Annotated in this window: 40 protein-coding genes, 2 other RNA genes and 1 riboswitch (1 of these 43 only partly in view); of the genes, 11 read left to right on the top strand and 31 right to left on the bottom strand. The window is 30.6% G+C overall.

The window, feature by feature from the left end:
• From F3K33_RS09680 to F3K33_RS09665, 4 genes are all read right to left on the bottom strand, one after another.
• Positions 1-550, bottom strand: partial view of a PrsW family glutamic-type intramembrane protease gene (locus tag F3K33_RS09680; RefSeq protein ID WP_039772904.1) — the 5' end (the start) only. 554 nt of this gene lie to the left of the window's left edge; the window shows 550 of its 1104 coding nt (coding positions 1-550); it begins with the start codon at positions 548-550; its stop codon lies beyond the left edge, outside the window.
• A 221-nt stretch (positions 551-771) separates the two neighbouring features.
• Positions 772-2337 carry a hypothetical protein gene (locus F3K33_RS09675; RefSeq protein ID WP_039772905.1) on the bottom strand — a complete coding sequence of 522 codons (1566 nt, stop codon included), beginning with the start codon at positions 2335-2337 and terminating at the stop codon, positions 772-774.
• Between the two features lie 45 nt (positions 2338-2382).
• Entirely contained in the window at positions 2383-3030 is a 648-nt protein-coding gene (locus tag F3K33_RS09670; protein ID WP_023975849.1) for a Fe-only nitrogenase accessory AnfO family protein, read from the bottom strand.
• Between the two features lie 490 nt (positions 3031-3520).
• Positions 3521-4084 (bottom strand): GNAT family N-acetyltransferase, encoded by a 564-nt coding sequence (locus F3K33_RS09665; RefSeq protein WP_023975848.1) that lies wholly within the window; start codon positions 4082-4084, stop codon positions 3521-3523.
• A 153-nt stretch (positions 4085-4237) separates the two neighbouring features.
• Between F3K33_RS09665 and F3K33_RS09660 the strand changes: the two genes are divergently transcribed.
• Complete coding sequence (locus F3K33_RS09660; RefSeq protein ID WP_039772907.1) at positions 4238-5062, top strand: MBL fold metallo-hydrolase; 825 nt, start codon at positions 4238-4240, stop codon at positions 5060-5062.
• A 156-nt stretch (positions 5063-5218) separates the two neighbouring features.
• Here the strand turns inward: F3K33_RS09660 and F3K33_RS09655 are convergent, their stop codons facing one another.
• Entirely contained in the window at positions 5219-6175 is a 957-nt protein-coding gene (locus tag F3K33_RS09655; RefSeq protein ID WP_039772909.1) for an NAD(P)-dependent oxidoreductase, read from the bottom strand.
• 286 nt (positions 6176-6461) lie between these two features.
• On the opposite strand from F3K33_RS09655, the gene F3K33_RS09650 reads away from it, so the two are divergent.
• Positions 6462-6896 (top strand): CBS domain-containing protein, encoded by a 435-nt coding sequence (locus tag F3K33_RS09650; protein ID WP_012058176.1) that lies wholly within the window; start codon positions 6462-6464, stop codon positions 6894-6896.
• 109 nt (positions 6897-7005) lie between these two features.
• On the opposite strand, the gene F3K33_RS09645 is transcribed toward F3K33_RS09650, so the two are convergent.
• From F3K33_RS09645 to F3K33_RS09575, 15 genes are all read right to left on the bottom strand, one after another.
• Complete coding sequence (locus tag F3K33_RS09645) at positions 7006-8226, bottom strand: Zn-dependent hydrolase (RefSeq protein WP_039772911.1); 1221 nt, start codon at positions 8224-8226, stop codon at positions 7006-7008.
• A 32-nt stretch (positions 8227-8258) separates the two neighbouring features.
• Positions 8259-9758 (bottom strand): NAD-dependent dihydropyrimidine dehydrogenase subunit PreA, encoded by a 1500-nt coding sequence (gene preA / locus F3K33_RS09640; protein ID WP_039772914.1) that lies wholly within the window; start codon positions 9756-9758, stop codon positions 8259-8261.
• Positions 9759-9901: 143 nt separating this feature from the next.
• Positions 9902-11269 (bottom strand): dihydropyrimidinase, encoded by a 1368-nt coding sequence (gene hydA / locus F3K33_RS09635; RefSeq protein WP_039772916.1) that lies wholly within the window; start codon positions 11267-11269, stop codon positions 9902-9904.
• 240 nt (positions 11270-11509) lie between these two features.
• The gene (locus F3K33_RS09630; protein ID WP_012058172.1) at positions 11510-12571 is read right to left on the bottom strand and encodes an ABC transporter substrate-binding protein; all 1062 of its coding nucleotides are present in this window, start codon (positions 12569-12571) and stop codon (positions 11510-11512) included.
• 155 nt (positions 12572-12726) lie between these two features.
• Positions 12727-13494 (bottom strand): ABC transporter permease, encoded by a 768-nt coding sequence (locus F3K33_RS09625; protein ID WP_039772918.1) that lies wholly within the window; start codon positions 13492-13494, stop codon positions 12727-12729.
• A 12-nt stretch (positions 13495-13506) separates the two neighbouring features.
• The gene (locus F3K33_RS09620; RefSeq protein ID WP_012058170.1) at positions 13507-14283 is read right to left on the bottom strand and encodes an ABC transporter permease; all 777 of its coding nucleotides are present in this window, start codon (positions 14281-14283) and stop codon (positions 13507-13509) included.
• A gap of 2 nt (positions 14284-14285) precedes the next feature.
• Entirely contained in the window at positions 14286-15119 is an 834-nt protein-coding gene (locus tag F3K33_RS09615) for an ABC transporter ATP-binding protein (RefSeq protein ID WP_023975841.1), read from the bottom strand.
• Positions 15120-15191: 72 nt separating this feature from the next.
• The gene (locus tag F3K33_RS09610) at positions 15192-16343 is read right to left on the bottom strand and encodes an iron-containing alcohol dehydrogenase (RefSeq protein WP_039772920.1); all 1152 of its coding nucleotides are present in this window, start codon (positions 16341-16343) and stop codon (positions 15192-15194) included.
• Between the two features lie 13 nt (positions 16344-16356).
• Positions 16357-17682, bottom strand: a complete 1326-nt coding sequence (locus tag F3K33_RS09605) for an aminotransferase class III-fold pyridoxal phosphate-dependent enzyme (RefSeq protein WP_039772922.1) — start codon at positions 17680-17682, stop codon at positions 16357-16359.
• 225 nt (positions 17683-17907) lie between these two features.
• Positions 17908-19062: a PucR family transcriptional regulator gene (locus tag F3K33_RS09600; protein WP_039772924.1), complete on the bottom strand. Its 1155-nt coding sequence runs from the start codon at positions 19060-19062 to the stop codon at positions 17908-17910.
• A 276-nt stretch (positions 19063-19338) separates the two neighbouring features.
• Positions 19339-19698 carry a hypothetical protein gene (locus tag F3K33_RS09595; protein ID WP_039770417.1) on the bottom strand — a complete coding sequence of 120 codons (360 nt, stop codon included), beginning with the start codon at positions 19696-19698 and terminating at the stop codon, positions 19339-19341.
• Between the two features lie 277 nt (positions 19699-19975).
• On the bottom strand, positions 19976-21253 hold the full coding sequence (locus tag F3K33_RS09590) for an FAD-dependent oxidoreductase (protein WP_039770414.1): 1278 nt from the start codon (positions 21251-21253) through the stop codon (positions 19976-19978).
• A 200-nt stretch (positions 21254-21453) separates the two neighbouring features.
• Entirely contained in the window at positions 21454-22632 is a 1179-nt protein-coding gene (locus tag F3K33_RS09585) for an iron-containing alcohol dehydrogenase (RefSeq protein ID WP_039770412.1), read from the bottom strand.
• Between the two features lie 206 nt (positions 22633-22838).
• Positions 22839-23297: a hypothetical protein gene (locus F3K33_RS09580; RefSeq protein ID WP_039770410.1), complete on the bottom strand. Its 459-nt coding sequence runs from the start codon at positions 23295-23297 to the stop codon at positions 22839-22841.
• 167 nt (positions 23298-23464) lie between these two features.
• Positions 23465-23833, bottom strand: a complete 369-nt coding sequence (locus tag F3K33_RS09575) for a hypothetical protein (protein ID WP_039770408.1) — start codon at positions 23831-23833, stop codon at positions 23465-23467.
• 423 nt (positions 23834-24256) lie between these two features.
• On the opposite strand from F3K33_RS09575, the gene pknB reads away from it, so the two are divergent.
• Complete coding sequence (pknB, locus tag F3K33_RS09570; RefSeq protein ID WP_039770406.1) at positions 24257-25726, top strand: Stk1 family PASTA domain-containing Ser/Thr kinase; 1470 nt, start codon at positions 24257-24259, stop codon at positions 25724-25726.
• A gap of 34 nt (positions 25727-25760) precedes the next feature.
• Here the strand turns inward: pknB and F3K33_RS09565 are convergent, their stop codons facing one another.
• Together F3K33_RS09565 and F3K33_RS09560 are read right to left on the bottom strand one after the other, a co-directional pair.
• Positions 25761-26867 carry a DUF3810 domain-containing protein gene (locus F3K33_RS09565; RefSeq protein WP_031276074.1) on the bottom strand — a complete coding sequence of 369 codons (1107 nt, stop codon included), beginning with the start codon at positions 26865-26867 and terminating at the stop codon, positions 25761-25763.
• A 273-nt stretch (positions 26868-27140) separates the two neighbouring features.
• Positions 27141-29135: an oxidoreductase gene (locus F3K33_RS09560; RefSeq protein ID WP_023975830.1), complete on the bottom strand. Its 1995-nt coding sequence runs from the start codon at positions 29133-29135 to the stop codon at positions 27141-27143.
• Positions 29136-29344: 209 nt separating this feature from the next.
• Here F3K33_RS09560 and F3K33_RS09555 point away from each other — a divergent pair, with 209 nt between their 5' ends.
• Together F3K33_RS09555 and F3K33_RS09550 are read left to right on the top strand one after the other, a co-directional pair.
• Positions 29345-29890: a PadR family transcriptional regulator gene (locus tag F3K33_RS09555; protein ID WP_023975829.1), complete on the top strand. Its 546-nt coding sequence runs from the start codon at positions 29345-29347 to the stop codon at positions 29888-29890.
• Positions 29891-30383: 493 nt separating this feature from the next.
• Entirely contained in the window at positions 30384-30902 is a 519-nt protein-coding gene (locus tag F3K33_RS09550; protein ID WP_023975828.1) for a hypothetical protein, read from the top strand.
• Between the two features lie 52 nt (positions 30903-30954).
• Here the strand turns inward: F3K33_RS09550 and aspD are convergent, their stop codons facing one another.
• A complete protein-coding gene (aspD, locus tag F3K33_RS09545) occupies positions 30955-32589 on the bottom strand; it encodes an aspartate 4-decarboxylase (protein WP_023975827.1) in 1635 nt (544 codons plus the stop codon).
• A gap of 230 nt (positions 32590-32819) precedes the next feature.
• On the opposite strand from aspD, the gene ffs reads away from it, so the two are divergent.
• Positions 32820-33086, top strand: an RNA gene (gene ffs, locus F3K33_RS09540) — signal recognition particle sRNA large type.
• A 275-nt stretch (positions 33087-33361) separates the two neighbouring features.
• On the opposite strand, the gene F3K33_RS09535 is transcribed toward ffs, so the two are convergent.
• The gene (locus F3K33_RS09535; RefSeq protein WP_012058154.1) at positions 33362-34567 is read right to left on the bottom strand and encodes an MFS transporter; all 1206 of its coding nucleotides are present in this window, start codon (positions 34565-34567) and stop codon (positions 33362-33364) included.
• 333 nt (positions 34568-34900) lie between these two features.
• On the opposite strand from F3K33_RS09535, the gene F3K33_RS09530 reads away from it, so the two are divergent.
• Both F3K33_RS09530 and aguB read left to right on the top strand, forming a co-directional pair.
• Entirely contained in the window at positions 34901-35944 is a 1044-nt protein-coding gene (locus F3K33_RS09530) for an agmatine deiminase family protein (protein ID WP_039770404.1), read from the top strand.
• 22 nt (positions 35945-35966) lie between these two features.
• Positions 35967-36845 carry an N-carbamoylputrescine amidase gene (gene aguB, locus F3K33_RS09525; RefSeq protein ID WP_023975825.1) on the top strand — a complete coding sequence of 293 codons (879 nt, stop codon included), beginning with the start codon at positions 35967-35969 and terminating at the stop codon, positions 36843-36845.
• Between the two features lie 437 nt (positions 36846-37282).
• Here the strand turns inward: aguB and F3K33_RS09520 are convergent, their stop codons facing one another.
• From F3K33_RS09520 to murQ, 4 genes are all read right to left on the bottom strand, one after another.
• Positions 37283-38128 (bottom strand): MurR/RpiR family transcriptional regulator, encoded by an 846-nt coding sequence (locus F3K33_RS09520; protein ID WP_017209592.1) that lies wholly within the window; start codon positions 38126-38128, stop codon positions 37283-37285.
• 38 nt (positions 38129-38166) lie between these two features.
• On the bottom strand, positions 38167-39240 hold the full coding sequence (locus F3K33_RS09515; protein WP_039770402.1) for a DUF871 domain-containing protein: 1074 nt from the start codon (positions 39238-39240) through the stop codon (positions 38167-38169).
• Between the two features lie 142 nt (positions 39241-39382).
• Positions 39383-40744, bottom strand: coding sequence for a PTS transporter subunit EIIC (locus F3K33_RS09510; protein ID WP_039770401.1), 1362 nt, complete (start codon positions 40742-40744; stop codon positions 39383-39385).
• A 14-nt stretch (positions 40745-40758) separates the two neighbouring features.
• On the bottom strand, positions 40759-41679 hold the full coding sequence (gene murQ / locus F3K33_RS09505) for an N-acetylmuramic acid 6-phosphate etherase (protein WP_207715156.1): 921 nt from the start codon (positions 41677-41679) through the stop codon (positions 40759-40761).
• A gap of 374 nt (positions 41680-42053) precedes the next feature.
• On the opposite strand from murQ, the gene ssrS reads away from it, so the two are divergent.
• A non-coding RNA gene (gene ssrS, locus F3K33_RS09500) (6S RNA) lies at positions 42054-42246 on the top strand.
• A 104-nt stretch (positions 42247-42350) separates the two neighbouring features.
• On the opposite strand, the gene F3K33_RS09495 is transcribed toward ssrS, so the two are convergent.
• Both F3K33_RS09495 and F3K33_RS09490 read right to left on the bottom strand, forming a co-directional pair.
• Positions 42351-43043, bottom strand: a complete 693-nt coding sequence (locus tag F3K33_RS09495; protein ID WP_023975821.1) for an SIMPL domain-containing protein — start codon at positions 43041-43043, stop codon at positions 42351-42353.
• A gap of 164 nt (positions 43044-43207) precedes the next feature.
• Positions 43208-43672 (bottom strand): hypothetical protein, encoded by a 465-nt coding sequence (locus F3K33_RS09490; RefSeq protein WP_023975820.1) that lies wholly within the window; start codon positions 43670-43672, stop codon positions 43208-43210.
• 377 nt (positions 43673-44049) lie between these two features.
• On the opposite strand from F3K33_RS09490, the gene bioB reads away from it, so the two are divergent.
• Positions 44050-45012, top strand: coding sequence for a biotin synthase BioB (gene bioB, locus F3K33_RS09485; RefSeq protein ID WP_023975819.1), 963 nt, complete (start codon positions 44050-44052; stop codon positions 45010-45012).
• Positions 45013-45047: 35 nt separating this feature from the next.
• Positions 45048-45593 carry a biotin transporter BioY gene (locus F3K33_RS09480; protein ID WP_023975818.1) on the top strand — a complete coding sequence of 182 codons (546 nt, stop codon included), beginning with the start codon at positions 45048-45050 and terminating at the stop codon, positions 45591-45593.
• Between the two features lie 477 nt (positions 45594-46070).
• Here the strand turns inward: F3K33_RS09480 and F3K33_RS09475 are convergent, their stop codons facing one another.
• Positions 46071-46274: a hypothetical protein gene (locus F3K33_RS09475; protein ID WP_012058142.1), complete on the bottom strand. Its 204-nt coding sequence runs from the start codon at positions 46272-46274 to the stop codon at positions 46071-46073.
• A 117-nt stretch (positions 46275-46391) separates the two neighbouring features.
• Positions 46392-46475, bottom strand: a riboswitch (cyclic di-GMP riboswitch).
• Positions 46476-46986: the final 511 nt, after the last annotated feature.

The following is a 46986-nucleotide window of genomic DNA, read 5'->3' as shown; positions in this document are numbered from 1 at the left end:
ACAAAGAAAAAACACCTCCAAAAAAGAATATTTTTACTACATCAAATATATTAATATTTCTTGGAGCATTTACCTCCCAAAAGAAAATAAGTAATGAAAACGGAATTATCAAAGCACCTATAAATATAATTCCTGGATAAGCTAATATATTCTCGAAAATTTTTAACAGCGCTACTAATCCAGCAAAAGTTATTGCAAATAGAAAAAAAACTCTTGAAAACAGCCAAGGCTTAGGCCATTTTGAACATATCTCGCCTTCCTTAGGAGATGTTTTTGCTGTTCCACAAATAAATGTATTTTCTCTCTCTTCTGGTGTGTGCTTTTTAAATACATTAACAACTAGATCTCTTAATCTTAATTCTACTTTCCCGCTTCCTCCCGCTATTTTGTTTAACTCGCTCAAAAAACTATCATTTCCATTATTAGTTTCTTCTTTAGCTCTTATATAATTTTCATCACTATCAAGATTTAGTCCGCATGAACTACAAGACTTTGAATTATTAGCAGTTTTTTTCTTGCAATTTGGACATTCCTTAGTGTTTTTTTCCATACATCTATCCTCCTTCAATCTGGTTCTAATTATTTTTCCCAATATTTTTTTTGTAATTCAAATTTTCTGATTACATACCCAACCTATCCCCTAATAAGTATAAAAATAATTTCTACATCCTTTAACACTTGCTAAATATCATAAATTAATTAATTCATTTTTTTATGAATTAATTTATAACTCACCCATAAATTCTTTGTTACATAAAAATTTAATTATTTCTAGTATATATACTCTTCATTATTTCCTTCGCATGTAATTATTTTTTCGATAATTTCTCCCTCTACAAGATCTATATTCGTCTTTCCTATATATCCAAATTTACATTTATTAAGCTTAATAAAATCCATAGCTCTATGAAACGTCGAATGATTCATATATTGGGTATAAAAAAATATGTAATCAGCTGTATTTAAAATTCTTATATCAAAGTTTTCGTTGAAACCATTTAACATTCTTATTTCTGGATATTTTATTCTAAATCGCCTTCTCCATTCCTTATCTCCGCCAATTATAATAATTTTTTTGATGATAGTATATTTCTCTAATCTTTTGTTAGAATCCGAAATTCTGTGATTAGTATCAGAATTAAACTCATATTCTTTTAAATATTCTAAATCCAATTTTAAAATCTTTTCTTCATTTAATTTGTTCTCAAGAATTCTAATTTGATCTTCCTTCTTCTTTATTTCTAATTTATATATGCTATCTAGCTTGCTTAATTCAGACTTCAATCTCTTTTCATACATTAACTTTTCCTTGTTAAAATAATCAAGTTTATTTTTTAAGCTAATGTTTTCTTTTTTAACTTCAATCATCTGCTCCTCTAATATGCTTAATTTATAGCTACTTGACTCCTCCATATTATTAAAATATAAGTTTCTTGCCTTCTTATACTCATTAATAAGTGATTGCATAAATATTCCACTAATAATAGAAAATAAAATTATGTCTGAGTCTTCATTTTTTACTATCCTCACATAAGGCAGTATAATTTTCTCAATACAAATAAATTGCGAGTCTTCAAACATACTCTCTATATTAATCCCATTCATTATAAACAAATCTTCTAAAATTTCGCCTAACTTTCTAACATCTTCATTATTATTTCTCAAGATATCTTTAAAATTATATATCTTCCCAAACTTTCGCTTTATTAGCAACCTAACTTCTTTTATTCTATTCTTATAATTATCAAACTCCATATCAATATTTTGATTTATAAAATTTTTAGATTCAAACTCCTCAATATCGTTTAGAATAGAAATTACGAACCCTTGATCTACTATTTCTGGTGAAATATAAATAGCAAAATATAGATATACTGCCGCATCAAATTTTGCTTCTATATTTCTAGTTATTAAATCCATTTTCATGTACCTATTTTTCAATGTTTTCTTATCATGCTTCTTTACAGCATTATATATAATTGGATAATACTTTCTAAGAACTTTAATAATTTTGCTTCTTAGCATACTATCCGTTTCCCCTTCTATAAGTACCCCAACAATCCTACGTGAATATATTTCTTGTTCAATATTTGCTTGCTTTATAGTAGTATAATTTATACAAGTGTCATTTATAGCCGCATTATAATATTTCAGTCTATCCTCATAATATATTTTATCAATATCTTTTTTCATTTCTTTGCTTCTCGTTAGACTTATACTTATATTAGCAAATATATAATTTCTTATAATGTTACTATCAATATTTAAATGTTCAGCAATAATTTTTGAAAAAGAACTTACATTTATCTTTCTATTATTACGCACTTCAATATCCACTATTTTTTCCTCCTTGCATTTAATACTGAATCTAGAATCTAAATCCTAATACCCATCATAATTATTTATTACAACAATATAATCACTTTCTCCAATCTTTGAAAACTGAAATTTAAGATTCAATTTTGTTAAATCTTCCTCTAACCAATTTGGAATATGACTGCAGGCTATTATTAGCTCATTAAAAATTTTTCTATTTAGAAATGGCTTCAAAGCTTGCTTAGACGTAATACCTATATTATCCTTCTGCAAATTCTTAAGATTTAATATATAACGCCCACATCCCCCATTACCTAATGAGATAATAAATTGCCCATCATTACTTATATCTGAATGATTTATAAATTTACTTACTTTCTCTTCCTCTTTTTCTTGTTCTAATATATAATCCAAAAAACATATTGGATTTCCATCCATATTCCACAAACTCAATCCCATTTTATCCAATGTAGTATGAACTAAATCTGAAAAATTCTTAGCAACAAAAACTTTGCATTTTCCTAGCTCTTGCACAATATTTAAAACTTCTAAGTAACTTTCTTTACTATCCTTTGTATAACAGAATTCAAATACTAATTCTTTAACCACTCTCCATTCATTTCTCTGCTTTGTAAAAACCTTAATAAATTTGGTTTTCTCATATTCAGTAACCTCTCCAAAATCATTTACACAAACTGCAATTTCATTAACCATAAATACCTCCATGTTTATACTTAATTTCTGTAAATTCTTTTGTAATAAATTTTATTTTAATTACAAAAGCATTTAATCTTTTTAATTAACAGAAAGAACAAAATCGCAGGCGACTGTGGAGCCTGAGATTTTTTCACGCATCTGCCTTTTCGAACGCATGTGAGAAAAATTTGGCAGGCGAATAAGATTTCTTTTTTAATCTTTTTAAAATACAAGAACTAATCAATCAACTTTTTTAAGTTATCCACAAATTTTATTGGAATATAATTTTCTCAAAGAATAAAAAAAGTCTAATTCATATACTTTGTTAGTATAAAAATTAGACTTCATAGCCATTTTGAAAGAATTAATTTATCTTTATTTTTTTAAAGCTTTGGTTTGGGTAGCTGTTTAATAACATTATTATATATTTTAAAATTATATTTTTCAATAAGCCTTTGCTCTTATTTAATGTAGTAAAAATAGAACTTTTATATTTTAAGAATTTAAACTATACATAACTTAATTCAACATATTTTGAATATAAGCTTCCTGGAATTATTTCTTTATATATATCCTTTAATCCTGTATAAATTGCCAGATCTTCAAGATCTACATTACATAAACACATAATGCAATAATCTATATCAAATAATTTACAATAAATATTTGTCATTCTCATCCCGTTTCTTTTATAAAAGTCAATTCTTCTTTTTCTAATAATTTTCTCACTTTCATTAGGTCCGCATTCTACCCTCTCTACTTCTACTATAATTCCATCATAATTTCTAAAATGCTCCTGTAGTATATTTAAAAATTCACTTCCAATTCCTTCATCTCTATGATCTTTGCATACCGCATAGTAATCAATTAACAAATATGATTTTGATGAAGCTAAAAGTGCGTATGCTAGGAGTTCATTATTATTATACAAGCCTATACATATGTAATTTTTTCTTTTATTAAGTTTCTGTATTACATCAAGAGGCTTTAATTCCCCATACGGAAAATCTTTTATCATATGTTCATTATAGATAATTTCAATATCTTCATTATTTAGTTCTTTTAGATTCATTTCGTTCATCCTATCATTATCTTATTTTCTCAAAACTATTTCTCTAATTATAACATATTTTTTCTATTCTCAAATTCTTACTATTCAAAAAAATAATTACAATATGAACCACTTGTGGTAATATATAATTATTTCAAAAAGGATGGTGTTATTATGAAAACTGGAATTGAATTAATAAAAGATATTGATGAATGTATTTTAGAAAATGGAGATGTTGCGTTCTGGTGGCTTGGACAGCTGGGATATGCTATTAAGATAGCTGAAACTACTATCTATTTAGATGTGTTTCTATCGGATTGGCCTAATAGAAATATTCCTCCACTATTAAAGCCAGAGGAAATTGTCAATGCAGATTTTATAATTGGCACTCATGATCATCCTGACCATATTGATCGAGATGTATGGCACCAATTATCTATTAGTTCGCCCAACGCAAAATTTGTAGTTCCAAAGCTTCTTATCACTGAGCTTTCAGATGACTTGAAAATACCTAAAAATAGATTTATAGGTCTGGATGATGGATTATCCATTTCAGAAAAAGATTTAAAAATATCCGCAATTCCTTCAGCTCATGAGTTCTTAGATCAAGATCCGTCTGGTCTCTATCCATACTTAGGCTATACAATTGAGGGAAATGGATGTACTGTATACCATTCTGGTGATACATGTATGTATGATGGTATCTTCTCAAAATTAAAGCAGTGGGATAACTTTGACATTATGTTTCTTCCTATCAATGGGCGCGATGCGAAAAGATATAGAGAAAATTTAATAGGAAATATAACTTATCAAGAAGCAGTTGATTTAGCTGGAGCTATTAAGCCTAATTTGGTCGTTCCCGGGCACTATGAAATGTTTGATGATAATAGCGAAAATCCTATATTGTTCTATGATTATCTTAATGCAAAATATCCTGGAATTAAATGCTGGATTGGAGATCATGGTGAGATGGTTAAAATATGTAAAGCAAATAAATGAGCAAACGGCCTCACTAATTTTCTAAATAGCGATAAACAATTAGAATATATCCCAACAATTAGTATTAACTAATTGCTGGGATATAATTTTTTGTCATATAAGACCTAGTGAATCTATTGTAAATTCAAAAATATCCTTATTACTTGATACTTAATTTTAAACAATAATATTAACAGGTTCGTTCTTAATAAAAGCTTCTATATTATTTGCTAATAAATTTATAAGCCTTTGCCTAGACTCAAAACATTTCCAACCTATATGTGGAGTAAGAATGACATTTTCCATGTTAAAAAGTGGATTATTTAATTCTGGAGGTTCTGGATCTTGAACGTCAAGTGCGGCACCTGCAATCTTTTTATTATTCAAAGCTTCAATTAAATCAGTTTCCTTTATAATGGCTCCTCTAGATGTATTTATAATAAATGATGACGATTTCATAAGATCTAATCTAGACTTATCAATAAGATACCTTGTTTCTGTTGTAAGTGGACAATGTATTGTAACAAAATCACTTTCTTTTAAAAGTTCTTCAAGGCTGACAAATTTGATATTTGAATCTCCTAAATCTTTATAGCTTCTACTGTATACAAGTATTTTCATTCCCAATGCTTTAGCTACATTCATGACTTGCATTCCTATAGATCCAGCACCTATAATTCCAAGTGTTTTATTTTGTATTTCTATATGAGGAACCTGAAGATATTTAGTAAAATTACTGTAATTTTTATTTTCAATCATTCTTTGTTGCTGCGCTAATGATGAACTTAAATTTAGAATAAATGTAATCACTAGTTGTGCAACCGCTTCGCTGCTATATCCTGGTACATTGCATACAGATATACCTTTTTCTCTTGCTGCTATAATGTCAATATTATTATATCCAGTACCAGCCTCACAAATTAATTTAACACTGGATGGAAACTTTTCAATTAACTCCTTGCTAATTGTAAGTTCCTTTGTAATTACAATATTTTGTTCTCTTACTCGTTCTAAGATTTCATCACTACTGCTATCTTCATATTTAGTCACTTTACCTAAATTATCTAGAGATGAAAAATCAAGTTGTCCATCAAAGTTTATTCTGCTTGCATTAAGAAACACAATATTATTCATTTTATCCTCCTACTTCCCTTTTTCACTTCTTATAGAGTGAAAGTATTATTAAGTAATATTACTACTCTACAATATTATAACATTTTCACTGTTAACTTTATCCTATTAATTAAAATTTAATAATATTTCATCTCTCTTAAAAAATAGATGTTTTTTCTGCGTTTTTTATTTCAAGAATTAACATAAGTATTTCGATAAATCTATTCAATCCAAATTTTTATTAGCTACAAAATTTTAATAATAAAAAACATATTCATAGGGAAATATATTTTTGGAGGTGATCATTATGCAAATAAAAGATGTAATGTCAAAAGATATAGTGAGTTTAAATTCAGAAGATTCTATTGAAAGAGCTGCTCAAATGATGAGACAATTTGACGTGGGCGCAATACCTGTTTGTGATAACTCAAACAAATTAGTTGGAATGATTACAGATAGAGATATTGCTTTGGATTGTGTAGCATCAGGTGCAAGTGCAGACCAACAAAAGATATGTGATTATATGACTTCAAATCCTGTTACAGGAAGTCCTGATATGGATGTTCATGATGCAGTAAGACTAATGAGCAGACATCAAATAAGAAGATTACCTATTGTAGAAAATAACAGTGTTATCGGTATCGTTTCTCTTGGTGATATTTCACAAGAACCAAATCTACAGGATAATGCTGAGGTTGCTCTTAAAAATATTTCAGAACCTGGAACAAACAATCATATATAAATGTTATATCAGTAAAAAATAGTACAATTATACTTTTTTTAATTGTAAATATAAAAACAATTTCATGATGTTTATACCATGAAATTGTTTTTATTTAATGTTATAAAAATTAATTATTATCAATATCTAATATTGTCTTCAACAAAACATTTGCACCCTTTAAACAGTTTTCAAGTGGTGTAAATTCTTTTTCGCAATGACTGTGCCCCTTTTCACTTGGAACAAAGATCATTGTAGTTGGAATGATATCTGTAATAAATTGTGCATCATGTCCCGGACCACTATACATTCTTTTTGTTGAATATCCAAATTCTTTTGCATTTTTTTCAACATAATCTACAAACTCAGAATAAAAATGAACTGTATTTCTTGACCAAGCTTTTTCATAACTTGCTTCACATTTTTCAACAACTTTAGGAATAGCCTTAATTATTTCAAGAACTTGATTAATTACTTCTGGATCTTGATGCCTTGCATCCAAAGTGAATTTAACATAATCAGGAATTACCGTATGGATATTTGGATGAGCTGAAATCTTTCCTGTTGTATATACTAGCTTACTATCAAGCTTGTCTAGTTCATCATGAAGATATTGAATAGTTTTTACAGCCGCATATAGAGCATCTTTTCTATATTTCATTGGAGTTGTTCCAGCATGATCTGCTTGACCTGTAAATGTAAATTCATAATTTATCATTCCGCAAACACCTTCAACTACTCCTATATCAATTTTTTCATCTTCTAAAACAGGTCCTTGTTCAACATGTAATTCAACTAGTGCCCTGTATTTTTCTGGATTCATTCGATTTTCTATTTTTCCCATATATCCACTAGCTTCTAATGCTTCCTTAAATGTAACTCCTTCAGTATCCTTAGATGCTAACATAACGTCTTTATCAAATTTTCCTGTAATAACACCCGATGACATCATTGCTGGTTCAAAGCGTGCCCCTTCTTCATTAGTCCATATAACAACTGTGATTGGATGTTTATGAGCTATTTTTTCAGTTACTATAGTTTCTGCAACTTCTAATCCAGTAAGAACTCCCAAAATACCATCATAATTACCACCTTGTTTAACTGAATCAGCATGAGATCCCATCATAATAGCAGGTAACTTTTCCTCTCCTGGAATGGTTGCATATATGTTCGCCATATCGTCGGTTTTTATCTCCATACCAAGTGCTTTGCATCTTTTGCAAAATTCTTCTCTTGCTTCTAAAGCAGCAGGTGATAAAGACAACCTTGTGATTCCTCCTTTACCTGTATCTCCGAATTTACTAAATGTTGTGATTTTGTCTTGAAGCCTTTCTTTATTACAAGTTAACATATGAATATCCCCCTTTAAATTTAGTATAGTAATTATTTTTTCACTCTCTTTCCTGGTTCTACTGCCCTTACAGGACATACAGTACTGCATAATTGACAGCCTACACATTTATCTACTAACAAGATTGGCATTCTTGTATTTATGTCCACCTTAATTGCTTGATGCCCACCATCATAACATGATAAGTAACATCGTCCACATCCTATGCACTTTTGCCTATCAAACCTTGGATAACAAATACTGTCTCTATCAAGTTTATCTGTTGGCACAATATTAGGTAAAGCACTACCAACAATTTCAGATATATTTTTATATCCTTGTGAACTTAAGTACAATTTCATTCCATTAATTAAATCATCGATAATTCTATAGCCATATTGCATTACAGACGTTGTTATTTGCAAATTTTCACATCCTAAGGCCATAAATTCAGCTGCATCTTTCCATGTTTCGATACCACCCATCCCACTTATTGGCGCATCTTTTAGTTCTTCACAAGCTTTCATATCATGAATAAAGCGTAAAGCAATTGGTTTTACTGCTTTTCCTGAGTATCCTCCTACACTAGTCTTACCTTCAACATTAGGTTCCGATTCAAAGTTTTCTAGGTTTAGATTCATAATACTCTTAATTGTATTAATTGCTGCAATACCTGTTGCTCCTGCCTCCATTGCAGCCATTGCTGGTATTTCCATATTTCCAATATTAGGTGTCATCTTTGCAAGTATAGGTAAATTTGTTCCCTTTCTAGTAGCTTTAGTATATAGTGCTACCAAATCTGGATTTTGTCCAACATCTGAACCTACGCCTTTACTTGTCATATGCGGGCATGAGAAATTACATTCAATAATGTCTGCTCCTGCCTCTGTCATTAGCTTGGCCAATTTAGTCCATTCTTCTTCGTTTTGCCCCATGATTGATGCAACAATAATTTTGCTTGGATAGTCTTTTTTCAATCTTTTTAAAAATCCTATATTCTCTTCCAATGTGTGATCCGAAATCTGCTCTATATTTTTGAACCCAACAAATGGAACACTTTCTTTACTTAAAGCAGTAAACCTTGGTGAAACCTCCTTTGGTACAAACATTCCAATAGTCTTAAATGCTACCCCTGCCCAGCCCATTTCAAATGCTTTAGCTACCATTTCGTAATTGCTTCCAACTACTGATGATGAAAGGAAAAATGGATTTTCACACTTCACCCCACAGAAGTCTATTTCTAAATCAACTTCATTTTCTTTAACTCTAGATTCAGTTGATATTGCTTTCATAACTTTGTCAATTGGTACTGATTTATTAATTTTTCCTTTTAAGCAAGCCTCCTTACATGGCTTTTCTTCACATGTGTCACAAGGAAGTAGATTGGGCAGTTTATTTACTGCCCCAGCCTTATTTTCAAACCTTAAAGAACGGATAATAGTATCCACTTCAAGGAAGTGGGGACAAGCTTTGCGACAAGGTGCTTCATCGCACAACAAACACCCTGACACATATTCATTTGTTGAAATATCTTTATAAAATAAACTACTCATTTCCATTCCTCCTAAATTATCGCTTATCTGATGTTTAGCCACTATAACTCTCATTATTCTTAATCTGTAGATAACAGTATCATAATCCTAGATAACTTGAACTACAGTCCAGGCACTAAATATCACCTAAGCCAAGTTCCTATTTACTTTCTTCCTACTCGTTTCACAAATTGTCCAAATCCTGCTTTTCCAACGAATTCACCATTATCATAAACTAAATTCCCACGCACATAGGTTTGAACTGGATATCCATGAAGAGTTTTGCCTTCCCAAATTGTATGATCATAATCTGAATGCATATTCTCTACCGAAATTGTGAAGTCTTTATTTGGATCATAAATTACAATGTCTGCATCTTTTCCAACTGTTAGAGAACCTTTTTCTGTACATCCAAATATTTTAGCTGGATTAAATGAACATAATTCTACAGCTCTATTAAAAGTTATTTTTCCTTCATTTGCTGCTGAAAGCATATATGGATATAAATTTTCTACGCCTGCACACCCATTTGGAATCTTCGTAAAATCATCTTTCCCCCAGTCCTTTTCATAGCTTTGGAATGGGCAGTGGTCTGTAGCTACAGTATCAATATCTCCCGATTTAATAGCTTTCCAAAGTGCATCTTGACTTTCTTGCCCTTTCATTGGTGGTGAACATACAAAATTTCTGCCATCTTCTCTTTTATAAACATCGCATGTAAATTCCAAATATTGTGGGCATGTTTCAACATATATATCATGACCTTCTCTTTTGGCTTCAATAGCAGTTTCTAATCCTTCCTTGTCTGCCATATGAACTAAATATAGTGGGGCTCCTATGGATTTAGCTAAATGCACTGCCCTTTTATCTGCCTCAGCTTCAACAAATTCTGGTCTGCTTAAGTAGTGATACCATGCTGAAGTTTTTCCTTCTTTTAAGAAGTTTTCAATATTTAAATCAATCAAATCGGGATTTTCAGCATGGATGTTTGTCATCGCCCCAGTTTCTTTAGCCTTCAATAGTATTTTCACTAAAGTCGCATCATCTACCATCATGCCCTCTTTTTTATAAACTAAGAAACATTTAAAACTAGGTACTCCATATTCAACCGCATCTTCAAATTCATCTAAGATAGTTCCTTCATTTAAATCAGTTATGATACAATGAAATGCATAATCTACGCACGCCTCTGTATCACACATTTCTTTTCTTGTTTCAATGGTTTCAATTATTCCGTTGCCTTTTCTTTGCATTGGATAATCAAATACTGTTGTAACACCTCCGCAAGCAGCTGCCCGTGTTCCGGCAAGATAGCTGTCAGCTGAAACAGTACCTCCAAACGGCATAGCTAAATGAGTATGTGCGTCTATAGCCCCTGGTAATATTAACTTACCTTTAGCATCTACAACACTTGCACCTTCTTCTGAAAAACCTGTTCCAATCGCTACAATCTTTCCACCTTTTACAGCAAGGTCAGCTACATAAGATTCTAATGGTGTTACAATAGTTCCATTCTTAATAATTAAATCCATAAGTATTCTCCTTCCATTTATATATATCCTTAATATCTAAATAACTAATTTAGTTAATAATTTTCTCTTTAATGCTTCTGCTTTTTGTTGTACTTTTGATTTAGGCTTCCTAATATATTTGTATTTTTAATAAATTAGTTCTTTTGCGATAAATTACTTTCTTAAATTAAAATTTTTGTTATATAAATTTTAAGATGATTCTGTGTGGATTTAACCACACATGAATCAATTTTTATCATATTATTTTGTTGCTTCTTCCCAATACTTTGAAGTGAATGTTGTATCATCTACCACTGGAGTTTTAGCTAAATCTTTATTATAAAGTTTTAAGAAATCCCCTGTTTGCTTAATTGCATTCATATCTATTTGTCCAATTTTTGAAGTATCAAATCCTTGAGGTGCTACAAGTTTAGCAACTTCTTTCGCCATATAAACTTGGTGATCTAATGAAACTGATTTATCTACATCATAAACTGTTTTTCCTGCTGCTTCAGGATCTTGGACTGCATCTTTCCACCCCTTTATAGATGCCTTTAAGAAACGAACTAATAAATCTTTATTCTTACCTGCCCATTCAGAGTTTACAAATAAACAATCTTCCATCATTGCAACACTTTCATTGTTCATATCAATCACATTTAAATCCTCTTTCTTCATGCCGCCTTCAAGTAATAAACCAAATTCGTTATAAGTCATCGCTGATGCTGCATCAACTGATCCTTCTTTTAATTGATCCATTGTAAAGTCTTGTTGTACAAGTTTTAGGTCTTTTTCTTTATCTAAATTGTATTTTGAAAGTAGTGCAAGAAGTTCATATTCATTGCCACCAAACCAGTTACCTACTTTCTTACCAGCTAGATCTTTTGGCGAATTAATACCTTTTTCTTTTTTAGATACTAATAACATACCTGATTTTTGAAATACTTGAGCGATTTCTTGTAAATCATACCCTTGAGCTTGGTAAGTCATTAAACTTGAAACCCAAGTTACCCCTATATTGGCTACACCATTATAAACATTTTGTTCTGGAATAATGTCACTTCCTCCTGGAAGAATTTGAATATCTATTCCTTCATCTTTATAGTACCCTTTTGCTGCTGCTACGTAATATCCCATAAATTGTGATTGCGGAAGCCATTTTAATTGAAGTGTTACTTTTTCTAACTCCCCATCCTTCTTTGTAGTATCCTCTGATTTAGTTGCATCTTTCGCTGTTGTTTCTGATGTTTTTGATCCACATCCTATAAGCATCGTCCCCATCATTAATACAGCTAACCCTAAAGCTAATAACTTCTTTTTCATAATAAATTCCTCCTTATTAAATAAATATTATTTATCTTATACATGCCATCTGTGTGTTCTCTTGAAGTTCTAAGAGATATCGGTGACTTTCAATTTTACTTATAAAGCAAATAGTATATTAGGTTGAACTAAACTTTTCTATTTTAAAGTTGGTATTATCTTTGTGACGCATGCCATTTTATGGTTCTACGTTCTATTAATAAAATAATTAAGTATAAAACAATCCCAACTAATGCTGCCATTACTATATAGGACCACCCCATGGCCATCATTCCTTTTCTTAAATTATCTTTAATTCCAAAACCAATACCTGAAGTTGATGCTGCAAAGTATTCACTTATCATAGCCGCCATTATTGCTGCTGCCACATTAATTTTTAATGCAGTTAAAACACTCGGAAGACAATTAGGTAAACGAAGCTTGAAAAATATAATTTTTTCTGGTGCTGCATATGACTCTAATAAATCTTTTGCAAATGGTTTTAAATCATTTACTCCCCTATAGGAATTAATTGCCATAGCTGCCATACATACAACCGTTACAACACCAACTTTTTGTGCAAAACCACTTGTAAACCAACGATTCATAATAGGAGATAATGCAACAATTGGAATTGCATTAAATGCAGCTATTACACTAAGTCCTGTATATCCCCACTTTGGAAACTGCGTAGCTATAACTGCAACAATAAACCCAATTATGCATCCTAAAGCAAGTCCTACCAATGCTCCAGAAACTGTAATCATTGTGTCAGTTAGGGCTTTAGAAAAATTATCACTTAAAGTTTTTATAATTTGTGATGGTACTGGTAATTGAAATGGCTTAAAACCCAATGCAGCATGAATGATACCAACTTGCCATGCGATTATCATTAATATTCCAAAACCTAAAGGCCATAAGACATTTTTAATTTTTTCATTCATAAAATTACCTCCCTATGTAGTCTGTTTTCTCCAAGGCATACAAATTTTTTCGAATAGTATTACTATAAAATAACTCAAAATCCCCATTAAAGCGCTGGTAACTACTGATCCCCAGAATACATCTTTTGTTCCTGAGTATAACGAGTATAAAAGTTTCACTCCAATTCCGCCACTTGAACCTAACATGTCAACTAATATAGATGCTGTTATTGACATTGGTGCCGCTATTTTTAAACCAGCAAATAAATATGGCATTGAATATGGAATCATAAGCTTATAATATATGCTTTTCTTTTTTGCAGCATATGAGTATAGCAATTCTTTTTTATCGCTTTCTACACTATTTAATCCGCTAAGCATATTTACTGAAACTGGGAAAAATGTGATATATGCTGCAATTACTATCCTAGAAGTATTCATATCCCTGACTAAAGTAAAGATTATAGGAGCTAACCCGAGTACAGGTATCATTTGTGATATTATTAAATAAGGTAATGATATTTTTTCTGCTATTTTCGATAAACTCATAATTATTGCTAAAACAAATCCTATTGCAGCTCCAAGTGCAAACCCAAATACAGCTCTTGAAAAAGTAAGTCCAGCTGCGCTCATTAAATCAGTGAAATTTTCTGCTATTGATATGATGACACTATGTGGATAAGGCAGTTTTGCTCCAGCCATTGGATCATGCATCACTTGTTCTAGAAAGAAAGCTACTAATTCCCAAGCTATAAAAATTCCTATAGCCCAAACTAGATTAACTTTATATTTCTCTTTCCTGCTAATCATAATCATACCCCCTCAAAGCTATTTCTTATTTTGGTTATATAATCATAAAATTGTTTTGACTGTTTTGACTCCATATTTCTTGGTCTTGGTATGTCAATATCAATCACAGCAGAAACACGTCCTGGATGTGGAGATAAAACCACAACTTTATCCGATAAAAATACTGCTTCTGAAATATTATGGGTTACAAAAACTACTGTCTTTTTGGTCTTTGTCCATATTTCTAAAAGATCTTCATGAAGCTTTTCACGTGTAAATTCATCTAAAGCTGAGAATGGTTCATCCATAAGAAGTATTTCCGGATTAATGGCTAATGCTCTTGCTATACCAACCCTTTGCTGCATCCCTCCACTTAATTCATAAGGATAATGCGTACCAAAGTTAGTAAGTCCAACTAGATCAAGCATTTCCGTAACTCTTGAAGTACGATCCTGCTTCTTCATTCCTAGAAGCTCCATTGGCATACAAACATTTCTTCTTACTGTTCTCCAATCGTATAGAACTGGATTCTGAAATACTATGCCATATTTCTTTTGAAGTCTTATTTCTCTTGGGCTTTGTCCTCGTACTATCACTTTTCCTGAAGAAGGTTGCAATAGATCAGCTATAATACGAAGTAATGTTGTCTTTCCACAACCAGAAGGACCTAGTAATGAAATAAATTCTCCTTCTTTGATTTCTAAATTAACATTCTTAAGCGCTGTTACTGGTTCTCCACCATTCTTATCTTGGTAAACCATACTTAAATCTTCAATTTTAATTTCTACTTTTTCTTCTTTCTTTCTAAAAGCATTTCTGCTTTCAAATTCTGTATCTATTTCATTTAACATACTCATTGATTTACGCCTCCTTTTAAACAAAAAACGGTACAAAACTATTTGTTTTGCACCGTTGCAATCACTTCATATTCACCATAACTTACTGTATATAATTAATAAGTCTTCCTTTTTAACTTCTTTTATAGTATTTGACGGACTTCCACTGTTCATAGCATCTTGCGCCATCTTATCTACGACTTTATTGAATTCTTCTTTATTAATTCCATACTCTTTTAAATTTGGTATTTCACATATGTTACATAACTCTGTTAATTTTTCTAGAAAAGCTTCTGCTGCTTCCTTATCACTTTTCTTATCATTTGTTGCATTAATTGCTCTACCTATTGCACCAAAACGTTCATAGCTTCCATCTAAAACATAAGATAAGCATTCCTTTATAAGCATAGCATTTGAAATTCCGTGAGCAACATGAAAATTAGCTCCAATTGGTCTGCTCATGCCATGTACCAAGGTAACTGAAGAATTATTTATACATACGCCAGCTTCATATGCAGCAATAGCCATTTCTTCTCTAGCCTTTTTATTTTCACCATCTTTATAAACCAATGGTAAAAACTCAAAAATTCTTTTGATTGCAGATAATGCGAAGGTATCTGTTAAGGAATTTGCTTTTCTTGATGTATAAGCTTCTACCGCATGAGTTAGGGCATCCATTCCTGTTGCCGCTGTTACGCTTTTAGGTGATGTCATTGAGAATTTGGAATCAATCACTGCCAAATCAGGTAGTAATGCTTCTCCCTTTAGAAGCATTTTTATATTCCTCTTTGAATCTGTAATAACCGTAAATTTGGTAGCTTCTGAACCTGTCCCTGCTGTAGTTGGAATCAAAACCAATGGTGGAAAATCTCCTTCAATTGTTTTTCCCATGTAATCAGATATTGAACCTTCTAATTTTGTCATAGCAGCAATTGCTTTACCGCTATCTAATGAACTCCCTCCTCCGATGGCAATACAGAAATCACATTCAGCATTTTTATAAACTTTTACGCCACTTTCAATCATTATATCGGTAGGCTCTCCAATGATATCATTGAAAATTTCATATTCAATTCCTAAGTTATTTAAACAGTCTGTCAAAACTTTAACTGTTCCAATTCTAGTTACATTTTTTCCAGATACAATAAATGCTTTTTTTCCAAAGGATTTTATCAAATTTTCACTTGATTCTAATGCATTATCTCCAATAATCGTACGTCCTGGTAAACTAAATTCATATGCCATTTTCTCACCTCATCTAGATAAATTGTTTGTCTACAATTCCAAGTACTTCGTCTAATTTAGCTAGTTCCTCTTCTAACTGCTCCTTTGTAATTATTAATGGAGGAGCAACAAGTATCATGTTCTCATGAGTATATGTCATAAACTTTCTTTCCTTTAATAATCCTAGAATTTTCCCCATAACTCCTTCCGGATCCTTTCCATATGGTACTAAGGGTTCCTTGCTTCCTTTATCCTTTACTAATTCTACTGCTGAAAATAATCCAATATATCTCACATCTCCAACTGATGGGTGAGAAGCTTTCATCTCTTCTAGTTTTTCACCAAGTACACTACCTACTTCGTTAACATTTTTTAATATACCTGCTTCTTCATAATAGTTTATACACGCTACACCTGCTGCACAAGCTAGGGGATGTCCACTATAAGTTAGTCCGCAAGATAATAAATTATCATCAAAGTAAGCTGCTATTTCTTTACTTACTACAACTCCACCAAGTTGAACATATCCACAAGTAACACCTTTTGCAAAAGTTACTATATCTGGTTTTACATCAAAATTCTCAAAACCAAACATTCTACCTGTTCTGCCCCAGCCTGTCATAACTTCATCACAAATCATTAAGATTTTAAATTCATCACATAAAGCTCTAACTCCTGGAAGATATCCTCTTGGCGGAATGATAACTCCATTTGAACCTGTTATAGTCTCTAAAACTATTGCAGCTACGCTATCAGGTCCTTCATAAATTATTTGTTCTCTTAGCTTGGCCAAGTAATATTTTGTTGCGGCTTCTTCTGATTCGAATTCTATTGGTTCTCTATAAATATATGGATCAAAGAATTTTACGAATCCTGGAATACCAGGTTCTAATTGATATCTTCTAGGTTCACCTGTTAAATTACCAGCACCAAACGAAGATCCGTGATAACTTCTATAACGGCTGAACACCTTTGTCTTACCTGTAAACATTCTTGCTATCTTTACAGCATTCTCATTTGATTCTGCACCTGCATTTGTAAAAAATACCTTCCCCATATTATCAGGCATTAATTCAATGATCTTCTTTGCAAGCTTGGCTCTAGATTCGGCTCCATAAGATGGCCCTACAAAACAATATTTATCTACTTGTTCTTTTATTGCATCTCCAATCGCTTTATTTCCAAAACCTAAATTCATATTAACAAGTTGTGACGACATATCTGAATATCTATTTCCATCATAATCCCAAAAGTAAATACCATCAGCTTTTTCAACTGAAATAGGATTTAAATTTCTTTGTTTGCTCCATGATTGTAAATTATATTCTTTTAAAGTACTCCTAATTTCTTCACCATTCATCTTTATACACTCCCCTATATACATTTAATATTTTCCTCAAATAAAAAAACGGAACTTATTCAAGTGAACAAGCTCCGTTGCTGTTATCTCTATTAAATTCGTTTTTTCTTTAAGTTGTTTTTATTATATACTAGTAAAACTGTTATATCAATGAATAAGTGACTAAGTTTATTTGTGCAACTGCACATTTAGGCACATTAATATAAATAACAAGTCCCAAGTTGCCTACATAACATCCTTCACAAAAAAACCTAAATAAAATCGTAGTTTTTCTTCTAAATTTGATGGATTATATCCAGTAATCTTTTCAATCTTTTTAAGCTGATTATTTACTGTATTCCTATGAATATATTGTTTTTCAGCAACAAGACTTTGACTACCGTTGTTCTGTAAAAACATATATAAGAAGCTCATTAAATCAGTATTATTTTCCTTATCATATTTTTCTAACTTACCTAGAGTATCATTGTAATATTCTTTAAGCACCTCTTTATCCTTAGCATTTAAAAGCAATTTATGAATATCTAATTTATCATAAAACACCATTTCTTTGCCTTGTTTTTGGGCCATCGTCATTGCTGTGAAAGCATTATTAAAATTCTCCGCCTGCATTTTAATACCTGCTTTATTTTCACTTATTCCCATATGAACCTTCCATGAAGGTTCATTCCAATTCTTAAAAAAAGTATCAACAAAATTAGTGACATCGTAATTTCCATAATTCACAAGAGCCAGAACCCAAGAATCTTTATATGAAAATGAAATATATAATTCATGAATACTTCTAGCTAATCTTTCTGAATACATTTTAATTTTATTCATATCAAATTCTAATTGATTGTCTTCTTTGTGTTCAAAGGACATGACTATAAAGCAAAAATGACTGTCTCTCAAATATCCATATCTCTCCATCTGTAAAATTAATGTTTCTATATCACCTGTTTTAAATATAATATTCTTAATCGTACTTGCTATACTTATTTCTACTTGCTCACTTTGCATTATTCGATAACATATATTCCGTGTTAAATCTACCATTCTTGTTTCCCATGGAATAGTATAAAGAGGCATTTTTATTCGGTCACAATATTCTATAACATCGTTAGGTATTGACTTGGTGTATGGCCCAATATTTACAACAAAAGCGCTTGCCCGAGCAGCATATAGCTTTTTTGTATATTCTAACAACCATCCATCGCCATCATTTAGAATGCCTGATGTAAGGACAACTTCATTTCCATGAAGAAATTCACTCACCTCATCATTTTCAATAATATGTACCCATTCCACTAGATTATTAAGGCCTTTCTGTCCTGCTAGCAGTTTCATTTGATACAAAACGGCCCCATTTCCAAATAATTTCCCTACAGTAATTGACATATTATCACCCCAATTTTATATAAAACTATAAGAGTTTTATGCCTATTATATCATAATTTTATTTTAATTAAATTTTATTAAATAATACAAAAACTTATTTATATTATTTATTTATAAACAGAAACTTAATAAAGTTAAGTTGGTTTTACAATTAGTACTATTTACTATAAAATAATTAGGATGTATTCTGCATAAAAAAATTCTACCCATATTACTTAAAGCAATAAATAAAGAGGCACTTTGATAAAAATCAAAATACCTCTTTATTTTGTTGCTTTACTTATTATTACTTGACTTTAAATATTCTTTAACACTTGGCGATATTCCTATAATATATACGCTAAAGATATACACTATCATTAACATAGTAATCATTATATTAGGCGAAATCATAATTGCTGCAACTGCCGCTAGAATGACAATTATAAGCAAAATTATCATTATAATCTTAGCCCATGCTTTTCCTTTAAATATAAAATATAAGAGAATAGCTTCTACTACAGTCCTAGTTAGTCCTGAAATTATTCCTATGTTTCCTTGCATAAAATAGCTAACTGCAGTTGTAACTATACTTACAGCTAATATTGCTATCACCATGGATAAAAATAGTTTTTTTCCTTTTTCTACACTTTTCATAATATCCTCCATAACAATGTATTAAACCAATTGGATATAACGTTTTAATTAAATAAGTTATCTCTCTTTATTTAGGACGTAATTATTATTAATAATTACTTATTTATTTTTACTTAACATTGCGTTATTATTCCTTAAAAATAAATATTTATGTACATTACCATATTTTATATTTATTATAACATGAATTCATAGAATTTATATTCTTATTTTCATTCATAATTATTGGGAAGCTAATAAAGGCTCCCCAAAATTTAATATTTTTAATTATAGAAACTTAGTTTTTACATTGCTTTGAAAATATATTTGTTAAATTTAGTTTTTTAACTCTTGATCTTATTTCATCATTATCTATGCTATACAATCCTAAATCTTTCATCCTTTCAAAATATTCTGCTCCTGAAAATGTATATCTTTCACTCATTTTTCCTTCCTTAACTTTGTCATTTGCATATGCAATAATATCACCTGTAGCAAGCTCTCTTGGCAATTCTAATAAAGGCTTTTTCTCCAAATATTGAACTGCATTATAACCTGCTAAAGTCCCTGTAGTCATAGCCTCAGTATGACCTACAAAGAATCCACTTTTTTCACCTCCACAAAATAAATTTTCAACGCCATTTACTTGCATTGAATTATTTCTAGGCGCAGCACATAAATATCTAATTGAATTACCATTACTTCCAACCAGTGGATCTATATAAACTACATTTTCTAATCCTTTGATTTTCCTTAACTTGTCCAATGGATAGTGAGACGTCATAAGCTTTACGCGCCCCGTATCTAATAATATAATATTCTCCGCAAATTCTAAGGTAGCATATTGTTGGCATACCTTTTGTTCTAACTTTTCTAAATGTACATCTTCCTTAGGTATAGGAATAACTACAACTCCATTTTTCTCTAATTCTTTTATTATGTCTTTTGATAAAGATTCTCTAGGAAATTCACAAGATCCGCTCATTGCACCCTTCATTCCATTTGTTCTTTCTCCTACTAAGTCATTTACTCCTGCTCTACTGCTTATACTAACTCTTGCACCAAAGCTAGGACATCTTAATGTACACATGACGCATCCATTTCCATACTTCACACAATTAGGCATTGATCCTGTTGAGCCTGTAGTTTCTACAAATACATCTCCAGTTATAATATCTTTATTAAATAATACCAATGATTTTATTTTATTGCCTTCCATATTTACATCTGTTATTCTACTTTGCAAAAATATTTTAACTCCACATTCTATTAAATATCTTCGAACAATGGGTTCAGCTTTACCTATATCACATAGCCATGCATGTTTGTGCTCTGGGAAATCTATATTCTTATGAATTGCTATTGAATCCATAATTCTTATGAAATCACCTGCACCAAGATTTATCAGCTCTTCTGCAGCAGTATATCTTCCATTATTCCTCATTATTCCACCAACATTTCCTACTCCAAGTAGCAAATCAGTTCTCTCATATAACTCAACTTCTGCACCTAATTTTACTGCTTCTAATGCGGCACAGCACCCTGCCCATCCTCCACCTATAATTATAACCTTCATTTTATTCTCCTTTAAAATAGTTATCTGTTATATATTGTATTCAATTTTTTGTCTAAGTTGAGTCTTATCATGTTTACTGATCAAATTCTCTAAAAATTTATCACCACCTATTAACATATAAAAGAGCCAAAAAGCTTATCTTGTATACTTTTTGGCTCTTTAAAGATTTATAACACTGACTATAATTCCTGAAATAATTTTTATCTAGCCATTATATAAATTTTTTTCATGTCTTCCATATTGAGCTTTTGAAATTCCCCTATGGTTCTAGTATCTTTGAAGCTACATTTATAAGCTAGGTCATCAATTTGATCATCTGTCAAATTAACTCCAAGTTCTTTTATTGATATTGGCATATCAATAGAATGATAAAAACTTTCCATTGCTTCTATTCCCTCTAATGCAACTTTTTCTGGATGATAAAAGTCATTGGTTATTCCCATTACGTTTACAGCGAATTGTACAAAACGGCTTATATTACTTTTGTACACATACCTAGCCCAGCTTCCCCAAACTGCTGCCAAACCAGCTCCGTGGGCAACATCAAACATACCTCCAAGTTCATGTTCTAATTGATGACATGACCAATCACCAACTGAACCACATCCAGTTAAATCATTATGCGAAAGACTTCCTGCCCACATTACTTCAGCACGTGCATTATAATCTTTTGGATTTTTCATTAATATTTTTACATTATGAATTACTGTTCTCATTAATCCTTCGCTAATTCTATCTGTTATCTCCATGCTCTGTTCTTTTGTAAAATAACGTTCCATAGTATGCATTAATATATCAGTAGCTCCACTGGCAGTCTGATATTTAGGTAATGTATAAGTAAGTTCCGGATTCATAATTGCAAATTTACAACGTGCATACTCAGAATTACATCCTCTTTTCAGCCATCCTTCTTCATTTGTAATAACTGATGAATTGCTCATTTCACTTCCTGCAGCTGCAATAGTTAAAACTGCCCCAACAGGTAAGCAGCCGGTTGGAATAACTTTTTTACTATATATATCCCATACATCACACTCATTAGCTATGCCATATCCTATTGCTTTTGCTGAATCAATAACACTGCCTCCTCCAACAGCTAATATAAAATCTACCTTTTCCTTTTTGCATAAATTGATTCCTTCATATACTTTTGAAAGTCTAGGATTAGGTACAACTCCACCTAAGCTAACATAATCGATTTCAGCTTTCTTTAAAGATTCAAAAATTTTATCCAAAAGCCCAGACTTTTTTGCACTGCTTCCACCAAAATGAACTAGGACTTTCTTACAATTTTGATTCTTTATAATAGTGCCGATCTGTTTTTCTGAATCCTTTCCAAAAATCACTCTCGTAGGAGCATAAAATTCAAAATTCTTCATTATTAATGCACTTCCTTATTTCCAATTTAGTATTAAGTTCTTTAATAATATATTACTCCTTCGAGACAACTCTAAGTCAAGAGAAATATATGAATAAAATTGTAAAATGAAAAACTAACTTCTTGATTGCAAGAGTAAATTCATCTTACAAGAAGTTAGTATCAATTGAATACTCAACCTATCACAGCTTCAAATAAAAATTTATTTTAGAGTGTGATGTTATTCATTTCATTTATCATATTGGTGACTAGATCATCCATTCCTATATTCTCTAGCCCACTAGGAACTATAAAATTAGGATCGTCTAACTCTCCACCAGCTTTAGCTATAATTTGTTTTGCTCTTTCGGCATTATTTTCATCTGTATTTACAATCACCTTATAATTTACATCAGCTATTTCTTCAAAACCGCCCATACCGCTTACTATTGGATTTGCAGCTGCCATTAGCCCGTAACCCGAATCAACCGTAGGATTGTCGTTAGATAGTATTAAATTTGCCAAACTATTTGTACTGCTTTCAGTGCCTGGCCTGTTTTGCCCTGGATTATCATTTGTATAATGATCATTTATATCTGCCACAGCATCTTTTATACCTATTTTATTTAATGCTTCTACAGCTTGATTAGCAGCTTTTATACCACTAAAGTAACCTTCCATCTTCATAAAAAATACCTCCTTTTATAATTTTATTCAGTGGTATTTTTTCACTATGCTTAAACTATTATTCCTAAATCTTGAATATCTAAATATCTTTTTTAAATTCTTTACACTAAAAAGCAACTGCAGGGTTGCTTCATTTACCTATCCCACAATTGCTTTTTTATAATTACCTATTTATTGGGTTCACATGGATATATATAATTTCCTATGGTACGAACTCTTAATCTTTCTGGATCACATTCTTCTTGTTCTGGAATTACGAACACTACTTTACGCTCAATAGTTCCACATGCATCACGATCGCAAGGATCTTCATGTGCCATTGTTACAAATCCTTTGAATGCAAGTATTCTATCACAATCATCATATAAAATAGCTGCAATAGCTACTTTTTTGCCTAAGCAAACATTATTTACTTTTATTTTTACTGTTACTAATTTTGCACCATGCTTTTCCAAATTAACTGGTTTTGATTTGATTGTACTACATAATTCGCAGTCATGCTTAGTACACTTACATTTATTTTCATATCTTTCCATTCTATACAACTCCTTGCATATAAACTCAAAATGAAATAAAAGTTACTTATATTGACTTGGTCATTTTAAATTTTTTATAGTTACATATATCATTAAAATATATCTTCAACATAAAGAATAAGTTGATATATGTTCTCCAAAATCAAATGAGTATCTTTAAAACGCTTTTATTGCATATATGCAATGCTTTATGAGCAGCGAATTTTCAATGAAAATATTTAATGCGCTTCCTATGTTTATAATATATTCTCTAATAAATATTTATGTGAAAGAAAACGACATTTTTTCCTATAAAATAAAATCATTAATTAAAATAAAATGATATTTCCTGCAATAATCTTCTTTTTTCTTTGCTATTATTTGAAAACAGATATAAAATTAGTTATGATATAATAGATATACAACTGTTTTAGGGGGACATATATGATTGGAACATTACTTATAAACAGGTATGAGTTGCTTGAAAAAATAGGTGAAGGTGGCATGGGAATTGTCTATAAAGCAAAATGCCATTTATTAAATAGATTTGTAGCTGTAAAAATATTAAAATCAGAATTAAGCAATAATGAAGAATTTATTCTCAGATTTAAGAGAGAGGCAAATTCAATTGCAAGTTTATCACATCCAAATATAGTAAATATTTATGATATTGGCTCAGAGAATAATATTAATTTTATTGTTATGGAATATATTAATGGTAAAACATTAAAACAAGTATTAAAGGATAATGTACGACTCAGTCCAGATACCACCTTAAATATATCTTTACAAATGGCTGAAGCTTTAATATACGCTCATAAAAATAATATAATTCATAGAGATATAAAGTGTGATAATATTTTAATTTCAGATGATAACATTGCAAAATTAACAGACTTCGGAATTGCAAAACTTCCAAATTCTTCAACAATAACAAATTCAAATAAAATTATAGGCTCAGTACATTACTTTTCACCAGAGCAAGCTAAAGGAGGATATGTTGATTTCAGGACTGACATCTATGCTCTTGGTATTGTCATGTATGAAATGATTACTGGAAATGTTCCTTTTAATGGAAAAACATCTATTTCAGTAGCAATTATGCATATACAAGAACCTGTTATTCCGCCAAAGAATTTTATTACAGATATACCTGAGAACATTAATTTAGTAATTCTAAAAGCCTTAAAAAAAAATCCAGCCGATAGATTTAAATCAGCCAAAGAATTTGCTAATGTTTTAAGTTCACTAAAAGAAAATCCCAACTTAAAAATAGACTTTAATAGCACATTAATAGATGATTCAACTGTCATGATTGATACCCATAAAGAAATTGATCCCACTGTGGTTATGAGCAAAGAGCCAATACAAGAAACTGTGCTATTAAAGAGCGTCACTAATAATTTACATATAAGCAACCTAAAAAGTAAATCAAAAAAAGTTATTTTACCAATTGGGCTAATTGCTTTTTGCATTGCTGCCTTTGCCTTAGGTAAGTATTTCTATGGAGGATTATCTAGAAATACAGGATATAAGGATTCTCCTATAAATAGCAGCATTGAAGAAAATCCTTTAGGAACCACTAGTAAAGAGAATAATGACAAGTTGCAACCAAGTGAAAAAAGGCAAGTACCACTATTAGTTGGAAAATCTCAAGATACTGCTGAATCTCTTATAAATAGTAATGAATTTTTACTTGGAAATATCAGTTATGAATACAGCGATAATGTATCAAACGGTCTAGTTATAAGTCAATCTCCTACTGTTGGTACATCTTATGAAAAAAGTGGAAAGATAGATTTGATTATAAGCCAAGGACAAAAAGTTACTCAACCTGCACCAGAAACGAGAAAAAATAATAGCAATAATAATGGTAACGGTAATGGAAAAGAGAAAAAGCAAAAAAATAAATGACCAAAGGAAAGTTTATCTCCTTGGTCATTTCTTATTAAAATTGAACTTTATACCCTGATATAAGTAGTTTCACGACAGCATTATAACTTTTAATTCCTTCTGTTTGACCACCAGCTTTTAATATCTTATCATATACATTATCATACAGCTTTGATATTTTACCTCTATAATTGCTCCAGTATAATGAATCATTTTTTAATTCTAATTTCACATTATCTGAAAGTTCATTATTTATTCTTTTAAAGGCTTCTTGATTGAAATAATATAAATCATTCATGCAGTAAGAATACGCCATAAGATATCCGCTATATTGATATTCATAATTTTTAGAGTTAGTGCATGCTAGAAAACTTATATAATTTGCCTCATCTTCACTATTAAAACCTCTTACATGGCTCAATTCATGACAAATTGTACTTGGAACGTTCCATTTGGGCATATCATTATTATAATTAGCTTCAAGTGTAAAAGTTGTTTCTCCCTCCAACAATTGATATGACATAAGTTTTGAAAAAACAACTGGCTTTGGATTTGGATAAAAACCTTGCAAAGATGGATAAATTTCTCCTATACGTTCCATACTGATTATTCCTTCTTTTCTTGCATCATAATCTAGCTTTAGTAGTCCATCTTCATCTCTTTTTATATTTCCATCTAATTCATTTAGTCTAACTTTTAGATAATCACAAAGTTCTATTAGTTTTTCTTCTGAATTATCCTGCACTTTTAATCCAGTTAATTCAACAAAATTTGATCTGAATGAGTTTATCCCTAGAGTCATTATATTTAAAAATACAAATGCTGATATATATATAAGCACATTTGAAGTTACTCTGATTATTATTTTTTTTAATGAAAGTTGTTTTGAAAAAAGTAAATATGTATAATTTACTATTCTTACAAGAATATATATAAGGAAAGCATATAATATTATTTCGTATACTGAAAATGGTATTAATGACAAACATCTTGAAAGCGTATTTACCAATATTGAATAAATATACTTGTAATAGAAATTTGAAAATCCATATATATATCGTGCCATTGCAAATAAAAGGATGCTGAATCCAAGTAGTAATCCGCTTGTTATAAACTTAGTTTTAATTGATATATTCTTTTTTCTTTTTAGTAAATTTCCCATTCTCAATATTCCTTTCTTACTAAGAAACTAACCTTCTAATATTGTAAATCAGTTCCAATATCATTATAATATCACTTTTTATTTTTACATTCTATACTAAAAAAGGCAGTAAATTTATAAATACAAATTCACTGTCTTTTTATAATTCCTATACATATCTTACAATATTGATTTTGTAAATAAAATTTACTCCTGAGATACTATATAAAAAACCTTCTAAATATAAAGTGCCATATAAATAGCTTATATGACACTTTACCGACATTAAATCAATTATATATGATTTGCGACCTCATATGCATCCCAGATAGCATACATAATATTCGAAACCTTACGTGCATCTCCTAATAGATAAATTTCTGGAATATCAAATTCCAATTCTCTATATAAAGAATTTTCTTCTTTATATCCTACTGAAAGTATTACTGAATCACATTTAATTTTTTCTACTCCATTTTCTGTTTCTATCTCAAGATTTCCATCCTTATAGGCTTTAACTTTTGAATTTACTTTTACTTCAATACCGTTAAATGGTATTAATCTTTCAAGCATTTCACTATTTGCAGAGCACAAAGGACCATTTAGTGCAAGAATCTTATGCAATGCTTCTACTATAGTAACTTTCTTACCCTTCTTAGCTAGATCAAGCGCTAATTCACATCCAACTAATCCACCACCAACTATTACAGTATTATTACCTGACTCTTTCTTTCCTAATAATACATCTGCTGCTGTAAATACTTTATCATCATCTCCCAATGAAAATACTTTAGGAGTAGATCCTGTTGCTATTATCACAGAATCTGCCTTATGACTTAGTATTTGCTCTTTTGTAATTTCACTATTTAAATTAACTTCCACCTTTAGTTCCTTCAATGTATTTGCATACCAGTTAGCTAATGCAATATCATCTTCTTTAAAGTCTGGCGAACCTCCTGGTATAAGATTTCCACCTAATCTATCAGTCTTTTCATAAAGTACTGGCTCATGCCCTCTAAGAGCTAAAACTCTTGCTGCTTCGCAACCTGCAACTCCACCACCAACTATAAGTACTTTTTTCTTTCCTAATATAGTAGTTAATGCATTGTCCTTTTCTTTACATGCTTGTGGATTTACCGCACAGTTAAGCATAGCATAATTTTGAAGACGTCCCATACATCCTTCTTGACATGATATACAAGGTCTAATTGAATTACACTTATTTGCCCTTAATTTATTTACATAATCAGGATCTGCAAGAAGTGGCCTTCCAAGACTCACAATATCACAAGTTCCATTTTCAATTGCCTCAAGAGCCATATCAGGATTGTCCATTCTTCCAGCACATATTACTGGAACATCAACAGTTTCTTTCATTAATTTAGCATATGGTCTGTATAACCCCTTTTCTTGATACATTGGTGGGTGACTCCACCACCATGAATCATAAGATCCAACGTCTGTATCTAATGAATCATATCCATAGGATACAAGTAACTTAGCAGCTTCAATACCTTCTTCTAAATCTCTTCCTTTTTCAATAAATTCTTCTCCTGGAAGTGCTCCATCTCTTAAATCTTTAATAAAACTCTTTGGAGAATATCTAAGAGTTACAGGGAACTCCTCTCCACATCTATCTTTAATTTCTTCTACTATTTCACGTGCAAATCTAAGTCTATTTTCTAGGCTTCCACCATATTCATCAGTTCTATGATTAAATAATGAAATAGCAAATTGATCTATTAAATAACCTTCATGTACAGCATGGATTTGAACACCATCAAATCCTGCTCTCTTTGCATTATAAGCTCCATCTCCAAATTTTTTAACTATAGATTTAATTTCATCTATTGTAAGTTCACGACATATTTTATCAAGCCATCTATGTTGAATTGCTGATGGTGCAACTGGTGGATATTCTCCAAGATTAGTAGGAATTGTAACCCTTCCAAATCCACCTGACATTTGTAAAAATACTTTTGCATTATATGCATGTATCCTTTCAGTCATTTCTTTGCTTGTTCTAACAAAATGTACTGGATTATGTGTAGGACATGGAGTACTTGGCATACCATGTTCTTCTACTTCATTATCTACAAAAGTAACTCCAGTTATAATTAAGCCTGTCCCACCTTTAGCTCTTTCAGTATAGTAGTCAATTCCCCTTTGATTAAATCCACCTTCGCTATCAGCTAGTCCAAGTGGTCCCATTGGCGCTAATGCAAAACGATTTTTTATCTCACAGTTACCAATTTTAATAGGTTCAAATAGCTTTTTATACTTATTCATAAATTTCCTCCCATAATGTTTAAACGTTTAATTATCTGATTATCCTAATTCCTTTATTCAACTATATTATAATACTGCAAAAATAAACATGTCAACATTTACATGTTTAACAGTTAATATTTTTCTATTTCACTTTATATTTTACTATGCTAAAATTGTCATTGGATAAACTCAAGCAAATAAGCTACAGAAATATTAGAGGTGCATGTATGAGAACTTTAAAGTATGCTATTTTAGGACTTATTAATAGAAATCCTTTAACCGGATATGATATAACAAAGGAATTTAACTCTGGATTAGTTGAATTTTGGTATGCTAAGCATAGTCAAATATATCCTGAATTAAAGAAATTAACCGATGAGGGGTTAATTTCATACGAGACTGTTATACAAGGAGAAAAGTTAGAAAAAAAGTTATATACTATAACTGAAAAAGGGCGGAAGTCATTGCAGAAATGGCTTTCAAAAGACGATCCTTTAGAGCCAACCCCAAAAGATATTTTTAAACTTAAAGCTTATTTTTGTGATGAGATGGATCACGATACTTTAGTAAAGCAGTTTAAAAATACACTAACCAAACACATTGAAAGATTGGAATACCTTGAAAATTCAATGGATGAGCTTTTAAAGGCAAAAGACATTTTAACAGTATCCTCTTCAGATTTCGGGGGCTATATAATATTGAACGGGGCCATCATGAGGGAAAAATCATACATAGAATGGCTAGAAGATTGTTTAAAAAAGATGCATTTATAGTATACAATTTTCTTGGTAAATTAATCTTTAATTGCTTAGATATAGATAAACAATATATAACTTAGACTTATGCAACCACCTGCCGAAAGTAAAAACATTGTTATTTCACAGGGCTATGAAAATTTCGCTGAAAGTACTAAATTGCAGGTTGTTCAACTAATGCTTGCCCCCAATTTCATTGTGACAAGCATTAGTTGAACAACCTACAATTAAGAGCTTTTAACAGCTCATTTTCAATGCCTGATGCATAAAAATGTTTCTACTTTCTAATATGGTATTTATTAAAAACTAGATTTATGTGATAACTTATGGAAATCACAAATATTTTGATTCCGAAAAGCTATGAAAATATCGCTGAAGGTTCTAATCAGAAGGTTGTATCCTCTTTACTAAAATAAATTAAAAATTCAAGTTATTTTCATCAATAAATTAGAATTATTTTTTTAATGTGAAAAAAACTATATAATAAAATATCTTAAGGAGGATCACAAAAATGAAAAACTCTAGATCAAAAAGCTTATATATATTAGTAATAATATTGTTTATAGTAATCATATCTGCATTTTCTTTTTTCAGACATTCCAATAGTAATCCGCCCAAAGGCAATAGTGATTTATCAAATAACGAAAGCCAAGACCCTTCATACTATAAAAGTCTATATGGTACTTGGACTATTGAAAAGCATATACCTTCCAATATAAAAACTACTCTAAGTGAGTCTACTATTTCTCTATGTATAGGTCAAAAGTTTACTATAGAGAAAGATAAGATTTCCTCAATTTACGGAGCTGTATCTGATCCAACTATTAATGAAGGAACAATTACAGCTACAGAATTTTATAACACTTATAATGATACTTTCAAAAATCTTGGTATTTCAGGTGATAAAATTAAATATATAAAAATAACTGAGCCTGAAAAGACAACTCATTCTGCAACTCTTTTTATTACCGATGATGAAAAAGTCTATGCCCTATTAGGTGGAGCACTTTTTGAATTAAAGAAACAGTAAGAAAGCCAAAAAGATAACTAAATTAATACTAGTTATCTTCTTAGCTTTCTTATTATTTATTTCCTTGATTTCTCCATGAAGTAACATATTCATCTAAAATTTTATGAAGTGCCTCTCCAATCCTTGAATATGCATCATCATTAAGATTAGCCAGAGATATTCTAATTGACCACTCTGGTCCTTTAAAACCTCCACCACTTAATAGAACTATAGCTGATTCCTCAGCTAATTTGTATAAAATATCTACCGGCTTATAGTTAATTTGAAGATATTCACCAAATTCACTTCCATAATAGCAAGTAGCCCATTCTAATAAATCAAATTCTGTATAATATGCAGCATCATACGGATCTTCTCTTAAATCCAATCCGAGGCCATTAAACAAAAGCTTTTGTCTTCGTTTGCAAATATCTTTGGTTTGTTTTTTATATATGTTTTCTTCGTCTAATAGAGCAAACGCACAAAAGAAGGCCATTTGAACTTGCTGTGGAGTTGATAATCCTGCCGTGTGATTAAGAGCTACTTGTCGGCTGTCTGCTACAATTCTATCTATAAATTTTATATCATCTGGAGTCGTTGAAAGATCTCCATACCGCTGCCTTAACTCAACCTTTTTATCTTCTGGTAAATTCTTTAATAATTTATCAAAGACATTCTCTGAATAAAGTGATATTGTTCCAAGTCTCCATCCAGTTACTCCAAAATATTTCGAAAAAGAATAAACACCTATCGTATTATATGGCAAGTCTGCCATTAGAGATCTATAATTATTTACAAAAGTACTGTAGACATCATCTGAAATAATCATTAAATTATGGTTATGTTTTTCTACTATATTTATTAACTGCTTAACGCTCTCTGGTTTAATTGCTACAGAAGGGGGATTGCTTGGATTAACAACAAATAGAGCTTTAATACTAGAATCTTTAAGCTTATTAAGCTCTGATTCTGGGTATTGCCAAGTATGAGTTCCATCCTCTGTAAGTTCCGTCGCTTCAATATGTACAATTTCAAAGTTATATCGTGGCAAATGTGGTATTTCCAAATAAGGCGTAAAAACTGGAACCATTAGTCCTATTTTGTCTCCAGGAGCCAGCAATTCATTTGCGATTAAGCTATCGAATATATAACACATTGCTGCAGTAGCCCCTTCAACTGCAAAAATATTAAATCTTCCTACAGGTGGTTTATTGTAACAAAGCTCTGAAACAAGATACTCATGAACAATTTTTTCAATATGTATTAGCATCCGATCTGGCACTGGATAATTATCTCCTATAATAGAATCTGTAAGCTCAAATATCCAGGAGTCTGCATCAAACCCTTGATTTTTAATACCATAATCGCTTATTCTTCTTAAAAGCTCTATTCCTGGCATCTCTTTATTTTTGTCTAAAAAATCATAAAATCTTTCAGCTATCCCCTCTTTTTTAGGCATACCAGCTAAATCGCCATCATTCCAAACTCTTCTTGTTTCTTCTACTGCAAAAATTCCAAAAGTAAAAAAAGCTTCCCTAGGTGTTGCAGCAGTCCAATTAGGATTACCTCTTCCTGCGTTTAATAACGTACGGGCACTCTTTTTTCTTTGCCCCTCAGCTAAATTTATTAATTCATTTTTGAATTCAAATGGACTTATTTTACCATAAACTTTTTCTATTTCTTGACGCTGAACATTTTTAATACTCATAAATAGTACTCCTTACTCAAGTTATATGAACATATTTGTTATTATTGTTCAACAAGTTACGATAATTTATTCCTAACTGATTATACAACTTTTTAGAAGAATATTTTTTCAGATACTGAAAAATTATCAAATGTGCACTTAAATTCCCACGGAAATGTCTCTTGAATATAAGCTTTAAAGATGTTATTATTATTTCACTGCAAGAAAATGCTTGTCATTATAAGTAATTTTCGTGCTAGATGGGGAGCTAGCGGTGCCCTGTAACCTGCAATCCGCTATAGCAGGATTGAATTCTCATTATAGGCTTTAATCCATTTGGTCAGTTTAATACAAGCGGTGTTGAGAATCGGGTCCCATGGCAGCAGAAACTCGTGAATTCCGTCAGATCTGGAAGGAAGCAGCGGTAAATGATAACTTCTGAGTGCCGTGGATAAACCTAGTTTGAGCTAACTATATTAGTAGCGCAAGTATGTTAATTGTCAACAATGAGTGCACGTTTCCTTGATTATTAATTCTGAGATATTCGTTAAGCTCTTATTTTGAACCTACAAATTAAATTCGGGAGTTTAATATTTAGATGATGAAATGTACTTTTGAGTGAATCCTTTTACGGTTTTAAAAGCGATTGAGGCATCTGTGAAAACACCCACCTATCGAGAGATAGGCGTCAAAATTAGAGTACCGATATTTGGGATCTTATTTTAGAGATTTAAAGCCAATGCTTAATAACATTAAGCATTGGCTTTTTGATTTCTTGCAAATAAACGAGGTTCTATCCATGATTTTCTATCTTAATAAGTTTTAAAACTGATGATAAGCCAATTAGAATAAAAAATGCAACTGCCAAAAAGCATGATATCATGATAACAACGCCTTCCCATCCGTATAAAGACCAAAACGTTCCTCCAGCGGTTCCACCAACGCTTGAGCCAACATAATAAAATAATAAATAAAGCGATGACGCCTGAGCCTTATCATGAGTTGCTATTTTGCCAATCCAACTACTAATTATTGAGTGTCCTGCAAAAAAACCAAATGTTAAAAGAGCTATTCCAATAATCTTTAGCAAAAGACTCACATTTAATGTAATGCTTATCCCAAATAACATTATAAAAATTGAAATGCATAACATTATATATTGTCCATGTTTATCTGCTAGACGTCCCATAAATGTTGAACTAAATGTTCCTACTATATATATTACAAAAATAAAGCTCACTAAGGTTTGGCTCAAATTGTATGGTCGTTCAATTAATTGAAAACCTATAAAATTATATAACGAAACAAAACTTCCCATAATTAAAAATCCAATACAATATAAGCAAAGAAGATTAGGATTCTTTAAATGATTAAAACTTGATTTAATTAAATTTTTAATTTCAAAGGATCTAGCCTCGAAATGCTTTGATAAAGGCAGCTTTCTCCAAAACAAAAAACTTGAAATAAGTCCCAAAATACCTATAACTGCTAACGCTAATCTCCAGTTAAAAAAATCATTAATTACCCCTATAATAATACGTCCGCTCATTCCGCCTATAGAATTACCACTTATATATAATCCCATTACTAACCCTAAACTTGATTTATCAATTTCCTCACTAATATAAGCCATAGCTATTGCAGGTAATCCCGCTAAGACAAATCCTTGCAAACATCGTATTACTAGCATACTGTTAAAATTAGGAACAATAGCCGTCAATACCGCTAGTATTGATGATGCAAAAAGAGAAAAACACATAATTGGCTTTCTCCCAAGTACCTCTGACAATGAACCAAAAATCAACATACTAACAGCCAATGTACATGTTGTAACAGACAGCGACAAACTCGCCATTGTAGGTGATATACCAAATTCCTTAGACAAATAAGGCATTAATGGTTGTGTACAATATAAAATCGCAAATGTATTAAAACCGCCAGCAAATAAAGCAATACTAGCATGGCGAAATTCACGTGTACCTTTTTGAATATAGCTCATAATAATCACTCCATACTTTATTCTATGAAACATGGTTATAATAACCACTATAATTTTAGCACAATGAATTATACGTTTAATTCATAAAAATAGTGTAATATCTTGTATTAGGCCTATGGTAACGTTTATAGATGTATATTTCTACAATTTTCATAAAAACATAAACAAGGTAACAAATATACCTTATTCTTAAAAATGTAACCGTTAAAAATCCATCTATATTCTTCCTATAATTCAGGCCTTGACATTGATGCAATGTGGAGTTTATTATATGATAGATACTATAATATAGTATTAAAAATATAAAATATAATCATGAAAAAGAGGTATTGTATGTATCCAAAAGATTTTAATTATAAAATGCCTGCTGAATGGACTGCTCATGAGCGTACATTCATATCTTGGCCAGTAAAAGATTCAATGTGTCATCCAGATAACTATAAAGATGTTTGCGCTGGATATGCAGAATATATTCAAGCAATTGCTGAATTTGAACCAGTTTCAGTAATTGTTAATCCATATGAATTGGATAATGTAAAAAAACTTTTTAGTGAGTCTAATATAGAACTACTCCCTATTAAACATAGTGATGCATGGCTTAGAGATAATGGCCCTACATTCCTAATTGACGATGAAGGCAATAGAGCAGGTGTAAATTGGAAGTTTAATGCCTGGGGTGAAAAATATGCACCATGGGATTTAGATGATAAAGTAGCTCCGCAAATTTTAGAACATTACGATATTAAAAAATTTGATGCTCCTCTAATTATGGAAGGAGGTTCTCTTCATACTGATGGTGAGGGGACATTGATTACTACTGAAGAATGTTTGCTAAATCCTAACAGAAATCCTAACCTTACTAGAGAACAAATTGAAACATATTTAAAACAATACTTGAACATAGAAAAAATTATTTGGCTTAAGAACGGACTAGATGGTGATGAAACTGACGGCCATGTCGACAATATAGCCTGCTTTGCTGAACCTACTAAAATAATTATTCAAACTTGTGATGATCCAAATGATGCAAATTACAAAATTACTTTAGAAAATATTGAAATCTTAAAGAATTCAACAGACGCAAAGGGCAGAAAGTTTGAAATTATCCCAATTAATCAGCCACCTAGAGCTGAATACAAAGGAGAAAGGCTAACTCTAAGTTATCTAAACTTTTATTTTGTTAATAATGGTATTATCTTACCTACTTTTGGTGGAAATGCATCAGAAGCAGACAAAACGGCTGAGAAGGTATTAAGTTTAACTTTCCCCAAAAGAAGAATAAGAACTGTAGATGGAATGGCTGTTATTAAAGAAGGCGGTAATGTACATTGCACAACACAACAAATGCCATTTCCAAGAAACCTAAAAGTACTATAGAAAAATAAGATGAGGTGATAACATGAGAAAAGTTAAAGTTGCAGCTACACAAATGAGCTGTTCTTGTAATATTGATGAAAATATTTCTAAAGCAGAAAAATTCGTAAGAGAAGCAGCTGGAAAAGGTGCTCAAATAATTCTACTTCAAGAATTATTTGAAACTCCATATTTTTGTCAAAAAGAGAAGTCTGATTACTACGTATATGCTACCGAAGTAGCACAAAATAAAGCAATAAATCATTTTAAAGAAATTGCTAAAGAGCTTAAGGTAGTGTTACCAATCAGCTTCTATGAAAAGAAGAATTATGCTAGATATAACGCTATAGCGATAATCGATGCTAATGGTGAAATACTTGGAACTTACAGAAAGAGTCACATTCCTGATGGTCCTGGATATGAAGAAAAATTCTACTTTAATCCTGGAGATACCGGATTTAAAGTATGGAATACACGCTACGGGAAAATAGGTGTAGGTATCTGTTGGGATCAATGGTATCCTGAAGCTGCTAGATGTATGACTTTAATGGGAGCTGAAATGATATTCTATCCTACTGCTATTGGCTCTGAGCCACAAGACGGTTCTATTGATTCAAAAGACCATTGGCAAGCTTGCATGTTAGGTCATGCTGCTGCAAATTTAGTTCCTGTAATTGCATCAAACCGTGTTGGAGTTGAAGAAGATGAAGATTCTAAAATAACATTTTATGGTTCTTCTTTTATAGCAGGTCCTCAAGGAAATAAAATTGTTGAATCTAATCGTACAGAAGAAACAGTATTAGTTGCTGAATTTGATTTAGATCAATTGGAGATACAACGTATTGAATGGGGAATATTCAGAGATCGTCGCCCTGATTTATATAAAATAATTACATCATATGATGGAGATTTAATAATTAAATAGCTACTATTTTCATTATTAAATATTACAATTTTCGAAAAAAATAATAAGAGTAAAATACTTTTTAAAGCATTTTAACTCTCTCTAAATATTTTAAAAAATTCATTAGTTCAAAAGCTATGATTATAAGATATCAACTAATTTTATAACCATAGCTTTTATTTTACTCTTATGATATTTATAATTTGAATTTTCCTTTTCCCCCTATGTTTCCTCTTTATTAATATTTTCATAAGCTATTTACCACACATCTTCTTGCTTATTACATTTCATAGCCTTTTATTCTGCTATTAGAAATTGCTGTTTTGCAATTGCTTCCTTTATATAAATGCTCTATATCCCTGATTTTTCTTATAAATTGTATATTTTTAAATTGTTAAATTTAAACACTTTTTAACTTTTAAATGTAAATATGTTTTAATTCTTATGTAATTTTACTTTTATAGTTCTTTAACAGCTTTCCTTGTAGAAATTAATTTCTCCTCTACTTCTTTTATGTTATTTCTAATCATCCCAATATATAACATATCTATTATTGCTAATTGAGAAATTCTCGAGCTAATTGCTCCTTCTCTTATTGATTTTTCTACAGCTGGTATGCGAATTACTATATCAGAAATATCAGCTATTGTATTATTTACACTAGCCTTTGTTATTGATATAACTGGAACTTTTCTATGTCTTGCATTTTTTACACACTTAATGACTTCCTTAGTCTCTCCTGAATATGATATTGCTAGTGCTACATCTCCTTCTTCTAATAATACAGATGAAGTTATTTGAAGGTGAGTATCTGTATTACATATACATCTCTTATTCATCCTGCTTAGTTTATAATAGAAGTCCTGGCCAACAAGCCCTGATACCCCAACACTAAAAATATAAATATTTTTAGCGCTTATAAGTAGTTCTATTGCTTTGTCTAAACATTCTTCATCTAGTAAGCTGACCGTTTGTTCCATAATTGAATCTACTGATTGTTTAATTCCATAGATAATATTTTTTGTTCCTAAATCGTTGTCTAAATATTGAAACTGTATAGCTCCTGCTTCCTCTTCTTTGCTAATATTAATAGATAATTTTAGTTTCAATTCATTTAAAGTATTAAACCCTATTTTTTTAGCAAATCTTACTACTGTTGGAGCTGAAGTTTTTGTAGCCTCAGCTATATCTCTTGCAGACATTGATATAATCCGTTCCTTAGTTTCTATTAAATAATCTGCTATTAACTTTTCTCTATCTGTAAAACTGTCATAATTTTGCTTAATATACTGTAATACATTCATAATCTCACACCTTATCGTACTTGGTTTTGCTCTTACAATTATTTTATATTAAAATAAAATCTTTTACCACCATCTATATATTTCAATAAATATAAGTAATCTTTCGTAACTGAAGCTATGACATTTGTTCTAATATCAGCTTTTTGATTTGTTTTAAGAATCTGTAATTTCCCCATATATCTCATATAATTTACATTATCCAATGTAATATCACCGAAGTTCTTGTCTATTGTATTAAATGGCTCTATAGTTTCTCCATTAAGAAGCAATCTACTTTCAGCTGCTCTTATTGCATCTCTAGCCTCATCTATTCTTTGGGTATAAGTTTCTTTTAGCAATTTTAGAGTTATATCATTATAATCTTTTAACTCTATTAGTAGCTCAACTGCATTAGGATCTAATGATGATAAATCTTCTAATTCTTTTTTACTTGGAAGAGAATCTCCAATGAAAACGCATTGATTTCCTAATGCAAATAAATGGTTAGCAGCTTCTCTTACATTTTTCCCTCTATGATCCTCTAATGTTGGTAATCCATCTTTTAAAGGTGCTCTCCTTCTATTATTCGATTGCACAAAAGCAGAGACTTTAATCCCTCGCTCGCTCAAAATAGCATTTTTTTCTTTCATACATTCTTCAGAGATTCCAGTTCCCACCCTTGGATAAAAATTGTGAAGTGCATCTATATTCTCATAGTCTGGTGAATAATTATCTAATCTCTCAAAAAATCTCTTAGTAATTGTTGATGCATTTAATTGAATTTTGATTCCATAAGGATTTTTGCTCATTCTCGCTATTTCTTCTTCGGTATATCCAAAATCTATTCTAATAGTCTTAACACCAATGTTACCTAATTCTTTTAAGTCCATGTTTTCTAATTCTAAGAACTTAAAAGTATTAGGTGATATATCACTTATTATATCCATATTATATTCTTTTGCTAACTTAAAAAATTCTATTACTTCTAACTTTAAGACATTATAATTTGCCTCTGGTATATGAAGGGATGTAAATATCCTTGTAATATTCAGATTATGTGCATCCTTTAACAATTTTATATTTTCTTCTTTAGTATTATCCAATCCAAAATAAACAGAAAATCCATAATTCATAATAATGCCCCTTTGCTATATTTATATGAAATTAAATAAAAGTTTTTTATAATTCACATATCATGATAAATTATTCATACATCTACTATGATCCTATTCTCTTATTCATTAACTAAAAAGACCCTTTCGGGTCTTTTTAAAATTATTCAATTGGGTCATCGAAGCCTAAAATGTTAGTAAATAGATATCCACTTGCATATGAAACCAATACTCCTATTAAGAACACCCCAATTTTCCCATTTGCAATTAACAATGCTAAAGGCAATCCTGATACGCCCATAGCAACTGCTCCTACTTTAAATATAGCCATTGCTGCACCACCTACTGCAGCTCCTAAACAAGCTCCAACAAATGGTTTACCAAGTGGTAAAGTTATTCCATATATTAATGGTTCTCCTATTCCTAAAAATCCTGGTACTAATCCATTTTTAGCAATTTTCTTTAGTCTTTCATTTTTTGTTTTTCTTAGTACAGCTATAGTTGCTCCTACCTGTGCCATTCCTGCTGTTGCTAGTATAGGCAATAATACAGTATACCCAACATTCGCTATTAAATCTGCATGTATTGGAGTTAAAGCCTGATGCATTCCTGTCATAACTAGTGGTAAGAATAAACCTCCTGATACAGCACCTGATATAACTGCTATAAGAATATTATCTGATGCTATTGTTTTTGCAACTAAGAATCCTATACTATCTGAAATAGCTCCTCCAACTGGTTGAAGGATAAATAGTGCCACTAATGCTGAAACTGAAAGTGTAACTAATGGAGTAACAAACAAATCTAATACATCTGGCACAACTTTTCTGCATGCTTTTTCAATGAAACAAGCTAACACTACTACTAATATTACTGATATAACCCCTCCACGTCCTGGAGTTAACTTTTGTCCAAAAAGAGTTATGTTTGCAAGAGTTGCTGATGAAAGAATTCCGCCTAATACTCCACCGAGCATTGGCATTTGTGAGCCAAATTCTTTTGCTGCATTTACACCAACTAAAACTGATAATATAGAAAATACTCCATTTCCTATAAGCCCTATAATTTGAGCAGCTGTTGTTTTTGTATAAGCATCTTTAAAATACACTCCTGCAATATTGTTTATTGCAAGCACAAGGCCACAAGCCACAAATAATGGAATCAAAGGAATGAAGACATTTCCTAGTTTTTTAAGAATATTCTTAAACTTAGTATCATTCTTTTCCTTCAATTTAGCCTTTGTTTCAGCTACTGCATCTTCTCCTATAACTACCTTTGTCCATACTAATTTCTTTACTTCTTCAGTTACTTTATTAACCTTTCCTGGTCCATAAATAACTTGTAGTTGTTCTTTTGTCTCAACTATACCAAGAACTCCTTCTGATTTCTTAATTGCTTCTATATTAGCTTTTGAAAAGTTATTTAATTCAAATCTACAGCGTGTCATACAATTAGTAACTGATTTTACATTATCTTTGCCTCCGACTAATTCTACTAATTTTATAGCAATCTCTTTATTTGTCATAAATCTCCTCTCCTTTACTTATTATCTATTTCTTGTAACGCTTTAGCTATATAACCTTTATTTTTATCCAATTTAATTCTCGCCTCATCTTTATTTAGCTTTGAAAGTATCATAAATATTGCTAGTTTGACATCGTAATCTGTTTTATTTAGTGCTTCTGTTGCCTCTTCCATGTTTATACCCGTTGCTTTACAAACTATTCCTTTAGCTCTTTCAATTAGCTTTTCATTTGTAGCTCTTAAATCTACCATTAGATTTTCATATACTTTTCCAAGCTTAATCATGACACCAGTTGATATCATATTTAATACTAGCTTTTGAGCTGTCCCAGACTTTAGTCTCGTTGAACCTGTTACAACTTCCGGACCAACTACTGGTGCAATTGAAATATGGGCCTCCTTTGCAACATCTGAATTTTCATTACAAGTCACTGAAACTGTTAACGCACCGATTTCATCAGCATACCTCAATCCTCCTATAACATAAGGGGTTCTTCCGGAGGCTGCTAGTCCTATTATTGTATCATTCTCTGTTATATTTTTACTCTTTAAATCTTCCACTGCTAATTCTTCTGAATCCTCTGCTCCCTCTTTTGCTCTAAATATAGCTTCTTTTCCCCCAGCTATAATTCCTTGCACCAATTCTTCTGAAACTCCATATGTTGGTGGACATTCTGAGGCATCTAATACGCCAAGCCTTCCTGATGTTCCTGCACCTATATAAATTAATCTTCCTCCTCTATGAATTCTTTCAGCTATCATATCTATAGCTTTTGCTATTTTAGGAATCTCTTTTTCTACAGCGTTTGCTACCTTTTTATCCTCATCATTCATGATTTTTACCATTTCTAAAGTCGATACTTTATCTATATTTATTGTAGTTTCATTTCTGCTTTCAGTTGTTAGATTTTTTAAATTTAAACTATCCACATTCATCGCCTCCATATAAAACATTTAATTTTGACTACGTTTTCACTTGATATATACATCATAACATTTTTGAAATTTTGTTTCAATATATTTTAAAAAATATATTATTTTGTTTCTAAAATATAATTTAATTATATCATCTGTTCTCTATGCCTCTAGGCTTAACAAATTTCTTTATACAATTTTGTTATATTAATTCTAAACAACCTTAATAAAAACCGCTTAAATGCCTTGTGTAAATACTAATACAAATTATCTATAAACATTAGCCTAAATTATCATAAAAATCTCTTGCATAAGAAATTTAAATATGTTATTATATCTTCACGGCCTAAGAACAAATGATATTAAGTTGTTCAAGTAGGCTTATATATTGATTATAAATTCTGGAATATTCGTTAAGCTCTTATTTTGAACCTACACTTAAAATACGGGAGTTCAATTATCTAGATGTGGAAATGTACTTTCATATGAGTCCTTTTACGGCTTTGAAGGCGATTGAATCATCTGTGAGAGCACCCACCTATCGAAGGATAGGGGTCAAAATTAGAGTACCGGTATTTTGGATATTATATAGGACATTCTATGCCAATGCTTAATGTTAAGCATTGGCTTTTTATTTTCATGAATTAAAACTAAAATAAATGTTTAAGAGCTCAAATTAATCTCTGCTCTTTTTAGTAATTATTTTTATTATCCGCATATGTGAATATAGCCTCTATATCTGCATTTATAATATTTTCTCCTGCTTCAATAGGGGTAGTATTACTGGTAGATTTAAGAGTCATTACTAGTGGTGTACTAGTGGTCTCATTTTGTTCATTTATTTGAATTGGTATAATATTCAACTTTACTTTAAGTTGATCAGCTACAACTCGTGCTTTATTTTGAGCATCTTGTAGAGCTCTTCTTAACGCTTCATAATAATACTTTGTTTCATCTGAGACAATAAAGATAATCCCAGTTAATGAATTTGCACCATTGCTTACTGCAGTATCAATTACTGCACCTACATTATTAATATTACTAATTAAAATCTTCAAATTGTTTATTACTTCATATCCTCTAAAAACCTGCTTTCCATTGATGTAATCATAATTTGGCCGTATGCTATAATTTTCGGTTTGTATATTCTTAAGAGGTATTCCCAATGCTCTTATACTATTTATAACTTCTTGAGTTATCTTAGCATTCTCCTCCTGCGCAACTTCCAATTGCAAATCTTCAGTTATAACTCCAACGACTATTTCTGCTAAATCTGGTTTTACACTTACCGTTCCTTTTCCTATAACTTTTAGCTTATTAGATGAGCATTGATCATCGTTAAAATCATTTAAGCTATAGATACCGCCCTGCCCTAAAGTATGCATCTCATTTTCCCCTTCAAAAAATTAATCATTAATTCATAATATGATGAATCACTCGAAATGTCTCTAAGCTACATACATCAATCTTTGGAATACTTTATGGTTAGAAAAAGTCTTAAATTCATCTCAAATTTAAGGCTTAAATATACTTTACTGAATTCAAGATCCTAAAAAGAATAATGCTTTTCCACCACTTCTCTTGTAAATCCATAATCAATGATGACTGGCTTTCCATCAATCATTCCCCAACTGCTTTTCCTACAAAAATCCCCCAATAACAGCCTATAATTTTTCTTTATTTCTTGCAATTCCTGAGTTTTTAAAAATTCATCCCTATTCGATACATTAAAATACTTCCATACATATAAAATATCACTTATCTTGCTTGCTTTTTGCATTATAAGTAAGCTAAAGTCACTTGAAACTTGTATAACTTTTGCAAATAACTTAGTATGATCATTATCCGAAATGATATATTCAGCTTTATTTTGTGCTATTCCAGCCTTATTTTTTGCTATCTTCAAAACATATCCATTTCCTAAATCGAATGCTTTCCTGCCAGAACCTGAACCAATATATTTATAATAGCCTTGTTTTATATTAAGCATAACTTTATCAAAATCAATAGTCATTCTAGCACCTACTCATAACTATATTTTAATCTATTCGAACTCTACATATTACATTACTCTATTCTATTAAAATTTGTTCTTATTAAACTAAACTTTATTTTTATTAGTGCTATGCAATTTCTTATATAGATTAAAATAATAAATCAACATTTGAATCTCTAGCAAACCAAGTGCTCAATTAAGAGCATAATATAGAAACTTAATTGCAATATATTATATATACTTATAAAATATTTTGTTAATCCATTGGTTTTATATGCATATATTAAGCACAACCAATATTGTTAACTACATTTTCATATCGAGTTGACAATATTAAATATTAATTATATACTTGTCTTGAAATTATTTAATAAATTGGGGCGTGGTAAAATTATATGGAAAAATTAGCAGAAGAAATTATTAACGGAAGACGATTAACTAGATCTGACGATTTAGAATTTTTATTAACTTGTGATTTAAAGAAAATTTGTGATGGTGCTAATAAAATTCGTAAAACACTATGCGGAGAAAGCGTGGACCTTTGTACAATTATTAATGGTCGCAGTGGAAAATGCAGCGAGAACTGTAAGTTTTGTGCTCAATCAAACCACCACAAAACAGAAATTAAAGAATATGATTTTTTAGATCCTAATGTAATTTTAAAAGACTGCAAAAAAAATGAAGCTAATGGTGTACATAGATACTCTATTGTTACAGCAGGAAGAGCTTTAGTTGGGAGCGATTTTGATAAAGCTGTACAAGCATACAAAATGATGAATAAAGAATGTTCCATCAACCTATGTGCATCTCACGGTTTTTTAAGCGAAGAACAATTTGTACTTTTAAAAGAAGCAGGAGTCACAATGTACCATGCAAACATAGAAACTTCTAAAAGAAACTTTCATAATATTTGTACTACTCATTCATATGATGACAAGATTAAAGAAATTAAACTAGCGCAAAATGCAGGTTTAAAAGTTTGTTCCGGTGGTATTATAGGAATGGGTGAAACTTGGTATGACAGAATTGACATGGCTATAAGCTTATCAGAACTTGGAGTTATATCTATACCAATAAATATATTAATGCCTATCAAAGGTACTCCATTAGAAAATTTAAAGAGGATTTCTAATGACGATATCTTAAGAACGATTGCTATTTTTCGTTACATAAATCCAACAGCTTATATTCGTATGGCTGCCGGAAGAACTTATTTTGAAGATGGCGGCATAGAAATTTTTCAATCTGGAGCTAATGCAACGATAACTGGTGATATGCTGACTACTGTAGGTAACAATACATGCCAAGATAAAATAATGTTGCAAACACTCGGTTTTTTAATTAAAAAAGAATTATAGAAAAGAAATATAATATATAAAGGAGATTTAAAATTATGGAAAATATACGTAGAACTAACGCACGTCAGTTAACAATAATCGGAATAATGAGTGCTTTTATATGTACATCTGCACCATTTTCAATTCCTATTGGTATAGTACCAATTACATTAACAAATTTGGCAATTTACCTTACTATATATATAATTGGAAAAAAGGAAGGAACAATTAGTTATCTTATTTATCTTCTCATAGGTGCATTGGGATTGCCCGTTTTTTCAGGATTCTCTGGTGGATTTACTAAATTAGCAGGGCCAACAGGTGGATATTTAATTGGATTCGCTTTTATGGCATTTATAAGTGGAATATTCATTGACAAATTTCCTAATAAAATTTTTATGTGCTTTTTAGGTATGCTGATAGGTACACTAGTAACCTACATGCTCGGAACAGTATGGCTAGCATATGTTGCACATCTACCATTTAATAAGGCTCTAACAATTGGTGTTCTTCCATTTATTCCTGCTGACCTCGCAAAGATGGTAGTTGCATCACTAATAGGGCCTCAGATTAGAAAAAGAATTAAAAGCGCTGGATTATAATAGTTAAAATATATATATTCGCTAAAAAGGATTTTCTTTAAATTATAACATTAAAGAAAGTCCTTTATATTATAAATCATTCAAATTCACTTCTACTTTTTTCTAACTTCTCTAAGTATTCTCTCACTTATCTCTTCAACTTCTTCATTATTCAATCCTTTTCTTTTAATAGCATTAGCAAATATATTTGTTATTTGTTCCCAATCACTAATTTTCTCTGAATGTAATTTTATCTCCTCTAATAGCTCATATACCTTTTTATTTATACCATTACTCTCCTCGTCAAATCTACCATATTATTATAACAAAAAAATAAGAATCATAAACAATATTTCTAATGTCCATGATTCTTATTAATTAAACCTCTTTATGAGAAAAGTCTGTAATTATTTTATTATCATCATCTTCCGTTTTCTTTATTTTGCCTAATTTAATCTTAATAGTTAGTGTCATGTCTTCCCTCTTCCTACATATTAATTAACGTGAATAATTAATCTTTATATAAGTATTATTTATTATTTTATAATTGAACTTCGCTTTTATACTATCAATACTCGATATCTTTTCAATATAGTACATATCTGCTAAAGTTAAATCTCTTAACTCTGCAACAAATTCAAATTTAGAACACTTTTCCAAATTATCATTTATAACTTTCATGATTTCATTATGTATCTTCATAGCATATCACCTCTCATATATATTAACTTTAAAAAACTATTTTATTTACTTTTAACTCTATTATGTTTAGTTCAAAAATATAAAAAACCAATCAAAACTAATTAAAAAAATTAATTAGTTTTGATTGGTGGGTTGCATCATTAACTCCAAATTCTCAAGATGCCCAAATACAGAGAATTTTTCACAGTTCCCAATCTTTGTATATTTATGTTACTTTATGTCTTTCTATGTATATATTATAACAATAATATAAGAAAAATCAACATTAAATGCAATATTTACCTTACAATAATTGTTACATATTTAAAGGTAATTATTAAATGTATAAAAAATTTTATTTACTGTCCTTAAATATCATATTTAAGTTTATTTTAATATAATGTTTATATTGAATTAACATATTTGTTATAATCTTGTAATAATTATCAGCTATAATAAGAAAATAAGATAATTTCTTATTAACTATTTATCCTTCTATATAAAATCGTTTATGGGTAACTTATTTATGTATTGTAATAAGTTACCCTTATTAATTTTATAATTCTCATATAGATATCCAAATTTAAAACTAAACTTATGTGATAACTTACCGAAATCATAAATATTTTGTTCCGAAAAGCTATGAAAATATCGCTAAAATTTCTAAGCAGCAAGTTGTATCCAATTTAGCATGCTCCACCTTTCAGTTTGACAAGCTAAATTGGAACAACCT

The sequence above is a fragment of the Clostridium beijerinckii genome, from assembly GCF_008705175.1.
In the GTDB taxonomy this organism is placed as follows: Bacteria; Bacillota; Clostridia; order Clostridiales; family Clostridiaceae; genus Clostridium; species Clostridium beijerinckii.
The sequence above is the reverse complement of the archived record's forward strand: the minus strand, read 5'-3'. Positions and strand labels throughout refer to the sequence as shown.

Coding starts and splice junctions, on each gene's coding strand:
- F3K33_RS09650 (WP_012058176.1), top strand. CDS start 6,462: ATGCAAATAAAAGATGTAATGTCAAAAGATATAGTGAGTTTAAATTCA.
- F3K33_RS09515 (WP_039770402.1), bottom strand. CDS start 39,240: ATGAATTATGGATTTTCTGTTTATTTTGGATTGGATAATACTAAAGAA.
- preA (WP_039772914.1), bottom strand. CDS start 9,758: ATGAGTAGTTTATTTTATAAAGATATTTCAACAAATGAATATGTGTCA.
- F3K33_RS09600 (WP_039772924.1), bottom strand. CDS start 19,062: ATGTCAATTACTGTAGGGAAATTATTTGGAAATGGGGCCGTTTTGTAT.
- F3K33_RS09495 (WP_023975821.1), bottom strand. CDS start 43,043: ATGCATACTTTAGGGCAGGGCGGTATCTATAGCTTAAATGATTTTAAC.
- F3K33_RS09665 (WP_023975848.1), bottom strand. CDS start 4,084: ATGAATCTAAAAGAACTAAATAATGAAGATATTGAAATTATCTATAAT.
- bioB (WP_023975819.1), top strand. CDS start 44,050: ATGGAAAAATTAGCAGAAGAAATTATTAACGGAAGACGATTAACTAGA.
- pknB (WP_039770406.1), top strand. CDS start 24,257: ATGATTGGAACATTACTTATAAACAGGTATGAGTTGCTTGAAAAAATA.
- F3K33_RS09655 (WP_039772909.1), bottom strand. CDS start 6,175: ATGAATAATATTGTGTTTCTTAATGCAAGCAGAATAAACTTTGATGGA.
- F3K33_RS09520 (WP_017209592.1), bottom strand. CDS start 38,128: ATGAATGTATTACAGTATATTAAGCAAAATTATGACAGTTTTACAGAT.
- F3K33_RS09580 (WP_039770410.1), bottom strand. CDS start 23,297: ATGAAGATGGAAGGTTACTTTAGTGGTATAAAAGCTGCTAATCAAGCT.
- F3K33_RS09585 (WP_039770412.1), bottom strand. CDS start 22,632: ATGAAGAATTTTGAATTTTATGCTCCTACGAGAGTGATTTTTGGAAAG.
- F3K33_RS09605 (WP_039772922.1), bottom strand. CDS start 17,682: ATGAATGGTGAAGAAATTAGGAGTACTTTAAAAGAATATAATTTACAA.
- F3K33_RS09490 (WP_023975820.1), bottom strand. CDS start 43,672: ATGACTATTGATTTTGATAAAGTTATGCTTAATATAAAACAAGGCTAT.
- F3K33_RS09475 (WP_012058142.1), bottom strand. CDS start 46,274: ATGAAGATACATAATGAAATCATGAAAGTTATAAATGATAATTTGGAA.
- F3K33_RS09565 (WP_031276074.1), bottom strand. CDS start 26,867: ATGGGAAATTTACTAAAAAGAAAAAAGAATATATCAATTAAAACTAAG.
- F3K33_RS09555 (WP_023975829.1), top strand. CDS start 29,345: ATGAGAACTTTAAAGTATGCTATTTTAGGACTTATTAATAGAAATCCT.
- F3K33_RS09480 (WP_023975818.1), top strand. CDS start 45,048: ATGGAAAATATACGTAGAACTAACGCACGTCAGTTAACAATAATCGGA.
- aguB (WP_023975825.1), top strand. CDS start 35,967: ATGAGAAAAGTTAAAGTTGCAGCTACACAAATGAGCTGTTCTTGTAAT.
- F3K33_RS09660 (WP_039772907.1), top strand. CDS start 4,238: ATGAAAACTGGAATTGAATTAATAAAAGATATTGATGAATGTATTTTA.
- F3K33_RS09535 (WP_012058154.1), bottom strand. CDS start 34,567: ATGAGCTATATTCAAAAAGGTACACGTGAATTTCGCCATGCTAGTATT.
- F3K33_RS09590 (WP_039770414.1), bottom strand. CDS start 21,253: ATGAAGGTTATAATTATAGGTGGAGGATGGGCAGGGTGCTGTGCCGCA.
- murQ (WP_207715156.1), bottom strand. CDS start 41,679: ATGAATGTGGATAGTTTAAATTTAAAAAATCTAACAACTGAAAGCAGA.
- F3K33_RS09510 (WP_039770401.1), bottom strand. CDS start 40,744: ATGACAAATAAAGAGATTGCTATAAAATTAGTAGAATTAGTCGGAGGC.
- aspD (WP_023975827.1), bottom strand. CDS start 32,589: ATGAGTATTAAAAATGTTCAGCGTCAAGAAATAGAAAAAGTTTATGGT.
- F3K33_RS09560 (WP_023975830.1), bottom strand. CDS start 29,135: ATGAATAAGTATAAAAAGCTATTTGAACCTATTAAAATTGGTAACTGT.
- F3K33_RS09630 (WP_012058172.1), bottom strand. CDS start 12,571: ATGAAAAAGAAGTTATTAGCTTTAGGGTTAGCTGTATTAATGATGGGG.
- F3K33_RS09610 (WP_039772920.1), bottom strand. CDS start 16,343: ATGGCATATGAATTTAGTTTACCAGGACGTACGATTATTGGAGATAAT.
- F3K33_RS09550 (WP_023975828.1), top strand. CDS start 30,384: ATGAAAAACTCTAGATCAAAAAGCTTATATATATTAGTAATAATATTG.
- F3K33_RS09530 (WP_039770404.1), top strand. CDS start 34,901: ATGTATCCAAAAGATTTTAATTATAAAATGCCTGCTGAATGGACTGCT.
- F3K33_RS09670 (WP_023975849.1), bottom strand. CDS start 3,030: ATGGTTAATGAAATTGCAGTTTGTGTAAATGATTTTGGAGAGGTTACT.
- F3K33_RS09615 (WP_023975841.1), bottom strand. CDS start 15,119: ATGAGTATGTTAAATGAAATAGATACAGAATTTGAAAGCAGAAATGCT.
- F3K33_RS09645 (WP_039772911.1), bottom strand. CDS start 8,226: ATGTTAACTTGTAATAAAGAAAGGCTTCAAGACAAAATCACAACATTT.
- hydA (WP_039772916.1), bottom strand. CDS start 11,269: ATGGATTTAATTATTAAGAATGGAACTATTGTAACACCATTAGAATCT.
- F3K33_RS09625 (WP_039772918.1), bottom strand. CDS start 13,494: ATGAATGAAAAAATTAAAAATGTCTTATGGCCTTTAGGTTTTGGAATA.
- F3K33_RS09620 (WP_012058170.1), bottom strand. CDS start 14,283: ATGATTAGCAGGAAAGAGAAATATAAAGTTAATCTAGTTTGGGCTATA.
- F3K33_RS09575 (WP_039770408.1), bottom strand. CDS start 23,833: ATGGAAAGATATGAAAATAAATGTAAGTGTACTAAGCATGACTGCGAA.
- F3K33_RS09595 (WP_039770417.1), bottom strand. CDS start 19,698: ATGAAAAGTGTAGAAAAAGGAAAAAAACTATTTTTATCCATGGTGATA.